Origin of the sequence: Flavicella marina, from assembly GCF_009193215.1 — a bacterium.
GTDB lineage: Bacteria > Bacteroidota > Bacteroidia > Flavobacteriales > Flavobacteriaceae > Flavicella > Flavicella marina.
Map to the genome: position 1 here is coordinate 173,014 of NZ_VYVA01000006.1, position 53,126 is coordinate 226,139.

The 53,126-nt window shown below is 33.8% G+C and carries 41 protein-coding genes and 1 other RNA gene (1 of these 42 running past the window's edge); 25 read left to right on the forward strand and 17 right to left on the reverse strand.

Annotated elements, in window-relative coordinates; translation table 11 throughout:
- Nucleotides 1-500 carry the 3' portion of a CCA tRNA nucleotidyltransferase gene (locus F6P99_RS12510; protein WP_152287832.1) on the forward strand. 931 nt of this gene lie to the left of the window's left edge, so only the last 500 of its 1,431 coding nucleotides appear in the window; its start codon lies off the left edge, out of view; the stop codon is at nt 498-500.
- A gap of 5 nt (nt 501-505) precedes the next feature.
- On the opposite strand, the gene F6P99_RS12515 is transcribed toward F6P99_RS12510, so the two are convergent.
- From F6P99_RS12515 to F6P99_RS12530, 4 genes are all read right to left on the reverse strand, one after another.
- Entirely contained in the window at nt 506-1,213 is a 708-nt protein-coding gene (locus tag F6P99_RS12515) for a glycosyltransferase (protein WP_152287833.1), read from the reverse strand.
- A gap of 78 nt (nt 1,214-1,291) precedes the next feature.
- A complete protein-coding gene (locus F6P99_RS12520) occupies nt 1,292-3,007 on the reverse strand; it encodes a phospho-sugar mutase (protein ID WP_152287834.1) in 1,716 nt (571 codons plus the stop codon).
- 87 nt (nt 3,008-3,094) lie between these two features.
- Complete coding sequence (locus F6P99_RS12525) at nt 3,095-4,048, reverse strand: glycosyltransferase family 2 protein (RefSeq protein WP_152287835.1); 954 nt, start codon at nt 4,046-4,048, stop codon at nt 3,095-3,097.
- A 6-nt stretch (nt 4,049-4,054) separates the two neighbouring features.
- Nucleotides 4,055-4,573, reverse strand: a complete 519-nt coding sequence (locus tag F6P99_RS12530; protein ID WP_152287836.1) for a DUF4199 domain-containing protein — start codon at nt 4,571-4,573, stop codon at nt 4,055-4,057.
- Nucleotides 4,574-4,734: 161 nt separating this feature from the next.
- Here F6P99_RS12530 and gldC point away from each other — a divergent pair, with 161 nt between their 5' ends.
- The gene (gldC, locus tag F6P99_RS12535; protein ID WP_152287837.1) at nt 4,735-5,073 is read left to right on the forward strand and encodes a gliding motility protein GldC; all 339 of its coding nucleotides are present in this window, start codon (nt 4,735-4,737) and stop codon (nt 5,071-5,073) included.
- A 67-nt stretch (nt 5,074-5,140) separates the two neighbouring features.
- Here gldC and F6P99_RS12540 read toward each other — a convergent pair whose 3' ends face one another.
- Nucleotides 5,141-9,226, reverse strand: coding sequence for an OmpA family protein (locus F6P99_RS12540; protein ID WP_152287838.1), 4,086 nt, complete (start codon nt 9,224-9,226; stop codon nt 5,141-5,143).
- A 113-nt stretch (nt 9,227-9,339) separates the two neighbouring features.
- Nucleotides 9,340-9,873 carry a 2-amino-4-hydroxy-6-hydroxymethyldihydropteridine diphosphokinase gene (folK, locus tag F6P99_RS12545; RefSeq protein ID WP_152287839.1) on the reverse strand — a complete coding sequence of 178 codons (534 nt, stop codon included), beginning with the start codon at nt 9,871-9,873 and terminating at the stop codon, nt 9,340-9,342.
- A gap of 111 nt (nt 9,874-9,984) precedes the next feature.
- Here folK and sppA point away from each other — a divergent pair, with 111 nt between their 5' ends.
- From sppA to F6P99_RS12565, 4 genes are read left to right on the forward strand one after another with little or no spacing between them, the layout of a single operon-like run.
- Entirely contained in the window at nt 9,985-11,736 is a 1,752-nt protein-coding gene (gene sppA / locus F6P99_RS12550; protein WP_152287840.1) for a signal peptide peptidase SppA, read from the forward strand.
- A 3-nt stretch (nt 11,737-11,739) separates the two neighbouring features.
- Nucleotides 11,740-12,498 carry a 5-oxoprolinase subunit PxpA gene (locus tag F6P99_RS12555; RefSeq protein WP_152287841.1) on the forward strand — a complete coding sequence of 253 codons (759 nt, stop codon included), beginning with the start codon at nt 11,740-11,742 and terminating at the stop codon, nt 12,496-12,498.
- On the forward strand, nt 12,495-13,172 hold the full coding sequence (gene pxpB / locus F6P99_RS12560; protein WP_226913077.1) for a 5-oxoprolinase subunit PxpB: 678 nt from the start codon (nt 12,495-12,497) through the stop codon (nt 13,170-13,172). Before F6P99_RS12555 ends, pxpB begins: the two co-directional genes overlap by 4 nt.
- Nucleotides 13,169-14,122 (forward strand): 5-oxoprolinase subunit C family protein, encoded by a 954-nt coding sequence (locus F6P99_RS12565; RefSeq protein ID WP_152287842.1) that lies wholly within the window; start codon nt 13,169-13,171, stop codon nt 14,120-14,122. The genes pxpB and F6P99_RS12565 overlap by 4 nt, the downstream gene beginning before the upstream one ends.
- A gap of 31 nt (nt 14,123-14,153) precedes the next feature.
- Here F6P99_RS12565 and mdh read toward each other — a convergent pair whose 3' ends face one another.
- Nucleotides 14,154-15,080, reverse strand: a complete 927-nt coding sequence (gene mdh, locus F6P99_RS12570) for a malate dehydrogenase (protein ID WP_152287843.1) — start codon at nt 15,078-15,080, stop codon at nt 14,154-14,156.
- Nucleotides 15,081-15,377: 297 nt separating this feature from the next.
- The gene (gene gyrB, locus F6P99_RS12575; RefSeq protein ID WP_152287844.1) at nt 15,378-17,315 is read right to left on the reverse strand and encodes a DNA topoisomerase (ATP-hydrolyzing) subunit B; all 1,938 of its coding nucleotides are present in this window, start codon (nt 17,313-17,315) and stop codon (nt 15,378-15,380) included.
- 378 nt (nt 17,316-17,693) lie between these two features.
- On the opposite strand from gyrB, the gene F6P99_RS12580 reads away from it, so the two are divergent.
- The 14 genes from F6P99_RS12580 (at nt 17,694) to F6P99_RS12645 (ending at nt 37,945) form a co-directional block, all read left to right on the forward strand.
- Nucleotides 17,694-18,959, forward strand: a complete 1,266-nt coding sequence (locus F6P99_RS12580) for a porin (protein ID WP_152287845.1) — start codon at nt 17,694-17,696, stop codon at nt 18,957-18,959.
- A gap of 584 nt (nt 18,960-19,543) precedes the next feature.
- The gene (locus tag F6P99_RS12585) at nt 19,544-19,813 is read left to right on the forward strand and encodes an Asp-tRNA(Asn)/Glu-tRNA(Gln) amidotransferase subunit GatC (RefSeq protein WP_193316079.1); all 270 of its coding nucleotides are present in this window, start codon (nt 19,544-19,546) and stop codon (nt 19,811-19,813) included.
- A 1-nt stretch (nt 19,814) separates the two neighbouring features.
- Nucleotides 19,815-21,215 (forward strand): amidase family protein, encoded by a 1,401-nt coding sequence (locus F6P99_RS12590; protein WP_152287846.1) that lies wholly within the window; start codon nt 19,815-19,817, stop codon nt 21,213-21,215.
- Nucleotides 21,215-24,550, forward strand: coding sequence for a bifunctional amidotransferase subunit GatB/aspartate--tRNA ligase AspS (gatB/aspS, locus tag F6P99_RS12595; RefSeq protein WP_152287847.1), 3,336 nt, complete (start codon nt 21,215-21,217; stop codon nt 24,548-24,550). Before F6P99_RS12590 ends, gatB/aspS begins: the two co-directional genes overlap by 1 nt.
- 337 nt (nt 24,551-24,887) lie before the next feature.
- Entirely contained in the window at nt 24,888-26,282 is a 1,395-nt protein-coding gene (locus F6P99_RS12600) for an anthranilate synthase component I family protein (RefSeq protein ID WP_152287848.1), read from the forward strand.
- A 55-nt stretch (nt 26,283-26,337) separates the two neighbouring features.
- Complete coding sequence (locus tag F6P99_RS12605) at nt 26,338-26,913, forward strand: anthranilate synthase component II (RefSeq protein WP_152287849.1); 576 nt, start codon at nt 26,338-26,340, stop codon at nt 26,911-26,913.
- A gap of 7 nt (nt 26,914-26,920) precedes the next feature.
- On the forward strand, nt 26,921-27,907 hold the full coding sequence (gene trpD, locus F6P99_RS12610; protein ID WP_152287850.1) for an anthranilate phosphoribosyltransferase: 987 nt from the start codon (nt 26,921-26,923) through the stop codon (nt 27,905-27,907).
- A gap of 15 nt (nt 27,908-27,922) precedes the next feature.
- Nucleotides 27,923-28,714: an indole-3-glycerol phosphate synthase TrpC gene (gene trpC / locus F6P99_RS12615; protein WP_152287851.1), complete on the forward strand. Its 792-nt coding sequence runs from the start codon at nt 27,923-27,925 to the stop codon at nt 28,712-28,714.
- Between the two features lie 107 nt (nt 28,715-28,821).
- Nucleotides 28,822-29,454, forward strand: a complete 633-nt coding sequence (locus F6P99_RS12620) for a phosphoribosylanthranilate isomerase (protein ID WP_226913078.1) — start codon at nt 28,822-28,824, stop codon at nt 29,452-29,454.
- Nucleotides 29,455-29,461: 7 nt separating this feature from the next.
- The gene (trpB, locus tag F6P99_RS12625) at nt 29,462-30,652 is read left to right on the forward strand and encodes a tryptophan synthase subunit beta (RefSeq protein WP_152287852.1); all 1,191 of its coding nucleotides are present in this window, start codon (nt 29,462-29,464) and stop codon (nt 30,650-30,652) included.
- A gap of 3 nt (nt 30,653-30,655) precedes the next feature.
- On the forward strand, nt 30,656-31,423 hold the full coding sequence (trpA, locus tag F6P99_RS12630; protein WP_152287853.1) for a tryptophan synthase subunit alpha: 768 nt from the start codon (nt 30,656-30,658) through the stop codon (nt 31,421-31,423).
- Nucleotides 31,424-31,579: 156 nt separating this feature from the next.
- Nucleotides 31,580-35,059, forward strand: coding sequence for a hypothetical protein (locus F6P99_RS12635; protein ID WP_152287854.1), 3,480 nt, complete (start codon nt 31,580-31,582; stop codon nt 35,057-35,059).
- A 125-nt stretch (nt 35,060-35,184) separates the two neighbouring features.
- The gene (locus F6P99_RS12640) at nt 35,185-37,428 is read left to right on the forward strand and encodes an FUSC family protein (RefSeq protein ID WP_152287855.1); all 2,244 of its coding nucleotides are present in this window, start codon (nt 35,185-35,187) and stop codon (nt 37,426-37,428) included.
- 7 nt (nt 37,429-37,435) lie between these two features.
- The gene (locus F6P99_RS12645; protein WP_152287856.1) at nt 37,436-37,945 is read left to right on the forward strand and encodes a hypothetical protein; all 510 of its coding nucleotides are present in this window, start codon (nt 37,436-37,438) and stop codon (nt 37,943-37,945) included.
- Here F6P99_RS12645 and F6P99_RS12650 read toward each other — a convergent pair.
- Nucleotides 37,942-39,642, reverse strand: a complete 1,701-nt coding sequence (locus tag F6P99_RS12650) for a TonB-dependent receptor (protein ID WP_152287857.1) — start codon at nt 39,640-39,642, stop codon at nt 37,942-37,944. The genes F6P99_RS12645 and F6P99_RS12650 overlap by 4 nt on opposite strands.
- Before the next feature lie 37 nt (nt 39,643-39,679).
- A complete protein-coding gene (locus tag F6P99_RS12655; RefSeq protein WP_152287858.1) occupies nt 39,680-42,733 on the reverse strand; it encodes a tetratricopeptide repeat protein in 3,054 nt (1,017 codons plus the stop codon).
- Between the two features lie 157 nt (nt 42,734-42,890).
- Here F6P99_RS12655 and F6P99_RS12660 point away from each other — a divergent pair, with 157 nt between their 5' ends.
- Nucleotides 42,891-43,574: a cell division ATP-binding protein FtsE gene (locus F6P99_RS12660; RefSeq protein WP_152287859.1), complete on the forward strand. Its 684-nt coding sequence runs from the start codon at nt 42,891-42,893 to the stop codon at nt 43,572-43,574.
- Here F6P99_RS12660 and F6P99_RS12665 read toward each other — a convergent pair.
- Genes F6P99_RS12665 through F6P99_RS12680 form a run of 4 tightly spaced genes read right to left on the reverse strand, consistent with a single transcriptional unit; the run spans nt 43,571 to nt 48,262 of the window.
- Complete coding sequence (locus tag F6P99_RS12665) at nt 43,571-44,884, reverse strand: polysaccharide deacetylase family protein (protein ID WP_152287860.1); 1,314 nt, start codon at nt 44,882-44,884, stop codon at nt 43,571-43,573. The genes F6P99_RS12660 and F6P99_RS12665 overlap by 4 nt on opposite strands.
- A gap of 59 nt (nt 44,885-44,943) precedes the next feature.
- Nucleotides 44,944-46,245 (reverse strand): cryptochrome/photolyase family protein, encoded by a 1,302-nt coding sequence (locus F6P99_RS12670; RefSeq protein WP_152287861.1) that lies wholly within the window; start codon nt 46,243-46,245, stop codon nt 44,944-44,946.
- Between the two features lie 10 nt (nt 46,246-46,255).
- On the reverse strand, nt 46,256-47,158 hold the full coding sequence (locus F6P99_RS12675) for a glycosyltransferase family 2 protein (protein ID WP_152287862.1): 903 nt from the start codon (nt 47,156-47,158) through the stop codon (nt 46,256-46,258).
- Nucleotides 47,159-47,161: 3 nt separating this feature from the next.
- Nucleotides 47,162-48,262 carry a glycosyltransferase gene (locus F6P99_RS12680; protein ID WP_152287863.1) on the reverse strand — a complete coding sequence of 367 codons (1,101 nt, stop codon included), beginning with the start codon at nt 48,260-48,262 and terminating at the stop codon, nt 47,162-47,164.
- Nucleotides 48,263-48,423: 161 nt separating this feature from the next.
- On the opposite strand from F6P99_RS12680, the gene F6P99_RS12685 reads away from it, so the two are divergent.
- The 3 genes from F6P99_RS12685 to F6P99_RS12695 all read left to right on the forward strand — a co-directional run bounded on the left by F6P99_RS12685 (nt 48,424) and on the right by F6P99_RS12695 (nt 50,165).
- Complete coding sequence (locus F6P99_RS12685) at nt 48,424-48,756, forward strand: hypothetical protein (RefSeq protein WP_152287864.1); 333 nt, start codon at nt 48,424-48,426, stop codon at nt 48,754-48,756.
- Between the two features lie 10 nt (nt 48,757-48,766).
- The gene (locus F6P99_RS12690) at nt 48,767-49,351 is read left to right on the forward strand and encodes a hypothetical protein (RefSeq protein ID WP_152287865.1); all 585 of its coding nucleotides are present in this window, start codon (nt 48,767-48,769) and stop codon (nt 49,349-49,351) included.
- A 364-nt stretch (nt 49,352-49,715) separates the two neighbouring features.
- A complete protein-coding gene (locus F6P99_RS12695; protein WP_152287866.1) occupies nt 49,716-50,165 on the forward strand; it encodes a hypothetical protein in 450 nt (149 codons plus the stop codon).
- Nucleotides 50,166-50,333: 168 nt separating this feature from the next.
- On the opposite strand, the gene ssrA is transcribed toward F6P99_RS12695, so the two are convergent.
- Nucleotides 50,334-50,729, reverse strand: a transfer-messenger RNA (tmRNA) gene (ssrA, locus tag F6P99_RS12700).
- A gap of 123 nt (nt 50,730-50,852) precedes the next feature.
- Here ssrA and F6P99_RS12705 point away from each other — a divergent pair.
- On the forward strand, nt 50,853-51,080 hold the full coding sequence (locus F6P99_RS12705) for a DUF3820 family protein (protein WP_152287867.1): 228 nt from the start codon (nt 50,853-50,855) through the stop codon (nt 51,078-51,080).
- A 1-nt stretch (nt 51,081) separates the two neighbouring features.
- On the opposite strand, the gene F6P99_RS12710 is transcribed toward F6P99_RS12705, so the two are convergent.
- Both F6P99_RS12710 and kdsA read right to left on the reverse strand, forming a co-directional pair.
- On the reverse strand, nt 51,082-52,002 hold the full coding sequence (locus tag F6P99_RS12710; protein WP_193316080.1) for a transglutaminase domain-containing protein: 921 nt from the start codon (nt 52,000-52,002) through the stop codon (nt 51,082-51,084).
- An 80-nt stretch (nt 52,003-52,082) separates the two neighbouring features.
- Nucleotides 52,083-52,904 (reverse strand): 3-deoxy-8-phosphooctulonate synthase, encoded by an 822-nt coding sequence (gene kdsA / locus F6P99_RS12715; RefSeq protein WP_152287869.1) that lies wholly within the window; start codon nt 52,902-52,904, stop codon nt 52,083-52,085.
- Nucleotides 52,905-53,126 lie beyond the last annotated feature (222 nt).

Below are 53,126 nucleotides of genomic sequence, written 5' to 3' on the forward strand. Positions count from 1 at the left end.
TCGTGGGTTCTAAAATGGTCTTCAAATTATTCAAGCGTTTGAAGATGCCTTTGAATAATAAAATGAAATTTGTGCAGAAAATGGTGTTATTGAGCTCAAGACCTATCGTTTTAGCAACTGATGTTACCGATTCTGCAGTACGAAGATTGATTTTTGATACCGGCGAAGATTTAGATAGTTTGATGACGCTTTGTGAGGCTGATATTACTACGAAAAACCCGGCGAAGTTTAAGAAATACCATAATAACTTCAAAGTGGTTCGAGAAAAAGTAAAAGAAGTTGAAGAGCGTGATCGAGTTCGTGATTTTCAACCTCCAATCTCAGGAGAACTTATCATGGAAACTTTTGATTTAAAGCCGTGTAGAGAAATTGGTCAAATAAAAGAAGCTATCAAAGAAGCCATTCTAGATGGTAAAATTCCGAACGAATACGAGCCTTGTTTTCAGTTTATGGTTGAGAAAGGACAAAAATTAGGACTTACTTTTAACAAGCTTAATTAGGTAATTTATTTTAAGTGTTGAAACCAGGTGCTTTGTTGGTTTGATGTACTTATGTAGTATTGATTTTCTTCAGAGAGGTTGTTATCGTCAATATACCAAGGTAAGTGTTTTACTTGAAAAGGGGCAGCAGCTCTATATATTTTAGAATGCTCAGAGCGTATATGCTTAAAAGAATAAGGTCTGTACAATGCTAATGTGGTATCAATAGGAGCTTTGTAATATTTTTTGTCTAGCGACGGTTTTGAGTAGAATTTTTTTTCCCAAGCTATTACTGTTTGTTTCTGATTGTAATGATCAGGTAAATCATCGATTTTTAATGAAAAACCAACCTTGCTACACATCTTGTCATTTGTCAATTTGTTCCTAAATATTTCAAGAAAATTTTCAGGGCAATCGTCAATGATTTCTAGATCAGAGTCCGTATAAACAAAATAATTTCCTGTAAATTTTTTATACAATTTAGATTTCCAAAGTGCTCTGAATCCATAATTTTTTTCAAGAAAAATAACATGATGTTTTGTCGCTTTATAAAAATCTAAAAGAGGAGGATAAGTTGACTGATTGTCCAATATGTAGATGTTCGTATAATTTCTCTTTTCTAAGCCATCAAGTAATATTTTTAAATATTCAAGCCTGTTGAAATTGTTAATTATTATAGGAATTTCGTGATAAGGAATGTTCGCAGGAGGAGAAATAAATTCCCTTAGATACATAATGAGAGAAATAATAAAGTGTTTTATTTTTTCGATAATCATAAAAATATCTAAGAGAGTTATGGTATAGTCAAAGAATTATAAATTTAATTCTTTAATAATTCTTTGGATTTTAGCATCCAATTCCTTTTCTGTTTGTTCTGCCGTTTCTACAGAATCACATTTGTTATTTACACTAAAATAAAACTTAATTTTGGGCTCAGTTCCACTTGGTCTTGCAGCAATTCTAGTTCCATTTTCCGTATAAAAAATCAATACATTAGATTTTGGCATGTCAATAGTTGTTTCTTCGCCAGATATGATGTTTTTACAAATAGAAGAATCATAATCGTATGCAAATAATACTTTTTCGCCATCGATTTCTTTAGGAGCATTTGCACGCAAATCAACCATCATTTGTTGGATCTGTGCAGCACCATCCATTCCTTTTTTGGTAATAGAGATCAAATGTTCTTTGAAGAAGTTGTGTTTTGTATATAATTGTAACAATTCATTGTAAAAAGAACTTCCTTGTCCTTTTGCGTAAGTTGCAATTTCACAGGCCAATAGGGCAGAAGTAATAGCATCTTTATCACGGACAAAATCACCAACCATATAACCGAAACTTTCTTCACCACCACCGATAAATTCTAATTCAGGAAAGTCAACAATCATTTTGGCAATCCATTTGAAACCGGTCAAGCAAATTTTTGTTTCAACACCATACGATTTTGCAACTTCTTCAACCATGTCTGTTGACACAATGGTGGTTCCTACAAATTGTTTTCCATTCAGTTTCCCTTCTTTTTGCCATTTTTTCATCAAGAAATCAGTCATTACTACCATCGTCTGATTTCCGTTTAGTAATTTTAAATTACCTTCTAAATCTCTTACAGCAATTCCTACTCTGTCACTGTCTGGGTCTGTTCCAATAACAATATCAGCATTTTCTTTTTCTGCCAACTCCAATGCCATTTTTAATGCAGCAGGTTCTTCTGGGTTGGGAGACGCAACCGTTGGGAAATTCCCATCAGGTTTGCTTTGTTCTTCAACGATATAAACATTTTTATATCCTGCTTTTTCCAGCGTTTGTGGCATTGCAGTAATTGAAGTTCCATGTAAAGAAGTAAAAACGATTTTTAAGTCATCTCTATTCGTTAATTCTAAGCTTCCATTCGCAACTGAAGCGTCTGTGAAAGCATTGTCAACTTCTTCACCAATATATTCTAATAAATTTTCGTTTGCGTCAAATTTTATTTCTGAAAAATCTAATTTGTTTACCTCATTGATAATTGCAGAATCGTTTGGTGGCACAATTTGCCCTCCATCTTTCCAATATACTTTATATCCATTGTACTCTGGCGGGTTATGAGAAGCTGTCAAAACAATACCAGCATCACAGTTTAAGTAATTCACTGCAAATGATAGTTCTGGAGTTGTTCGTAAGGCTTCAAATAAAAACACTTTGATTCCGTTCGCAGTTAAAACATCAGCTACAGTTTTAGCTAAAGTATCACTGTTATGTCGACAATCATAGGCGATAACAACACTAGAATTTCCTTCGTTATTTATTTGTAAAATATAATTAGCAAGACCTTGAGTGGCTTTACCTAAAGTATATTTATTGATACGATTTGTACCAACACCCATCAAACCTCTCATACCTCCGGTACCAAATTCTAAATCTTTGTAAAAGCTATCGGCCAATACATCAGAATTAGCATCAAGTAGTGCTTGAACTTTTTTTTGTGTGTTTGCGTCAAAAGTTTGAGATAACCATTTTTTGGCTGCTGTCTGGATTTCTTGCGTATTCATATTTTACTGTCTAAAATTTTTTACAAAAATATAGTTTTTGAAACGGTTTATTCTTTTTGCTCAATAAAAAATTACTAAAACGGTTTCTTAAATTTCTTTCGTTATTTGATAGTTCGGAATGTTCTTTTTAGTTCTTAAAATTAACTCGCCAATAAACCCTGCTAAGAATAATTGAGTTCCCAAAATCATTGTAGTTAGCGATATATAAAAAAATGGTGTATCAGTTATCAAAGGAGAAGGTTTCTCAAAGTAAAATACATTCAATAATTTAATTGCTCCTATGGTAAATGCGGCAAAAAAACCGATTACAAACATTAATGTGCCTAGCAAACCAAATAAATGCATAGGTCTTTTGCCAAATTTGCTTACAAACCAAATAGTTAATAAATCTAAAAAACCATTGATAAAACGTTCCATGCCAAATTTAGTATGACCATATTTTCTGGCTTGATGTTTTACCACTTGTTCACCAATATTTGAGAACCCTGCATTTTTTGCTAAGACAGGTATATATCGATGCATTTCACCATGTACATCAATTGTTTTCACAACATTGCTTTTGTAAGCTTTTAACCCACAATTAAAATCATTCAATTGAATACCTGAAGTTTTTCTAGCTGCCCAGTTAAATAGTTTTGAAGGAATGTTTTTTCTGATTTTTGAATCGTATCTTTTTTTCTTCCATCCACTTACTAAGTCGTAACCTTCTTCTGTTATTTTTTTGTAGAGAGAAGGAATTTCATCCGGAGCATCCTGTAAATCTGCATCCATGGTGATGACAACCTCACCTTTTGTTTTTTTAAATCCCGCGTTTAAGGCTTGAGATTTTCCATAGTTTTTAGAAAAACGTAGTCCTAAAACATGTTGATTTTTAGCTTGTAGTTCTTCAATAATTTCCCATGATTTATCTGTGCTTCCATCATCGATAAACAATACCTCATAACTCAATGCATGCTCCGTCATTACTTTTACAATCCAATCATGAAGTTCTCTTAATGACTCTTCTTCATTTAATAATGGGATAACCAAAGAAATTTGCATAGCAGACTAGTTTTTGTTTTCATTTATTTTGATAAAAATAACCGTGGTAATTGCCGAAAAAACAAATCCGAGAAAAGCGGTGAAAACAATTCCTATAGCAGGTGTGATAAACGAGTTCGCACCTTCTTTTAACTTTTCTATTCGTTTGTCTATTTGTTCAGTGGTTAATTCTCCTGAGGATTCCATCGCTTTACGCTGGACCTCACCGAGTTGATTTACAAAGTCAGGCTCGATATAACTAGTAAAAATATAGTTGTACACAGTAATTACAATGGCTCCAACTACAGCAATACCAATACCAATCTTTAATCCTTCGCCAAAAGTTAATTTCCCAAATTTCGAAAATGTTTTTATTCCTAAAATGATGGCAGCAAGAATAAATAAGATACTGATAATTCCTACGGCTTGATTTTGTTCTAAGTGTTTGTCTAATGCGTACAATATAACACTCATAAGAACCGAAATGGCACCTAAAAGCAAACCATATTTTAAGATAATGCTTTTGCTGATTTCTTTTGGACTCATATTTTATTTTTTTGTTGCACAAATATACTTATTTAGCTCAAAGAATATTTCGTTTCTATAAAATGTTTTAATAGAATTTCTTGTCACAATCAGTGAGTTTTGACTTTGAACATTGATTTAGTTTGCTGTATCTTTGCACGATATATAAAAATGAAAATATTATGGCAATAGCACATACATCTAAAATAGAATTTGAAATAGGATTAGACGAGAACAAAGTTCCCGAAAAAATTAAGTGGAATGCTGAAGATGGAGGAGTGGCAAGTGAAGAAACAAAATCCATTATGCTATCTGTTTGGGATCCGAAAAAAAAGGATACTTTAAGAATTGATTTATGGACAAAAGACATGCCGGTAGATGAGATGAAGCAATTTTTTCATCAAACTTTAGTGTCAATGAGTCATACTTTCGAAAGAGCAACCAATGATGATAAAATGGCTGCAACCATGCGAGATTTTTGTGACTATTTCGAAGAAAAATTGGAATTGAAGAAAAAATAAAATTTTTCATAAACAAAAAATCCCCTAAGCTTTGCTTAGGGGATTTTTTGTTTTCAATATCTTCTTGTTAATTATCTCTAAAATTAAACTCAATTCTATTGTTTAATTCACTGGTCGCTAAATCTCCAGTATTAGAGTATTTAGGTTGTGTATCTCCATATCCTTCAGAAGTAAGTCTATCTTCATTGATCCCACCATCTACTAAATATTTTAGGATAGCATTCGCTCTTCGTTTCGATAGAAACAAACTATATTTCTCGTTGTGTTTGTTGTCTGTATGCGAAGCAATTTCAAACTTTGTAGCTGGATACTCTTCCATGATTTTTAAAATATCATCCAAAATTTCCATAGTGCTATTTGTTAAAGTGTTTTTCGTTCTTTCGAATTTGATTTTTTGTGCTAAACCTTCAATTCTTAAATAAACACTTTTGTCGAAATTTTTGTCTGGGCACCCTTTGTTTGCTTCTGTTCCAGGTACATCAGGACATAAATCATCTGCATCCGCAACACCATCTCCATCTAAATCTTCGTCTTTCGGACATCCTTCATTTTCAGTTAGACCTTTGATTTTCGGACATCTGTCTTTGTAATCTGGTACTCCATCTTTATCTGAATCTAACGAAACTCCGTTTGAATAAACCTTAACACCATAAGGTGTATCTGGTTCTTTGTCATATAAATCAATTACACCGTCTTTGTCAGAATCTTTTGTGTTGGCTTCAACAGCTCCTTCAATTTCAGGACACCCTTTGTTTTCTTTTGTACCTGCTTTGAAAGGACAATCGTCGATGTGATCTGGTACATCGTCATAGTCTGAATCAACAGCCACTCCATTTCCATAAACTCTTGCATTGGCAGGAGTGTTTGGCTCTTTATCAAATTCATTTACAACACCATCATTGTCATCGTCATTCCAATCAAATTCTTTTTCGGATTTAGGACAACCTTCATTTTCAACAGGACCCGCTTTCAAAGGACATTTATCTTTGTAGTCAGGCAATCCATCTCTATCACTATCGATAGGAATTCCGTTTCCGTATACCAATGCACCTGCTGGTGTATTTGGATCTTTGTCAAATTGATCTATTACGCCATCGTTATCTGTGTCAATCAACTCTAATTGCTGTACTTCTTTTTGAGCAACCTCCTCTTTGCAACCATCTAATTTTTTAGAACCAGCAACCAATGGGCATTTGTCAGAATGGTCTGGAATACCATCATTGTCTGTGTCCATTGATACTCCATTTCCGTAAACTTTTGCTCCTTTAGGAGTGTTTTTTTCTTGATCAAATTGATCCATAACACCATCACCATCAGAATCATTCATTTCAACGGTTGAAGAATTTGTCGTTCCGTTTACTGCGATACCTGCTCCTACATTGATGTCTGTTTGTTTTTGTTTCGGTGCACATCCTTCTAAATCTTCAGTACCTGAAATGTTTGGACATTTGTCTGAGTGGTCTGGAATTCCATCATTGTCAGAATCTACAGATACACCATTACCATATACTTTTGCGCCTGCAGGAGTGTTTGGTTCTACATCAAATTGATCCATAACTCCATCTTTGTCTGTATCTGTCAATTGAACTGTAGCACCTGATGATTCTTCAGTAATTTCAGGACAGCCTCCTTTTGAACTTGGTCCTGGTTGCAATGGACAAGCATCTCTATGGTCTGGTGTGCCATCGCTATCTAAATCCATCGCTACTCCATTACCATACACTTTAACACCAAATGGAGTGTTAGGCTCTTTGTCGTATTCATTTGGTACTCCATCACCATCGCTGTCTGGAGAAAGTGGACACCCATCGTTTTCGATAGTACCATATTCTAAAGGACATCCATCTTTGTAGTCAGGAATGCTATCTCCATCTGTATCAACAGCAACTCCGTTCCCGTAAACTCTAGCATCTAAAGGAGTGTTAGGTTCTTTGTCAAGAGAGTCAATTACACCATCACCATCGGCATCATTGATGCTTATTTTACCACCACTTGAAGCAATGTCAATATTCTCTGGACAACCTTCGTTTTCTAAAGTACCTTGTTTTAATGGGCAGTTATCATGTAGATCAATAACCCCGTCGTTGTCTGTGTCAATAGCTACACCGTTACCATAAACTTTGGCACCAAGTGGTGTTTCATTGTCTTTGTCTAAGGCATCCATAACACCATCACCATCCATATCGTTGATACTAATTGGTTGAGTGTTGTTTGCTTCAGAGGCAACATAGTTTTCTGGGCAGCCTTCGTTTTCTGAAGTTCCAGGTAGTAATGGACATTTGTCATACAAGTCAATTACACCATCTTTATCTGTATCAATCGCAACTCCATCCCCATAAACTTTAGCTCCTTCAGGAGTGTTAGGTTCTCTGTCTAACGCATCAACAACTCCATCTTTGTCACTATCATTGATTGTGATAGATTCTCCGTTTTCGTTCGTAACAGAAATAGTTTCTGGACAACCTTTGTTTTCTGTAGTACCATAGTCAAAAGGACATTCGTCTGCATAGTCTGGAATTCCATCTTTGTCTGTGTCAATCGCAACACCATTACCATAAACTAAGGCACCTTTAGGCGTGTTTGGTTCTTGGTCTAAAATATCGGCAACACCATCACCATCAGAGTCACTAAAGTCACCAGCGATATTAGGTTGAACTACTTCCATTGATTCGGTTGGATTGATGCCTTCTTCATAAACCTCTTTTCCTCTGTCAGAGTCTGGTTGGATGTAGTTAATTTCTACACGACGGTTTCTTTTTCTTCCTTCAGCAGTTTTGTTACTGTGTGTAGGTTGTTCAATACCATATCCGAAGGCAAATAAACGTTCTTCGTTTACACCTTTCTCAGCCAAATAATTCAATACGCTAGAGGCTCTTTTTTCAGATAAATACAGGTTGTAATCTGGTGTACCTGTGTTATCTGAATGCCCATCAATCGTAAATTTAGTGTTTGGATATTGCAACATAATATTAGCAATCTCATTTAAGATGGTATATGAATCTCCTAAGATTTGATCACTGTTTGTTTTGAAATAAATGCTTTTCGCTAAAAGGAAAATTCTATTTGAAATATCGTCGGCAGCATTTTCTCTCGGACAACCTAAATTCTCTGCAACTCCTTTTACATCAGGACAAACATCATCGTAATCGTAAACGCCATCGCCGTCTCGGTCTTCTGGACACCCTTCATTTGCTTCAATACCTTTTAAGAATGGACATTTATCTATGTGGTCAGGAATACCGTCCATATCACTATCGATAGCTATACCGCTTCCGTAAACCATAGCTTCAGTAGGCGTGTCTGGTTCTTTGTCTACTTCATCAATTACACCGTCTTCATCTGTATCAACAACTTGAAATCTTTCGTCTCCAATGTCTTCATTGTTGGCCCAAGCAGCATGTCTTTTTTCTTTACCAAATTTATATACAATACCTAAATGTGTTGCTAAATAGGTTTCATAGTTGTGTTTTGAAGAGACCGCAGCGTCTATGTTATCTTGATGATTTAGATACAAAGAAGGACGCAGTTGAACATCAAATCTATTATTTATCCTATATTTTAAATCCAATCCTACGTTTACAAAACCAGATTTCGCACGGTTATTGTTTCCTATATTGTAAATTTCAGTATCTGCCTCATCATATAAAGTAGCTTGGTACGAATTGAATCCGAAACCAGCAAGAAATGCCCAATTCCACTGAGTGCTGTTCAACTTCCACAGATTACTCAAATTAAGGATTCCACTAAATTCGATGCCATATTTATTTCCATCCATGCTTAAGATTTGTGACCCATATAATGTTTCATCAATTCCTCGAATAGCATTGTACCCCGTAAAACCTTGCCCTGAAGCTCCCAGGTTGGTGTAGTCAAATTTCATTTCCATTCCTAAAATAGGATTGAACATTTTACTTCCATAGATGTAAAAACCTAAGTTGGTGTGGTTTTTTATATCTCCATTCAATCTTGAAGACAGATCTCCAAACGAATTTTGGTTGATGAGTCCTAACCCTAAAGACCAAGTGTTATAAGAATCCTTAACTTCTTTAGCGGGTTCTTTTTCAGAGGAGTCTTTTTGAGCTTTTTGAGAAAAAGCGGCATTGGCAATGCATAGGAAAACCAAAAAGTGAAAGGTTTTGTTTTTTAAAGACATGCGTAATTTTTATTAGGTTTTATTGTTTTAGGTAATTGCTGCAAAAATAATTATATTATTTTTATTTAAACTGTAAATCTGTCAATTAAAAAAACGACAAATTGTTCGTTTTATTATGTTTGATAGCCTTTTTGAGGAGTTTCTAATACTTGCGATGAGACCTTTTCAATAGGACTTTTGTCAATACAATGATCAATTAATTTGTCAATATTTTTTCTGTTGATTGATGCGTTTTCTAAAGAAAGTATTTCTCTAAGTGGATATAAAACAAATTTTCGATCAACAGCCTTCGGATGTGGCAGTGCTATAAAGTCAGTGTTTATCTCTATGTTTTCATACAAAACCATATCAATATCTATCAATCTGTCTTGGTATCCTTCAGTTAGACCTCTTTTGCGTCCTAACAATGTTTCTATCTCAAGCAGTTTTTTCAGTAGGGGTGATGCTGGTACATTGCTTTGTAATTCTATACAGATGTTGTAGAAATCTTCACCCTCAAAACCCCAAGAAGGAGTCTTGTATATAGACGAAATATTTGTGATTTCACCTGTAGTAAGGTGAATTTCATCTATGGCGGCTTGTAAGTTTGCTTTTTTGTCTAGCAAGTTGCTCCCAATTGATAAGTAGACTCTCTTGTAATCTGTCATGCGTTTCTATTTTTTCGAAGAAAAAACATCTTTGGGGGTAGCGACTAATAATTTAAAACAAAGAAACAAAAGAAAAATTGAATAGTTATATTTGTTCATTAAAAAAAAGACATGAATTTTCTGAAAAATATTATTTCATCAGCCATTGGTTTCTTTATGGCTTTTGGTTTACTGCTAATTGGGTTGGTAATTATTGGAGTTTCTTTAGGTGGAGAGTCTGAGGTGAAGCTTCAAAACAACAGCATTTTACGAATTAAATTAGAAACACCAATTAAAGATTATGTGGCAAATGAAATTGATCCTTTTTCTGAGTTGTTAGGGTTGCCTGCTGAATACATTGGAATGAATTCAATTACAAAGGCTATTCGACGCGCGAAGAATGACCCTAAAATTAAAGGAATTAGTATCGAGCCAACGATGATGACAGTTGGTATGAGTCAGTTGAACGAAATCAGAAAAGAGCTTATTGATTTTAAACAATCTGGTAAGTTGGTTTATGCATATGCTGATTTTTATGGTCAAAAAGAATATTTTTTGAGTACCGTTGCCGATTCGATTTTTGTGAACCCGGTGGGGCAAGTTGAGTTGAAAGGCTTGTCTTCAGAAGTTTTGTTTTTTAAAGATTTTCAAGATAAGTACGGAGTGAAAATGGAAGTCGTACGTCACGGAAAATACAAAAGTGCTGTTGAACCGTTTTTAGAAAATGAAATGAGTGAGTCGAATCGAGCTCAGATAAAAGCCTTGTTAGAATCTTTGTGGGGTGATATTGCTTATATGACTGCTACTTCAAGAAAAATTTCTGAAGAAGATGTGAATAGAATAGCAGATGAATTAGGTGGTCGTAACGCGGACTTGGCTCTAGAAAATAATTTGGTTGATGCTGCAATATATTATGATGCGTATAAAGAAAAGATCCAAGAAAGTTTGTCTTTAGATAACTTTCATACCATAAGTCTCCAGGATTATACCAAAACAGAATTGAATTTTGAGTTAGAAACAAATCCAGACCAAAATAAAATTGCTGTGATTTATGCACAAGGAGAAATAATTTACGGTGATGGTGATGAAAATGTAATCGGTCAAAGAATGATGGTCAAAGCAATCGATAAAGCAGCAAGTAATGAAGCTGTGAAGGCTATTGTTTTTAGAGTAAACTCACCTGGAGGGAGTGCCTTGTCATCAGATATAATTTGGAGAGCATTGGAGAATGCCAAAAGTAAAAAACCATTGGTAGTCTCTATGGGAAATTATGCAGCGTCGGGTGGTTATTACATTGCTTGTAATGCAGATAGGATTTATGCTGAATCAACTACGATTACAGGTTCAATTGGAGTTTTCGGAATTTTGCCTAACGTTAATAAATTCTCTAAGAATATCGGAATCAATTCAGAAAGAGTGAGTACTAATAAAAACCCTCATTACAGTGCTTTTTCAAAATTAGATCCCAAATTTTACGAAGTTACCAAGCAAGGTGTAGATTTTATTTATAAAACTTTCGTTTCTAAAGTTGCTGAAGGAAGAGGTATGACCTATGACCAAGTACACGAATTAGCTCAAGGTAGAGTGTGGTCAGGTAAAGAGGCAAAAGAAAATGGTTTGGTAGATGAAATAGGAGGTTTGTCACAAGCTATTTTATCAGCGGCTTCTTTAGCAGAGGTTGATGATTATAAGATTCAGAATTTTCCGAATTACGAAAAAGAATTGAAAGACTCTTTCAAAAGTATGCCATTTATGAAATCGGAAGAAACAATTGTAAAAGAATTGTTAGGTGATTCAAATTTTGTGTTGTTTCAAAAATTAAACGCATTGAAGCACAAAAAGGGTATTCAAATGGCAATGCCATACGTGTTAGAAATTGAATAAAACATGAAGTTTTCTGTTGATATTAATTGTGATGTTGGTGAAAGTTATTTCGATCGAAAGATTGGCAATGATGCAGCTTTGATTCCTCTCATAAGTTCTTGCAATATTGCATGTGGATTGCATGGGGGAGACCCATTAACAATTCAAAATGCAATTGATTTGGCAATTGAACACAATGTATCTATTGGAGCGCATCCTTCGTTTCCTGATTTAGAAAACTTCGGAAGAAAGTTTATGACTTTACCAGAGAAAGAATTAAAAGCATGTATTAGATTTCAGATATCAAGTTTGTATCATTTTACTTCTTTAAGAGGAGGTGTGCTGCGTCATGTAAAACCCCACGGGGCTTTATACAATGCTGCTGCTGCAGATTCAAAGCTTTCTAGAGCTATTTTAGAAATTATGCAGGAGATTGATCCTAAATTAGCGTTGTTAGGGTTGGCGAACTCAAAAATGGAAGAAGCTGCAATGGAAATGGGAACTGAGTTTATTTCAGAGGTTTTTGCCGATAGAAGCTATACAATAGAGGGGAATCTTGTTTCTAGAGAAGAACCCAATGCGGTGATAGACGATGCGGTTTTAGTGAAAGAAAGATGTTTGCAGATGGTGCGAGATCAACAAGTGTTGACTGAAGAAAACACCTATGTGAAGTTAAACGCACAAAGTATTTGTGTTCATGGAGATAACAATGCTGCTTTAGCGTTGGTCAAGTCGCTGAGAGCTGCATTTATAGAAAATGAGATAAAAATTCAGTCATTTTGAAGCCCTTGAAAATTGAGCCTTTTGGAGATGCTGCACTTTTGGTTACCTTAGGAGAGGTAATTTCGTTAGAGGTGCATCAAAAAGTTGTTTCATTTGTTAGAGCAATAGAAAGCTCTTCTATAGTTGGTGTTGGTGAGTTAATTTCGAGTTATAACACCGTCACCGTTTATTATGATTTTCTGCAAATTCCATATAGCGAACTAAAGTCTCAACTAGAAGAACTTGATATTGAGAAAATTTCAATTCCCGAAAAGAATATAGTGCAAATACCTGTGTGTTATGATGAGGAATTTGCTTTAGATATGAAAGAAGTAATTTCGAAAACGAATTTATCAAAAGAGGAAATTGTAAAGCTGCATACGTCAAAAGAATATCTTGTATACATGTTGGGTTTTATGCCGGGTTTTTTTTACTTAGGTGGTATGGATACTCGATTGCGCTGTGAAAGAAAAGAAAAACCAAGGTTAAAAGTCGCCTCTGGGTCAGTTGGAATTGCAGGAGGGCAAACAGGAGTTTATCCATTAGATAGTCCTGGAGGTTGGCAGATTATTGGTAAATCTCCAGTAAAGTTTTTTGATAAATCGAATTCATCAAATTATTTCAAGATACAACAAGGTGATGGGATTCGATTTTATGAGATTTCAAAAGATGAATTTATCAACACATTCCAATGATTGAAGTTGTAAAGTCAGGTTTGTATACTACGATACAAGATGTAGGTAGATTTGGATTTCAAAAATATGGAATGCCTGTTTCTGGTGTATTAGATAAAGATGCTTTTAGGTTGGCGAATTGGTTGGTGGGTAACGCAATAAATGAAGCGGTATTAGAAATTACCTTAACTGGACCTGTTTTGCGTTTTCATAAAGAAGTTGTAATAGGTATTACTGGAGCCGATATGCAACCCAAGATTGACGGAAAATTGGTAGAAATGAATTCCGCAATTAAAGTATCCAAAAACAGTATGCTTAGTTTTGGAAAGCTTAAAAATGGTTGTAGAACTTATTTATCGGTTTCAGGTGGATTTGATGTTGTTCACGAAATGAATAGCAAAGCTACGTATGATTATGCCAAATTAGGAGGACTTAACGGGCAGGCATTGGCCGCAGGAGATTCTTTATTGTTGGGAAATGTAGATGCAAGTTTTGAAGAGAAAAAAGTTCCAGTTCATTTAGTACAAAATTCATACAGCACTATGCCTGTTCGGGTGATAGAAGGACCGGAGTTTCATCTTTTATCGAAAGCAGGAAAAGAGGTTTTGTTTACTTGCGGATTTACAGTTGGTTCAGCTAGTAATAGAATGGGAGTGCGTTTAAATGAAGTTGTGGAGCTTGATTTAGGTTCTGAAATGATTTCATCAGGGATTGTACAGGGTACTGTACAACTTCCATCAAGTGGTATGCCGATTGTATTGCTAGCCGATGCACAAACCACAGGAGGGTATCCTAGGGTATTAAATGTGATTAAGGCCGATCTATCTATTTTGGCACAACAGAAACCAGGTGATAAAATTAGGTTCAGGAAAATTTCTTTAGAGAAGGCTCAGGCAGTTTATTACAATAAAGAAACAGAGTTTACAAAACTTGCTTTACATATTGAGCATAAAAAAAGAGACCTATACTAGGTCTCTTTTTTATTTGATCCGGGAAAAGATGTTAGATTTCTAATAAAGAATTCGTTTTCTTTACAGCGGCAGCACTATTCGCTAATTTGTCTTTTTCTGCATCGCTTAATGCAATCTCAACGATTTTTTCAATTCCGTTTTTACCTAATACAACTGGTACTCCAATACAAAGATCGTTTAATCCGTATTCGCCATCTAACAAAGTTGAACATGGGAAAATTTTCTTTGTATCACAAGCAATTGCTTGAACCATTGCAGAAACTGCAGCGCCAGGTGCATACCAAGCAGAAGTACCTAGCATACCAGTTAATGTAGCTCCACCAACCATCGTTGCTTTAGCAACTTCTTCTAGTTTTTCATTTGATAAAAATTCACTTACGGGTACAGAGTTTCTTGTTGCCAAACGAGTTAAAGGAATCATTCCAGTGTCACTGTGACCACCAATAACCATTCCGTCAACATCAGAAGCTGGAGCTTCCAAAGCTTCGCTTAATCTGTATTTGAAACGTGCACTATCTAAAGCTCCTCCCATACCTATGATTTGGTTTTTAGGCAAGCCTGTAGCTTTGTGAGCTAAATACGTCATAGTATCCATTGGATTACTAACAACAATTATAATTGCATTCGGAGAGTGTTTGATGATGTTTTCAGATACCGTTTTTACAATTCCAGCATTGATACCAATTAATTCTTCGCGAGTCATTCCTGGTTTACGAGGAATACCACTTGTAATAACCGCTATTGAGCTATTGGCAGTTTTTTCGTAGTCATTCGTACTACCTGTAATTTTTGTGTCAAAGCCATTCAAAGAAGCTGTTTGCATAAGGTCCATTGCTTTTCCTTCTGCGTAATTTTCTTTAATATCTACTATAACAACTTCACTTGCAAAATTTTTAATTGCAATGTACTCAGCACAACTTGCACCGACAGCACCTGCTCCGACAACGGTAACTTTCATCTTTTATGAATTTTAATTATTTATATCCTTTTTTTACTTGTCGTAAATTTAGTGATTAATGATTAAAAAGAGTAGTTTTTATGAATAGAATTTCGATTTTTTTTCGAAATCGAAATAGTGGTTAAGTCCTTGTTTTTGTTGTGTTTGTGGTTGGGTTTTGACAATGATTTTTATCAGTTTTAGAATTTAATTTTTGTGTTATTTTTGAAAGTTGAGTGCAGTATAAAACTGGTATAAAACAAAACACAGTCTAAAAATTAAATTAGACTGTGTTTATAAATTATAATAAAAGTTCAATTACGCATCAATATTCGCGTATTTTGAATTTCTTTCAATAAAATCTCTACGAGGTGGTACTTCGTCACCCATCAACATAGAGAACACTCGATCAGCTTCAACATCGTTGTCGATCACAACTTGTCTCAATGTTCTAAACTCTGGGTTCATCGTCGTGTCCCAAAGTTGTTCAGCATTCATCTCTCCCAAACCTTTATATCTTTGAATAGAAGCACTACCACCCATTTTTTGAACAATTAAATCTCGTTGGTCATCATCCCAAGCATATTCTCTTTTTTGTCCTTTTTTAACTAAGTACAATGGAGGTGTTGCAATGTATACATAACCTTGCTCCACCATTTCTCTCATAAATCTAAAGAAGAAGGTTAAGATAAGTGTGGCAATATGACTACCATCTACATCGGCATCACACATGATTACTACTTTGTGATATCTCAGTTTTGATAAATTCAAAGCCTTGCTATCTTCTTCGGTACCAATGGTAACACCCAAAGCGGTAAACATGTTTTTGATTTCTTCGTTTTCAAAAACTTTATGAACCATAGCTTTTTCAACATTTAGAATTTTTCCACGCAATGGCAAAATTGCTTGAAAATTTCTATCACGCCCTTGTTTTGCAGTTCCACCGGCAGAATCTCCCTCAACTAAGAAAATTTCACATTGTTCTGGATCAGTTTCTGAACAGTCAGATAATTTACCAGGCAAACCACCAATAGACATTACTGTCTTACGTTGTACCATTTCTCTGGCTTTACGAGCAGCATGTCTTGCTTGTGCAGCCAAGATTACTTTCTGAACGATAGATTTAGCATCATTTGGATTTTCTTCCAAATAATCAGTTAACATTTCAGAAACGGCTTGTGAAACGGCAGCAGAAACTTCACGGTTACCTAATTTAGTTTTTGTTTGTCCTTCGAATTGAGGTTCTTGAACTTTTACAGAGACAATAGCTGTAAGTCCTTCACGGAAATCATCTCCGGCAATATCAAATTTCAAGTTTTTTAACAAGCCTGAATTATCAGCGTACTTTTTTAACGTACCTGTCAATCCTCTTCGGAAACCAGATAAATGAGTACCCCCTTCATGTGTGTTGATATTATTTACATAGGAGTGAAGGTTTTCAGCATATGATGTGTTGTATACCATCGCAACTTCTACAGGAATTCCGTTTTTTTCTCCTTCCATTGCGATAACTCCAGCAGTCAATTGTTCACGAGTACTGTCGAGGTATTTTACAAATTCACTTAAACCTTCTGTACTGTGGAATGTTTCTGTTACATCGTTTCCTTCGTCATCTTGCTCTCTTTTGTCAACTAAGATGATGGTGATTCCTTTGTTTAGGTATGCCAACTCTCTTAAACGAGCTGCTAAGGTTTCGTAATTGTAAACTGTAGTTTGCTGAAAAATAGTTTTGTCAGGAGTAAAGGTTACTTCCGTTCCTCTTTTTTCAGTGTCTCCTATTTGTTTTACAGGGTAAAGAGCTTTACCTCTTTCGTATTCTTGTTCCCAAATTTTTCCTTCTCTAAAAACGGTGGCTTTAAGATGGTCAGATAAGGCATTCACACAAGAAACACCAACACCGTGTAATCCTCCAGAAACTTTATAAGAGTCTTTGTCGAATTTTCCACCGGCACCAATTTTTGTCATTACAACTTCAAGCGCTGAAACACCTTCTTTTTTATGAATTCCAACCGGAATACCACGACCGTCATCTTTTACGGTAATAGAATTGTCTTCATTAATGAATACTGTAATATTGTTACAGTGACCCGCTAAAGCTTCATCGATAGAGTTGTCAATAACTTCGTATACTAAATGGTGTAAACCTCTTACACCTACATCTCCAATATACATCGAAGGACGCATTCTAACATGTTCCATTCCCTCAAGGGCCTGGATACTATCTGCAGAATACTGATTTGAATTTACATCGCTCATATAATTATGTATAAATTTTATTATTTTTTTTCGAACCAAACAAATATAACGAATTGGCGGACTTATTACAGAAGATTGTTTAAAAAATGAAAAAATGTTGATAACTCTAAAAACGTCTTAAACGCTCTAAAAACAATCTTAAATCTTAAATTAATGTTTTTGTTGAGGTTTTTTGAGTTTGATTTGTGGAAAATCTCTTAAAACGCATATTTTTATGGTGATTTTGTTGAGGAAAAAGAATAATCGATAATTTTGTAGCGCGAAATCGATTGAAAACTATACCTGCAAATTAGTGTTATTACAAACTGATGTAAGTCATGTTTTGATGGTTGTGAAGCGGTTAATTTTGACGAAGAATAATGCTAAATCTACAGCAAAATGAAAAATATAATAAAAGGTCTTTCTAAGTGGTTATTGTTTGTAATATTATTTAGTCCTATTTTGGGTGCTGCTCAAGAAAAAGAGGTTTTTAAGCCTGTAATTAAATGGAATTTATCTGGACAGATATGGTTGCGGTATTCTGATTTGAATGAAGGGTCTGAAATAAACGGTGAACCAACAGCGAGTTATACAGATATATCAATAAGAAGGCTACGTATACCAATTTCTTCACAAGTAACGCCAAAAGTGTTTTTGTATTCTATTATTGGGGGAAATAACTATAATATGAAGAATACCGAAATGAAAATAGGAATCTTAGATTTGTATGCAGAGTATTCATTTGCGAAGTATTTGGAAGTGGGATTGGGGAAATCCGGATGGCAAGGTTTGAATCGATGGAATATTAGATCGAGCAGTAGTTTGATGGGGTTGGATTCTCCTTTGTTTAGTTTGAATACGGTTGAGAAAAATGATGATCTAGGACGTCAATATGGTGTTTGGTTTAAAGGACAAGTAGGTAAATTCGACTATCGATTGACCTTTAATAAACCAGATATCGTTACCACAGCTCCAAATGGTGCTATTGATTTTGCAAACAATAGACCTCGCATAAAAACATCTTCTTATGTTAAGTATCAGTTTTTTGAACATGAGTCTAATAAATCGGCATATCAAGTAGGTACTTATATGCAGAATAAAAAAGTATTCAACATTGGGGCTGGTTTTCAATATCAAGAAGATGCTATGAGTAATGGTGATGCAGCAGATGAGAATACAGAGTTTTATGATATGAATCACTGGGCTGTAGATTCTTTTTTGAATTTGCCTTTGGCGAATGATGACGCAATTACTGCTTATTTAGGATATTATTACTATGGTTTCGGTCAGGGTTATTTGCGTAATGTAGGAGCCAATAATATTACAAGTGGAGGAGGAGATTTCAATGGAGCCGGAGTTGCTTTTCCGATGATCGGAACAGGAGGTTCTATTTATATGCAATTTGGATATGCGTTTGAGAAAACAAAAGTTCTAGGTGAAGATATGATTATTCAGCCAAATATTTCGATACAGCACTCTAATTGGGATTCTCTAGAGGATAATATGACAGTGTATGATTTTAATGTGAATTTTATGATAAATGGCAAGCATTCTAATAAAATTAGTTTAGGTTACCAATACCGTCCATTATTTGATGAGAATACATTGAAACAGAAAGATGCTAAAGGTATGGCGGTGCTTCAATATCAATTAGCCTTGAAATAGAATTATAGTTTTTTATTGGTCAAACGTTTTTTAATGGCTGCTAAAGTTGTTAGAAAACGTTTTTGGTTTTTTCAGATTTGATAAGTGTTTCCAGTCTTGTTTTTTCTTCGACTAGTTTTTTTAATTTTCTTTTGTGTTGTGTGCGCAAACCTAGAATAACGAAAGCAACAATAAATAGTCCTATTAAAAAGCAGATTATTGAACCTTCAATATAGTTTATTTTGAGCGTTTCTATCAAAGATTTTGAGTTGCCATTTTTTCTCATATTGGGTCCTTTTAGACCTATGAAAATTACTGCTGCAGCCAGAGCTAATTTGTCTTTTATTGTGTATTTATAGTCTTTTTTTGATTTGTTGATTTTTAATTCAACAACATAAAGACGTTTTTCGAGGCTTGTTCTGTACACGGTCTTTTAGTTCTCTTAGTAAATATGCCAAATTTAATAAAATTCAAACGTTCTTTTGATTATAAATCGAAGGCTATATTATTGAATGTAATTTTCGTAAAGATAACCTTCGAACTCCGCTAAAACTTTCGTAATTTTGCCAGCTTAAAAGTTTGATTTATAAACTAAATATTAAGACATGAGTAAAATAATGACAGTCGACATCTTGTCGAGTATTAAAGGGGCCAAGCCGTCAGAATCGGTGAATCAATTGTTTGATGTAATTCGAAATGCACATCCTACAAATAATAACTCTTTAAATAATGTCAATATAAATGCAGTGTCTGTTGATGATTTACGTGAAGATGAGGTCGTAAAAAGCAGTGATTTGGAAAGACAAATCATCAAAGAAAATTTTCCGAATGAAAAGAATGGTTATTTAGTTGTTTCAAAAGTTATTGAAGATTAAGATGGAGTCTCAGATAAAAGCAATACACCAACAATTGGTGTCTAAACAAATAACTTGTACAGCGCTCGTGCAAGAAAAATTGGACTTGTTAAAACAAAATACGCACAATACCGTAAATTCTCTTCTAGAAGAATCTGCATTGGCTGCTGCTGCAAAGGTAGATGCTAAAATAGCAAAAGGAGAAGAAATAGGTTTGTTAGAAGGAATTCCGTTTGGAATTAAAGATGTATACATGGTTCAAGGAACGTATACAACAGCAAGTTCTGATTTGTTGAAAAATTATAAATCGGCTTATACTGCAACCGCTATTCAAAAATTGTTAGATGCAGGTGCAATTCCTTTGGTAAAAGAAAATTGCGATAGTTTTGGTCATGGTTCTTCTTCTGAAAACACGATTTTCGGAGCTGTAAAAAATGCAGTAGATGCAAATTTAGTTGGTGGAGGATCAAGTGGTGGTTCTGCTGTAAATGTAGCAAAAGATTATACCGTTTTTTCAATTGGTGGAGATACTGGAGGTTCGATTCGTCAGCCAGCCGGCTATAACAATATTTACGGATTGAAACCTACCTATGGTAGAATTTCACGATATGGAATTATGGCATATGCTTCGTCAACAGATTGCGTTGGGCCTTTGGCAAAATCGATTGAAGATATTAGAATAGTGCTAAATGTGATGAGTGGTAAAGATGGTAAAGATCAAACTACTTATGCTTCAGAGGCAATCGGAGAAGAAAGTATAGCTACAATTGACGGTGTAAAAACAGTAGGTTATTTCAAAAACTTTATTGAAAGTGATGCTATTGATACGACAGTTAAAGCAGATTTTTTAGCTGCAGTTGAAAAAATAAAAGAAAAAGGAATCGAAGTAAAAGAATTAGATTTCTTTAAATCAGATACGTTGGTTTCAACCTATTATACTTTGGCTATGGCCGAGACTGCTTCAAACCTTTCTAGGTTAGATGGTACCAATTATGGAAACAGAATTGAAGATAAAAACTTGAAAGAAACTTATGCAGTAACGCGTTCAGAGAATTTTTCTGAAGAAACTAAACGTAGAGTTGTAGGAGGAAATCAAGTGTTGTCTCAAGGGTTTTCTGATGCTATTTATCTGAAGGGATTGGCTTTAAGAGATCAGATTGCAGAAAATTTCGAAAAAGATTTTCAAGAGGTAGATATTATTTTATCACCTGTTACACCGGCTGCTCCACCAGTAATTGGAGATAGTTTGAAAGATCCTTTGGCCATGTATTTGTCTGATGAATATACTGTTGGATTTAGTTTGGGACAGTTGCCAACATTGACAGTACCTCAAGGAACTGTTACCGGCTTGCAAATAACAGCAGCAAAAAGAAATGAAGAACAAGTATTGAAGTTTGCTAACTTCTTAAAAGATACATTATAATGGAATTAGAGCAATTAAACTCGGCTTTACAAGCCCACGATTTAGAATTGGTAATCGGATTAGAAACACATGTCCGATTGAATACCAAAACCAAGTTGTTTTGTTCTTGTCCAAATCAAGAAATAGAAACACCTAACGAAAATATTTGCTCTGTATGTACAGGTCAAATGGGAGTTTTACCAGCAGTTAATAAAGAAGCGGTTTCAAAAGCTGTTTATTTTGGTAAAGCGGTAAACTCTTCTTTTTCTAATGAGGTGATTTCTTGGGATCGTAAACATTACGAATATCCAGACAACCCAAAGAATATTCAAATTACTCAATTTCACAATCCAGTAATTCCTGACGGACAAGTTTCTTGTTATAGAAACGATGGGTCACAGTTTACGGTAGAATTGACGCAAGTACATATCGAAGAAGATGCTGCAAAATTGATGCACGAAAAGAAAATTTCGTTAGTTGATTTTAATAAGGCTGGAGTTCCGTTGATAGAAATTGTTACTGAACCTTGTATTCGAAATATTGAAGATGCTTCAACATGTGCGCAGTATATTCAACGAATTGTACAAAACTTAAAAATATCAGAAGCGAACCTTGAGAAAGGAGAATTCAAGTCTGATGTGTCAGTGTCTCTTAGAAAAAAGGGAACAGATGATTTGAATCCTAGAACCGAAATCAAAAACTTAAATTCGTTTAAGTTTATGGTGGATTCTTTGAAAGAAGAAGTTGAAAAGCAATTAAACTACTATACAGAACACAAAGAATTTCGTCCAGAGCAGACAACAGTGTTGTGGGATGCTGAATTAAAGCAGACCAAAACAATGCGTAAAAAAGAGTTTGAAGCAGATTATCGTTTTATCTCTGAACCAGATTTACCTTTTGTGTCTATTAAAAAATTGGTAGATGGTATTTCTGTAGACGCGAGTGTTTTGCCATATGCAGTTGAGTCTATTTTGATTGAGGGAGGTGTGCTACCACAAGATGCTAAATTTTTTACAGCAGATTCATTACGTTCAGATGTGTTTGTAGCAATTAATAATGTTTTGAATGATCCGTCATTTGTAGCAAAAACATTATCAAATAACATCAAACCAGAAGAGTATGCTAATATTGCAAACGTGCAAGATTTAGTTACAATCTTTAGTTTGTTTAAAGAAGATAAAGTTACAGTTGTATTGGTTCAAAACGCAATCAAATCATTGTTAGCAGACAGTACTTTTGATTATAAGAAATATTTCGCGGACAATACGATTTCTGAAGAGCAAATTAAGGATGCGATCGCAAAAGTTATTTCAGAAAATGAAGCTGTTGCAAATGATATCAAAGCGGGTAATCAAGGTAAGGCTGGTATTCTTGTAGGTAAAGTAATTGCGATTATTGGGAAAGGAGCTTCAGGAAAGGTTATTCGTCAAGGCATATTAGATGCTTTAAGTGGACAAGAAGCTACCACTGTACAAACTCAGGGTACTGAAGATTCAAATCCAACTTCTAACAACCAGAGTGCAACAACTAAAGAACAAGAAGTGTTGCCTGAAATTCCTTTGGTAATTAAAGAGGAATACAGAACACATAAAATTTCGGAATTATCTGAAAATAATATAAATGAAATAGTAACATTGGCCGGATGGGTTTCGAGTGTTCGTGATCATGGTGAGTTGATGTTTATTGATTTACGTGATTCAAGTAACGAAATCATGCAGGTACGCTTGAGTAGAGAAACTTTTGCAAATCTTGATGAGTTGGTGAAGTTAAAACCAGAATCTGTAATTACAGTAACTGGTAGTGTCGTGTTGAGAAAGGAAGAAGATTTTAATGCTGGTTTGCGTTCAGGTAAAATTGAACTAGAAACAACGGCCTTAGAAATATTAAACCTTTCTAGAACATTGCCTTTTGAAATAAAAAGAGCGATACGTTCTAATGAAGCGGTACGTTTTGAATACAAATTCTTAGATCACAGAAATGATGACGTAAGAAGAGCCGTAGTGAACAGGCATAGAGTAATTAAATTGATGCGTGATATTTTGGATGAACAGGAGTTCTTAGAAATAGAAACGCCTATTTTAACAGCTGGTACGGATGAAGGAGCAAGAGAGTTTATTGTTCCAACGAGAAAACAAGCGGGGTCGTTTTATACGTTGCCACAAGCACCACAGCAGTTTAAACAAATGTTGATGGTAGGTGGTTTTGAAAAGTATTTTCAAATAGCGCGTTGTTTCCGTGATGAAGATTCTCGTGGAGATCGTCAGCCAGAATTTACGCAATTGGATATTGAAATGGCATATGCAAGTATGCAGCAGATAATTGATTTGAATACACATATGTTCAATGATATTGTTAAGAAGATCTATGGGAAAAAATGGATTTTAAAGCCATTTGAAGTGTTGACATATAAAGATGCTATGGATAAATATGGTTGTGATCGACCAGATTTACGTTTCGGATTGCAAATGCAAGATATAACTGAAATTGTAAAAGATACAACATTCCAAGTGTTTAGTAAGCCTATTGAAGAAGGTGGAATTGTAAAATGTATCAAAGTTTCTGCTGAAGAGCAAGGAAGCAAACGAATGTCTAAAGGTCAGATCGAAAAATTAACTGCCATTGCTCAAGACCATGGATTAGGTGGTTTGGCGTATATTATTGTAAATGAAAATGATTTGCAATCGCCAATTATAAAATTCTTGGGTGAGGAAATTGCATCAGGAATTATTGCAGCTACTGGAGCTCAAGTGGGAGATATTGTTTTCTTCTCTGCTGCCGATTACGAAACGGCAAATAAAGCATTAGATGCTGTTCGTCAAGAATTAGGAGCTATGTTACGTTTGATCAATCCAAAAGAATTGCGACCTGCTTGGGTAGTAGATTTCCCGATGTTTGAAAAAACAGACGAAGGTAGGTGGACATTTACTCATAACCCTTTCTCTATGCCTGCGATGTACGATTTAGACAAGCATATGAATGGTAATGAAAACGAGATCGGAAGTATCATTGCACAACAATACGATTTGATTCTAAATGGATATGAAATTGGTGGAGGTTCTGTACGTGCACACAAACCTGAGATCTTAGAAGCTACCTATAAAAACATGGGGTACAACAAAGAAGAAATGCTGAAGAGTGTAGGTACGATGTATGAAGCATTCCATTATGGAGCACCACCACACGGAGGTATTGCATGGGGAGTAGATCGTTTGATGATGATTTTAGAGAAAAAAGCTTCAATACGTGAAGTAATGGCTTTCCCAAAAACAGGTTCAAGTGAAGATTTATTATTTGGAAGTCCATCTCCGTTATCTGATAAAAAGGTAGAAGAGATGAATGTGAAAATAATGAGATAGTAATGAGAAAATAATTTTTAAAACTATAAAAGTCGGTGAATTAGCCGACTTTTATATTCAATTATATTTTTGATTCTGAGGTATAATAATTTAAAAAAAAATATTACATTTGTCATTCAATATTACGAAATGAAAAATAGTACAAACAATACATGGTGGTGGAACTCTCTTAATTCATAAGTGAGAAAAAACCTGTGTTTGTATTTGTTACAATAAATTATAAAGGCTTATCTCACGATAAGTTTTTTTTTGTTTTAGAAACTTCTAATAACAAAAATATAAGAAGTTTAAAATAGAATAATTCGATCGCAATTTTTGCAATTAATGAATCGCAACAATGAAAAAAATAAAATTTAAATCAATAACGAAAAACTTAATCGCTGATACGGTAACTCCTGTTGGTTTGTATTTGAAATTTAGAGATAAATTTGCAAATACTTTGCTCTTAGAGAGTTCTGATTATCATAGTAAAGAAGAAAGCTTTTCTTTTTTGTGTGTAGATCCTGTGGTTACAATAAAAGCCGAGAATCATCATCTGTCATTATCACACAGAGATGAAGAATTGGAAAATCAAAAATTAGAAAACACCAATTTTTATGATGTTTTTCAAAGTTATACAGATCGTATTGAGTTAGACTGCGATGCTTCGATTAAAGGGTTTAATGGATTGTATGGATATACAACTTACGATGGTGTTCAGTATTTCGAAAATATCGAACTAAAATCGAAAGAAGCTCCTTCTGCAATTCCATTGATGCAATACAGCTTTTTTAGATTTGTAATTGCCATCAATCATTTTAACGATGAAATGCTTTTAATTGAAAACTTAGAAGAAAACGAAACTTCTAAATTGGATGAAATTGAAACTATTTTACGTTCGAAAGCCTACAATACTCAAAATTTCTCTTTTGAAGGTGACGAGTCTTCAAACTGTACAGATGAAGAATTTAAAGAGTATGTTAGAAAAGGAAAAGCGCATTGCAAACGAGGCGATGTTTTTCAAATTGTATTGTCTCGTCAGTTCCAACAATCTTTTAAAGGAGACGAATTTAATGTGTACAGAGCTTTAAGATCTATCAATCCTTCTCCCTATTTATTCTATTTCGATTATGGAAGTTTTAAATTGATGGGTTCATCGCCAGAAGCACAAATTAAAGTTGGGAAGGGTAAAGCAATTATCAATCCGATCGCTGGAACTTTTAGAAGAACTGGTGATATGACTGAAGATATCAAATTAGGGAAAAAATTATCTGAAGATAAAAAAGAAAACGCTGAGCACGTGATGTTGGTTGATTTGGCTCGAAATGATTTGAGTAAGCATGCAGACCATGTAACCGTTGAGGTGTTTAAAGAGGTACAGTATTTTAGTCATGTAATTCATTTGGTGTCTACTGTTCAAGGTGATATCAAAGGAAATCCTATTGAAATTGTTGGAGATACATTTCCGGCTGGTACTTTAAGTGGTGCGCCTAAATACAAAGCTATGGAGTTGATTGATACTTACGAGAATCAAACTCGTGGTTTTTACGGTGGTGCTGTAGGTGTTATCGGGTTTGATGGTTCGGTAAACTTGGCAATTGCAATCCGTTCTTTTGTAAGTAAAAATAATGTGTTGTATTCTCAAGCTGGAGCCGGAATTGTAATTGATTCTAGTGAAGAAAGTGAGTTGCAAGAAGTAAATAATAAATTGGCAGCATTAAAGAAAGCTTTGGTGTTGGCAGAGAAAATATAAATTAGCTTTTAGCTGTTAGAGAAATGCTAATAGCAAAGAGCCAAAAGCTAAAAAGATGAACATATTAATATTAGACAATTACGATTCTTTTACCTACAATTTAGTACATATGGTAGAAGAAATAACTGGAGTCTTTCCGGATGTATACAGAAATGATAAAATTTCTATCGAAGATGTAGGCAATTACGATGTGATCATGTTATCTCCTGGTCCTGGTATTCCTGATGAAGCAGGTATTCTTAAAGAAGTAATTCGTACCTATGCAGCGACAAAACCTATTTTTGCGGTTTGTTTAGGGTTGCAAGCAATTACCGAAGTGTTTGGTGGAACAATCATCAATATGGATAAAGTGTATCATGGAGTTGCTACTGAAATGACAGTTACAGACAAGGATGCATTGATCTTTCAAGGTTTGCCAGAAAAATTTGAAGCCGCTCGATACCATTCTTGGATTGCAGCAAAAGAAGATTTTCCATCTGATCTGAAAATTACGGCTGTAGATGACGAAGGAGGTATTATGGCATTGGCACACAAAGAATATAATATCAGCGCTGTACAATTTCATCCAGAGTCAATTCTGACACCACTAGGAGAAAAAATGGTGCGTAATTTTATTGATAACTTGAAATAAGAATAGCATGAAAAATATATTGAATAGGTTATTTCAACATCAAACACTTTCTAAAGAAGAAGCCAAACAAATATTAATTGATATTGCTGCTGAGAAATATAATGACGCACATTTAGCATCTTTTATGACAGTTTTTATGATGCGTTCAATCACGGTTGATGAATTGGCAGGTTTTAGAGCTGCATTGTTAGAGTTGGCTATCAAACCCGATTTGTCTGAATTTGAAACGATAGATATTGTTGGAACAGGAGGTGATGGTAAAAATACTTTTAATATCTCAACATTGACTTCGTTTGTAGTAGCTGGAACTGGACAAATGGTAACCAAACATGGTAATTATAGTGTTTCTTCTCAATCTGGTTCTTCAGATATGTTGGAAAGTTTTGGTTATACGTTTACAAATGATGAAGCAGTTTTAAAAGGGCATTTAGAAAAAGCAAATATCTGTTTTTTACATGCACCTAAATTTCACCCTGCGATGAAGGCTGTAGGACCTACACGTAAGGCTTTGGCGTTGAAAACATTTTTTAATATGTTAGGACCTATTGTAAATCCATGCAGTCCTAAAAATCAATTGTTAGGTACATTCAACCTTGAAGTGGCTAGGTTGTATAATTATATTTTACAAGATGAAGATACCAATTATGGTATTGTGCATGCTTTAGATGGTTACGATGAGGTTTCCTTGACTGGGCCTTTTAAGTTCTTTACGAAGAATGGGGAGCAACAAATAGCACCCAAAGATATTCATCAGAAAAAATTACAACAATCTGATATTTATGGAGGGAACTCTGTAGAAGATGCGGCAAAAATATTTAAAGCAATACTATCTGGAAATGGTACAGAAGCTCAGAATAATGTTGTTTTGACAAATGCGGCCTTGGCTTTGAAAATTGTTGATGAAACAAAATCTTTTGAAGCTGCTTTTGAAGAAGCTAAAAGTTCTTTATTTGGTTTGAAAGCTCAAAAATGTTTAGAATTAATTGTAGAATAGAAAGGAAAGATGGAAATGAATAATATACTACAACAAATTGTAGATTTTAAGAAACAGGAAGTTGCAAAAATTAGGCAAGAGGTTACTTTAGAGCAGTTGGTCAAAAGCCCTGTTTTTAAAAGAACTCCTTTGTCTTTGGCTACATCGCTAACCGAAAATGGTTCTACAGGAATTATTGCTGAATTTAAAAGGCAATCACCTTCCAAAGGAATTATCAATGATAAAGCAACTGTAGAAGAAGTAACGCAAGGTTATTTAGATGCCAATGTAGCAGCTCAATCTGTATTAACAGATACAAGGTATTTTGGAGGTACCATGGTAGATTTGATGAATGCTCGTAAAGCAAATACAGTTCGTCCAATTTTACGTAAAGATTTTGTTGTTGATGGTTTTCAAATTGTAGAATCTAAAGCCATTGGAGCAGATGCGATTTTGTTGATCGCTGCTTGCTTGACTGCTGAAGAAATAAAAAATTATGGGAATTTAGCGGAAGACTTAGGTTTGAGCGTTTTGTATGAAATTCACAGTAGAGAAGAATTAGACAAAATTTCTGATTTGGATGGGAAAATAATCGGAATTAATAATAGAAACCTGAAAACGTTCCAGGTCGATTTAGAACATTCAATTGCGCTAGCAGCGGAAATTCCTGATACATGTATCAAAGTTTCTGAAAGTGGAATTAGCGACCCTAGAATTATTACAGGGTTGAAAGAATATGGATTCGAAGGTTTTTTAATTGGAGAAAACTTTATGAAAACAGAAGATCCAGGAAAAGCCTGTAAAGAATTTATTGATCAGTTGAGATAATATTTTTAAACGAGATAGTTGTAGTCGGTAGATGACTGAGCTTGTCGAGGTGATAAGAATTGGAATAATAAAGTACCCAAAAGGATAGGGTAGTAAAATAAGGAAAAATGAAAATCAAAATTTGTGGTATGGGAAGTCCAGAAAATATTCTGGAAGTAGCTGCATTACATCCAGATTATTTGGGCTTCATTTTTTTTGAAAAATCTGCTCGAAATTTTACTGGAGAAATTCCAGAATTGCCTGCTGAAATTATAAAAACGGGTGTTTTTGTAAATGCGACCGTTGATTTTGTAAAGGAAAAAATTGCAAGATTTGGGTTCGGAGCGGTTCAATTGCATGGTAAAGAATCACCTGAGTTTTGCGATGAAATAAAAGCATTAGGTGTGAGCGTTTTTAAAGTGTTTTCTATCAAAGAAGATTTTGATTTTGACGTTTTAAAGCCGTTTGAAGGTAAGGTTGATTATTTTTTATTTGATACCAAAGGAGCACATCCAGGTGGCAATGGATATGTTTTTGATTGGGGTGTATTAAAAAAATATCCCTCTGCAACACCTTTCATTTTAAGTGGAGGTATCGGATTGGATCAAGTAGAGGCGGTAAAAGAAATCATAAAAAGTGATTTGCCAGTTTATGCTTTGGATTTGAATAGTAAGTTTGAAGTGAGTCCAGCTCAAAAAGACAAAGAGCTTTTAGAAAAATTTTTAAATAAAATAAGACCTTCTTTAGAAGGCGAAATATAAGATAGATATGGAACCAAAATTTCAACCTACAAAAGATGGGTATTACGGACAGTTTGGGGGGGCATTTATTCCTGAATTACTGTATCCGAATATCAAAGAATTAGAAGATAATTATTTAGAGATTATTTATTCTGATGCTTTTCAAAAAGAGTACAAATATTTGTTAGACCAATATGTAGGACGACCTACTCCTTTGTATTTGTCAAAAGGTTTGTCGAAAAAATTCAACGCCTCTGTCTATTTAAAGCGAGAAGATTTATGCCATACAGGTGCACACAAAGTAAACAATACCATCGGACAAATATTGTTAGCAAAGCATTTGGGTAAAAAGCGAATTATCGCAGAAACGGGTGCTGGACAACATGGAGTTGCTACGGCTACGGTTTGTGCTTTGATGGATTTAGAATGTATTGTTTTTATGGGAGAGGTTGACATAAAAAGACAAGCACCGAACGTAGCACGTATGGAAATGTTAGGAGCTACAGTGATGCCTGCTAAAAGTGGAAGTAAGACGCTAAAAGATGCTACAAACGAAGCCATTCGCGATTGGATTGGTAACCCTGAAGAAACGTATTATTTGATAGGTTCTGTGGTTGGGCCACATCCATATCCAGATATGGTTGCACGTTTACAAGCTGTCATTAGTGAAGAGATAAAAGCACAATTACTAGCGCAAACAGGTAAAGAAAATCCAGATGCAATTGTCGCTTGTATTGGTGGAGGTAGTAACGCTGCTGGTGCTTTTTATCATTATTTAGAAGAAGAATCTGTAGAGTTGGTTGCTGTTGAAGCTGCTGGTTTAGGAGTGAATAGTGGAGAGAGTGCTGCTACTTCTCAATTAGGTGAAGTTGGAGTAATTCACGGTAGTAAAACTATTTTGATGCAAGATGAATATGGGCAAATTATTGAGCCTTATTCGATATCAGCAGGTTTAGATTATCCTGGAGTTGGACCTTTACATGCATATTTGTTTGAATCGAAAAGAGCTACTTTTTTAAATGCCACAGATCAAGAGGCATTGGATGCTGCTTATGAATTGTCTAGAGTCGAGGGAATCATCCCAGCTTTAGAAACGGCACATGCTTTAGCTGCATTAGATAAAATGGATATCAAAGAAGGACAAGTGATTGTTGTAAATCTTTCAGGCAGAGGAGATAAAGATTTAGAAACTTATATTTCAAATTTAAAACAAGCTTAGAATATGGGACAATTGACTAATTTATTAGAGAACAAACAAAATAGATTGTGTTCTGTTTTTTTCTCAGCAGGCTTTCCTCAATTAAATGATACACAAAAAATCATTCAAGACTTGGATGCAAATGGAGTAGATTTTATTGAAGTAGGTTTGCCTTATTCTGATCCAATGGCCGATGGAGAAACGATTCAGTATAGTAGTGCTGTCGCTTTAAAAAACGGAATCAATTTAGATTTGATTTTTGAGCAATTAAAAAAAATAAAAGGCACTGTTAACACACCGTTAGTATTGATGGGGTATTTGAATCAGGTATTGAAATACGGTGAAGAAAAGTTTTGTGAGCTTTGTCAAGAATGTGGAATTGAAACAGTAATTCTACCGGATTTGCCGATGATTGAATACGAAAATCATTACAAAGCTTTGTTTGCTAAATATGGTATAAGCAATGTGTTTTTGATTACACCTCAAACTTCTGACGAGCGTATTCATAAAATTGATGAAATGACAGATGCATTTATTTATGTTGTGGCTTCTTCTTCAATAACAGGAGCGAAAGGAGAAATATCTCAAGGCCAAATAGATTATTTCAATCGCATCAAAGCAATGAATTTAAAAAGTAAGTTAATTGTTGGTTTCGGAATATCAAACCAATCAACTTTCGATACGGCTTGTGAATATATGAATGGAGCAATTATTGGTTCAGCATTTATCAATTTCTTAAGAGAAAAAGGTACGGCCTCAATCGATCAATTCGTGAAAGGAATTATTGGGTAATTCTCATAAAACGATACTATAAATGCTCTTAATTATGTTAAGAGCATTTTTTTTTGATTTTTTTTAAATAAATGATAAATAGCATGTTTTTAATTAGATAGGGGATATAAATTTGTAGGGTAAACAGATAATAATCGGAATAAATATACACTACAGATGGAAAAAAACAAGAAGATTAGTCAAGAGCAAGTAATCAGACATCGTAAAGATACGGTGCGTTACATCAATCTTCAACTAGCTACTTTAGGGCAGCCAATATTTGAAGATAAAGAAGAAAGTGAGTTTAAATATTGCAACCCAAATTTTCATTCGTTAACAAGTGGATTGGTAAAAAACTTAAAAGAATCTACCAGATTATTGTCGAAACATTTGACACCGATCGATCAAAGAATTCAAAATTTTATCGATGATTACTTGTCAGATATAGATGTTTCTCCAAAAGCAGTGTTGCCAAATAATACATTGGTGTTAACTCAAGCCGGACATGCAAGAGAAATTAGTTTACCACCAGATGGTGATGAATTCAAAAGTGAAAATATCACATCGAATAGAGTAAAGCAAGGAATATTGAATAATCCTATTCATGATAAGAGAACTACAAAAGGTACTTTTCATATTGTGGAAGGAGAATTACCTGTGCCACTAGATAAAAAGGAAGTACCAAAACAGGTGTTTGCTCATTTTTTAAATGCTGCATTTAGCCCGTCAGATGACTTAAAAACATTACCATTTACTTCTAGTCAAGAAAAACAAGCCAAAGTAATGGTGTCTTTATTGTTGCGTCCGATGGTGTGTCCAGAGGTAAAAGGAGTAATGCCTAAAAAAACGATGGAGGTACACTTTTTTGCTCCTGGAAGTTTGGTGACGAATTTAGATTTTGTTGAGTCAATCTTTGGAAATGCCGGTGATCCTAATTTAGCACAAAATGACGCCGCATTGAATCCAGAATCATGGACAGGGCATACAGGTTGTATTATTTTAGCTCCGCAGCTAAAGACTTTAAAGAAAAAAGACGTTGGATTACCTCATTACGATGATGCTACAGAGCGTCAGAGAATTGATGGGATGTGTTGGAAAGATGAAAATGAATTGTACAACGACGGTGGAGCCTTTAAAATTACTTGTAGAGATTCAAGAGGTGTGGTAGTTACCTTGATTGCCGATAATTATTTTGGTTACTCTAAAAAAGAAATCAAAACGCAAATTAGTTATTCAGCGAACTTATACGGATTGCTAGAAGAAGAACATTCAGGGGGTGCTATTGCATTTCCAAGAGCTGTAATGGGTGATATTGTAGATGGGAAATCATTTATGGGGAAAGATACTACTGGAAGAACTTTTACTGAAGTAAAAAAGTTTTTAGGAGATCGTATTGCTGTGCAGCCAGAAAATTATGGTATCGATAAAAAATATCCAAATATTATTTATGTGCCACAATCGGCTTATTTCGATACGAATACGAATAGTGTTTCTTGGAATTACGATGGTAAAAAACAAAAACTAGTATTATCTCCCGATAAGACCTATGTTCATCCAACAGGAAATAAGTTCAATTTGGTGAAACATCCGAGTATTTCTCTTTGGAGAATATTGATTACTGCTGCAGAAGGAGTGAATTGTCACAAACCTTGTACGGTGTCAGGAGGTGGGAAATCTGAGATTTCTAAGTCTATGCAAAATGCGATTACATATAAGTCGTTTAATTTACAAGACATAGAAAAAGATTTCAAGCTAGCCGATGAAATTATTGAATACGATTATTCGAAACGTTGGAAAAATTACGATTCAAGTTTGGCACCATCAAGATCATTTTTAAGTCCTGATAGGACATTAGGATCTGCTGTGAAATTATTGATTCCGAATGATAATAATTCAGATGAATTCAATGAGTTTTTAGCTAATATTCCAGTTCATATTCGATCATTGGTACTGTTTATAAAACGTTTGTACAGAAGTGATCATAGAAAATTAAATTGGAAAGATTGTATGTCTGTTGAAGTGATCAACGGCCAGAAAGGAAGCAATTTGAAATACAACGGTACTGAAGTAGTAGGAAGTTATGTAAGAATCGGATTCAATCAAAATGGAGATTGGATGTTGAATAAATTACGATCTGATTTTGCACCGAGTATTAAAATTCAAACAGAAGATGATATATCAGCTTCGATTACGCTTCCAAGCAATCAAATCAAAAATTTGAATCCAGAATACACAAATCAAAGTGTAAAAATTACAGCGAATTGTGAAGCACATTTATTCCAGCGTCCGGATGAAGCGGTGATCCGTGGTTATGATAAAGGAGCTGAAAAAGATTTGGTTTCAGACAATACATTCTTAACTAATTATGAGTTGATGCGTAAAAGTGATGCGATTGCTTTGTACGAAGACACTATTAATTTTGACAAGTATACACAGCCAGTAAAAGATTTGATTATAAGTGTGGTTGAGAGTGAAAAAGAAGAAGAGTATTTTGTTGTGCCATCGCACACGAGAATCGTTGCAGATGGGCCTACAAAGAATCCACGTTATCTTGAACCAAATGTTTTCGTTGAAGAAAATGAAACAAGCTATTTGGCTGAAATCGGAGTGAGATTATCACGTAAAATTGAATCAGAAGATGCGGTTGTAAATGTGGTGAATGCTGTATTGCCAGGAAGAAGAAATAACCCTGTAGATAAAAAAGCGGGAATTCGTCCACTTGCAGTATACAATCCTATCCATTATCAGGAAACACCGGAGTTGTTTATGGATTTTGTGTGTAGTTTGACAGGAAAATCACCATCGACGACAGGAGCAGGTTCCGAAGGAGCTTTAACCAAAGGTCCTTTCAATATGTTAACTCCAACTACGGATTTGAACAATGCACTGCTTTCACATGTGCTAACAGAATCTAATGCTTTTAGTACCGCAGCAGGTTATATTGGTGCCGAAAATAAGGTCGATCATGATGTCAGTTTGTTGATTCCTGAAATTTGGGCTCGTTTGATGCCAGAAGATAGAGATCCAGAAAAATTAATTGCAAATGGTTCTTTAGAAAAGATTGATGATTTTGAGTTTGAAGGAAAAAAAGTATTGGCAAGCCGCTTGGGGTATAGAATTACTGATATTTTCGCTTTGCGTTGTATGAATAGAATCTTCGATGAGCCGACTTCAGTTTTTGACGAGGGTATGTTGCAACCTGAATTGCAAGGAATGGAAGATTATGTAGATGGAATCAACAATATTGTAGAGGCACAACAAAAAGTTGCCCTGCGTTATTTTGAAGATGGAAGTGTAGATGCTGCCATTCCTCCTTTAAAAATATTATTGCATATCATGGCATATGGAACATATGAAGGTAAAGAAATCAGCGACCCTGAATTGAGAAAATATTTTGAGAGAGATGTTATTCTTGAAAGCGATTGGTATAAAGAGCGTTTGTTGCTAAAACAGCAAAAAGATATTGCTTTTTACGAGAAACAAATTGCATATTTAGAAGATTTTGTGAATAATCCTAACAATATAGGTATCGTTGCTGAGATGGATATTGAACAACGATTGGCAAAAGTAAAAGCGAAACATAAAATAGCAAGTGACGCTAGTTATGTAGAAAGTTTAATTGGGACCATAGGTGCAGACCCGCTCTATGTTCTATAATTATGAGTGTTTGTGTTTTAAAAAACTCCTTCTGAAAAGAAGGAGTTTTTTTGTGTCATTTTTTTGATGATTTAAAGAAAGAACCGAGAATACATTTATAAATTTGCCAAAGAATATTTTTTGACATGATTGATGCGATTCGCCGTTTTTTTATCAGTGCCGATTTTTATAAAAGCTTGATTTTTATAATCGCAGCCTTGGTGCCAATTTTAATCAGTTATTTTTATTTCAATCAACCTCAAATAGGTTTTGCCATTGCTTTGGGAGTATTTTACAATGCTCCATCAAATAGTCCAGGTAGTGTGAAGCATCGTACTCTTGGTATGTGTGCGTCAATTGTTTTAACCACATTGGTTACTTTGATTATCGGTTCTGCAGCTGTTCATATTTGGTTGGTTTTGCCCTTGTTGGGAGTATTGACTTTTTTTGTTTCGTATATAGCAGTGTATGGTTTTAGGGCTTCTTTGGTTTCTTTATCTGTTTTGATGGCAATTGTAGTTAGTTTTGCACATTCTTATATACATCTATCAGTAGTCGATTATGCTTTTTTTGTTTTTATTGGTGGTGTTTGGTACTTGTTGGTCGCTACGATTGCGAATTATTTCAATCCGAAAATGTATATAGAAGAATTGCTTTCTGATACCATGAAACTTACAGGAGAATATTTGCAAACAAGAGCTGAATTGTTACTTGAAAATAATAGCAGGCAAAAACTCAATACGCAATTGTTTACACTTCAAGCACAATTGACCCAGAAGCATGAAACACTCAGAGAAATATTATTAACCAATCGTCAGAAATCAGGATTTTCGAATCGAATACGAAGAAAATTTTTGTTGTTTATTGAGTTGGTGGATATGCTTGAACTCGCAGTTGCAAATCCTGTAAATTATGATCGAGTTGATGTTGTTTTCGAATTAAATAGAAACTATTTAAAGACAGTTGCTAGTTTGATTCATGAGATGTCGAATCATTTGGTTTATATATCCAAAGTTATTATTAGAGATGAAAAAGTAGTAGTCAATTCGGACTTAAAAAAAATGCTAGAAAAAATTAGAGTTACAATTGAGGATTACAAAAACGAAGAAACTTTTAACGAATCGAACGAGGGCTTTTTTATTCTTGTGAATATGTTTGAATATCAAACACAACAGGTAAAAAAGATTCGTGCTATTGAACGTGTCTTAAATGTTTTAACCTTGAATAATTCTATTCAAAACAAGGAAAAAACCGACAAACGATTTATCACTCCTCAAGATTATGGAGCCAATAAGTTATTGGTGAACTTTAGTTTGAAGTCTTCAATTTTTAGACATGCTTTGCGTTTATCAATAGCCATGGTCTTTGGTTATTTATTGGGCTATATTTTCGAAGTACAAAACTCTTATTGGATTCTTTTGACCCTTGTGGTAATAATGCGCCCTAGTTATGGATTGACGAAAGAAAGAATGAAACATAGAATTATAGGTACGATTATCGGTGCTGTAGTCGCTGTGATTCTAGTTTATTTAATTCAAGATACGTTTGTTTTCGGAATATTGGCTGTACTTAGTCTTGTGTTGGCTTTGGCATTGGTACAATTAAATTACAGAACTTTTGCCATGTTTATTACTTTGCACATCGTTTTTATGTATGCTTTATATAGTCCTGATATTTTGTTTGCAGTTAAATTTAGAGTGATTGATACGATGGTGGGAGGTAGTATCGCAATACTCGCGAATTTGTTTTTGTTTCCGTCATGGGAGTTTATGACTGTAACAGATTCGATTCTAGAAACGCTTTCTGCAAATAGTATATATTTAAAGAAAATAGAGGCTTCTTATGATGAGAAGCAGACTAAGTTGTCTGAATACAAGCTGTCTAGAAAAAGAGCGTTTTTAGCGATGGGTGAGTTAAATGCTGCTTTTCAAAGAATGACTCAAGAGCCAAAATCAAAACGAAAATATTTTTCTGAAATTTATGATGTTGTGGTAGTAGCGAATACATTTTTAGCAACATTGGCTTCGTTGGGAACCTTTGTGAGAACTCAAAAAAATATCGCAATTTCGGATAAAGTTGCCGTTTTTGTTGAAAACATAGTCGATAACCTAACCAACGGAAAACAAGTACTTTTAAATGAAGAAGTAACTGTTTTACATGAACAGCATGAAATAGAAGAAGCTAGAGTGTCGATTGAAAAACGTTATGATACCTTGGTCAAAAGATATGATAAGGTGCTACTGAAGTCAGAAAATACAGAGCAAGATTTAGGTTCAGTCTCTAAAGAAATAAGACAAACTCAGTTGATTTTAGATCAGTTGTCTTATTTGTATACGCTATCTGAAAGTTTGATCCAAAAAATAAAAATTTATAATAAAGTTTCAAAATAACAATACTATGTATCTAACAACGAACATGACAAAAAACAACGTGTATTCTATTTTGATAGAAGATTGGGATGAAGAAATCACAGGAGTGTTTGTCGCGGAAGGAAAGCTATGGATCTTATTGTTAGACAATCAAAATGATTTTGTTGTCGATGGATTACGTTTCATTCAAAAATCGAAAATTGATGAAGTTCTTCATGAAGAATCAGAAGCTTTTAAGGAAAAAATTTTTGCTTTAAAATACCCAAAGTTTACTTTTCAACTAAATTATGATTTAGATGACACTCAGAAATTACTAAGAAATATTGTAAGTACTCGGGTATTGATTCATTTTGATACAGATGATGAAGAAGAAATCATCGTAGGTAAAATTGAAAAGGTATTCGATGATAGTTTTCAAATTAAAACAATGAATTCAACAGGCGAGTGGGCAGAAAATTTTAATTGTGAATTTTCTGAAGTTACAAGCATTGCATTAGACAATGATTATTTAAAGTCCTTAACATTACTCTTAAATTAAAAGTCGAAACGGTACATAGCACCTGCCATTACCTGAAAACCTTGTACTTGAAAATTCGAGTAAACCTGGTAGTTTGTGTTTAACACGTTGTTCAATTCTAAGAAAGCACTCCATTTTCTGTTGAAAGTGTAATCTGCAGAAAGGTTTATGTCAACATAACCTTTGACTTCTACTAGTGTTTCAGATCCATCAGATGCGATTAAAAGATCTTTTCTTTTTCCTTTTGCATATATTTCTGCTTTTGTAGCCCATTTGCCAAAACTATAAGTTCCAAATAGGGTTCCAACAAAAGGAGGTAAATTCCATGCTTCAGCTTCCGTACTCATGTTATAATTAAAAATAGATAGAGAAGCTCCGGTTTGAATATTTTCAGTAAGCAAAGCATGTATTTGCCCGAATAGTTCAATGGTTGTGGCATTGTCGTACAAAGTGTAAAATGAGTTTCCAGCTTGGTACCCTTTTGCAACCTGAGTAAGACCATCTGTTAGGTTCTGATTAGAGCGGAACAGTAATTTGTCTTTTTCTCTTGAAAGACTTGCATTTACATCATAAAAAATTGAAGAAGTTATTTTTCCTTTCAACCCAGCTACAATTTTATAGCTATTACTTGTAGGTTTGATGTTTAAAGTAGGTGAGACATATGGATTGATGCTCGTGATACTCCTAAAAGAGTTTTGAACAATACCCCCTGTAAAACGACCATAAACGGTAAGAAGTTCGTTGATTAAATTATAGTCAACATGGATATCGGGATAAATAAAGAAACGATTTTTTTTGTTTTCAAGATCGCTGTTGTAGGTAAGAATTGCTCCCAATGAAAGAGATAAATCATCTTTGTTTATCAAGTATTTACCTTTTGCATTTAGGCTTAGGTATCCATAATTTATTTGTGCGGTATTGGTGTAATCATTTTCAAATTCACCGTGTAAGATATCTAGATCGAAACTGGTATAGATAAACTGATCTTCGACTGGGAAATCTACATTGGTGGCAAAATAAAAACGCGATTCATTACTACCGTGTTTGTCAGAAAATTTCTCCAAACTACCTTCAGATTTTTTGAACCACCCTTGTGTCAATTCAATGTTTCCAGTAAGTCTAAAATCGTTGTAAATTTGTTTTTCGTCAATATTATCTGAAACGCTATTATCATAGGTGAATGGAATTCCATACCAATTGTACAAATCTCTTTGATAATAAACATTTGCCTCCCATACTTGCTTTTTCTGAGTGTTTTTGTAGTTTAAGTCTAGAATAGTGTTTAGGTAATTGTTGTTTAAAACCACGTCTTTGATACCACCATTAGAAGATTTATTGTAGAGAAAAAATTTCCCTTCGTGTTCGTCTTTTTGTTTGTATAGAAAACCTTCAACCAATGGTGTACTGTAATTACCAAATCCAACTTTTACATAATCAGGATAACCAGGCTTTTTGTAATTGGTAAGCGCAGAAGTATATCCACCAGGATAAGGGCTAAAAACAGATTGAATCGGATTTGATTTTATTTTATAGGTAGTTTTACTTCTGTCGTTAGACTTTACATCAATAGTTGGGTTTTCAGAAGCTTTAAAGGCATCTGATATGGTAGGTTTGTATGATGTTACAACGTTGATTACTTCTGTGCTAACACTATCTTTTTCTTTCTGAGAAAAAACAGAGAGGCTAGTGAAAATTAGAAGAAGGCATATTTTTTTCATATATAAATGTCTTTGAAATAGTGCAAAATTTTAACGATTAAAATTCTGTTTGTACTTCAGTATCTTTTTTATCAGAAGTTTTCTTTTCTGAATTGTTCTTTAGTTTTTCTAGAGATTGAATTTGATCCAAAATTTCTTGTGCTTCGAGCATTAAATCTTCGTATTGGCCTGCATTTTTAATTACATTTTCTAAAATATAACTCGCTTGAAAAGTGTCTTTTAGACCGATGTTGTTTTCTGCCATTACAATCAAACCTTTGATTCCCCAGTATTTATGGTTGGCATATTTAGATGCTAATTCTTGAATGATTTCATTTGATGCATCATAGCTACCAGCTTTGTTTTTAAAATAAGCATCATAGTAGAGGGCCTCAGCTTTTAAAGCACCCTTGGCGTCTTTGGTAACTTCAGAATAAGCTTTTTCTGCTTTTGGTAAATCATTAAGTTTGATTGCAGATCTCGCTATAAAAATAGTAGCATCTGATTTGATTTGTACATCTGCTTTGTTGTTTTCCAACACTTTTTCTGCGTATGCAATAGTCTCAGTATATTTTTCTTGCGTAAACATTGCCTTCATCAAATTACTTTGTGCGAATAGAATGTTTTGCGGGAAATTTGCTTCGACCTCTAGGCGTTCTAAATAAGGTATTGCATCGGTCCAAGCTTCTTTATCTAAATAGATTTGTATCAGTCTTACCAAAGAAGGTTCAGTGTATTCACTCGAGTTTTGTGAAACAACATATAAGTATTTCGGAAGTGCTTTTTCAGTATTCTCAAGACTAAAATAAGCTTGTGCACTATAAAAATTTGCTTTTAAGGCGTGCAAACCTTCAGGGAAATTGATCAAGTATTTTTTGAAACTATGTGTAGAAGCTAGTAATTCGTTATTCACATATTTTTTCTCAGCAGCTTCAAACATGGCATTGTCTAGGTCAATATCAGAGAATTTAGTGTAATTAATTTTACGGATCCAATCTGCGTATTCATCTACTTTATCAATATCGACATATACTTGACGTGCATTTTGAACCGCCTCTTGTGCTTCTTTGGCATTCGGGTACTTGGCAACAACTGATTTGTATTTTTCGATTGATTTATCAGTGTTGTTTTGATTGAAATAAATCAAACCTTGTTTCAAAATAGCTTTTGGGATATACAGACTGTTTTTATAATTGTCTATCAATTTGTCAAAACTAGCAATCGCGGCATTGTTTTCTTTGGCTTTGATTTGCGCATTTCCTAATTCGTATAAGGCATCATCTTTATAGGTAGATTTTGGATATGTAACATCAAAATCTGCAAGGGTTTCAATTTTACGATCGTTCTTTCTTACAAAACCATAACTGAGTGCTTTTTGAAATTCAGCATAATCTGCATCGATGGTATTGTTTGCAATGACTTTATTATAGGCCTCGATTGCCTCCCAATAACTCTTAGATATAAAATTACAGTCACCCAATCTCACATAGCTATCATTCAATTTTACAGCATCTGATTGTTTGTTTTTTATGTACGAGGTGAAACTTTTTTTTGCGCGTTTGTAATCTTTTAATTTAAAATAAGTATAACCTAAAGCATAGTGAATACTATTGTATTCATCTGTTTTTTTTGCAGCTCGCAAACGTTGAAATCTTTGAAAATCGTTTAGAGCAGCTTTGTAATCATTTAATCTGTATGCTGTTTCTGCCCTCCAAAACATGGATTTCGCTTGAATATCACTTGCTATGACTTGGCTGCTTGCTCTCTTTAAGAAAAGTAATGCATCTTGATATTTAGAGTATTGAAATAATTGCATTCCACGATACATTGAAATTTCGTAATACAACTTGTCTTTTGTCAAATCTCTTTTTGTATAATACCCCAAGGCTCCTTCAAAATCTCTACTAGAAATATAAGTATCAATAATTAATTTATTGATTTCTCTAGAGTTCAAAGAGGTAGTGTAGTTTTCAACATATTCTTGAAGCACAACGGCACTGCTCTTGTACGGGTTTCCAATTTCGTAGCTAAGTTTTGCATAATTGTAGGCTGCATCTTCTTTGATTTCTTCATTAAAATTTAATTCAGAACTATTTTTAAATGCATTCAGTGCTTCTGGTTTTTTATTGAGTTCTAAATAACAAGCCCCTAAATGGTAGTAAGCATTTTGCGCTACTTCGTCTTTTCCTTTTGAGATTCTGTTGAAACGTAGGATTGCGTTTTCGTAATCTTTGATTTTGTAATAAGAATAGCCCAAAAAGTAATGATCTTCGTGTGATAAACGGTTTTTTCTCCCCTTGTAATTATTAAGATGCACAATTGCTTGATCGTATTGCTCTAAATAAAAATAACTTTCACCGACAATTTTTGAAATTTCTGAGACTTCTTTCTTCGTGGATACTTTCAATAATTCCTCTCCAATAATAACTACTTTTTCAAAGTTTTTATTTTGGAATTCGATATTCATTCGATAGTACAGAATATCTTTTTCGTAACGTTTGTTTCCTTCTAACTTGTCGAAGTATTGAATGGCAGTTGAATAATCACCTTGTAGGTATGAAATATATCCGTAATAATAGTTTGCTTCAGGCGTATAATATTTTGAGCGTGTTAATGGTAGAAAATACTGTTTGGCTTCGGTATATTTTTTATTTGAAAAATACGCATACCCCATTTTAAAATTATAAGTATCTTCTTCTTTCGTGTTTAAATGCTCGGGAGATACCTTTTGAAACCATTTTAAAGATTTTGCAGGTTTTCTATGATTGTAATAATAATTTCCAGCTTCAAGGTAAGCGTTATTCGTGTAGTTACTCGAAGGGTAGTTTTCTGCAAATTCAAATAACAAGGCTTCTCCATTATTTTTCTCAGATTTTATGGCGGTAAGCGCTAAGTAATAATCACAGCTTTCAGCTAGGTTTTTGTCAGATGTAACTTCTTTTGAAACACGAGAAAATGCGTCAAAAGCTGCTTCATATATTTCTTTGTTGTATAAATCTAATCCTCTTTGAAATTCGAAATTGGGTTGGCTGAACTTATCTGATTTTTGACTATTTGCCAACACGCAAAAAAAGAGTGTTAGCAGCGAAGTAAAAATTTTTGTAAACTGCATTTAGGTTTCGTTTTATTGTTCAAAAATAAATAATATTCCTTTATAACAACGTAGAGTTGGTAGTTTTTATTGGCTTGTTATTTAAAGAGATAGGTAGCGTTATTTTAATTGCAAATTCTTATTGAATTCGATAAGTTTGTAAAACTAAAAATCTTACATGAAAACACCGATACTAAAGTTAGAGAATGCTACAATTTATCAAGACAAAAACCTTGTGTTGTCTGATGTAAATTTGACTATAGAAAAAGGTGAGTTTTTGTATTTGATCGGTAAAACGGGTTCTGGGAAAAGTAGTCTGATGAAAACTTTATATGGTGATTTAGATTTAAAACAAGGATCTGGTGAAATTGTTGGTTTTGATTTAGCGACCTTAAAGTCAAAAGAAATTCCTTTTTTAAGAAGGAAAATTGGGATTGTTTTTCAAGATTTTAAATTATTAAACGACAGAACAGTTTTTGAAAACCTTCGTTTTGTTTTAAAAGCAACAGGTTGGAAAGATGCTAAAAAAATTGCAGATAAAATTGCTGAAGTTTTGGATAAGGTAGGGATGAAAACCAAAGATTATAAAATGCCATTTCAGTTATCTGGGGGGGAGCAACAAAGAATTGCCATTGCCCGTGCGCTTTTAAATGACCCTGATTTGATCTTGGCTGATGAACCAACAGGAAATTTAGATCCGAAGACTTCTATAGAAGTTATGGATTTGATGAGTGAAATTCACAAAAGTGGTAAATCTATATTAATGGCCACACATGATTATGCTCTGATTCTTAAATTCAAACAAAGAACAATCAAATGTGAAGGAGGGGAGTTGTTTGAAGTTGTGCATCAAGGAGCTTAATTTTCTTGTGCATATTGTACTAACGCTGTATACACAGATTTCCAATTTTTCCATTCATTTTGCTCTGTCAAAGAAGAGTTGTGCCACAAGGATATAAAAGTACCCTCGACAGCTTTTGTTTTTTTGATAATTTCTTTGCTTTTTGCGATGGCTTGCTCTGGAGTTAGGTTCATATAGCTGTTCAAAGTACCATCCATGATCTGAAAAGGATGCAATATTAAACTTGTTTGTTCATTTGTTTTTAGATTAAAAAAAGGATAGGGGTTACAAATACCAGCTCTAAACCCTAATCTGGAAGCAAATCCCAATGTATAATCATCCTTAATTCCTTGTGCAATTAAATTTTCATAAGTTTTTGGAAAGCTAAGTTTTAAAAAATGTTGCCTGCTTTTAGTAATATTTTCATTCAATATGCCTTCCAATCTTTCTTTTTCCACACCCAAAGATTCTTGGTTGTAATTAGAATGGTAGGAAGGGTGTAAGCCTATGGTATTTTTTTGTTGCAGTCTTTTTATTAATTTATTGAATTCAGAAGATTTGTAATGGAGATTTTTGTCATGTGTTCCGTAATTTCCTATTTGAATAAAGAATAAATTGGGCTTTTTATATTTTTCAGATAGGTCTCTGAAAATCTCATAGGTATCAAATGGATCTTTAGAGCTTTTAACAAAATAAGAGAACTTATTCTTAATTTCTTGTGTGTTTATTTGCAGAATGTTTTTGAAAAAACTGATAAATAGTAAAGCTTTGGATTTTCCTTTGTAGGAATAGGCAACATCAATATCAATACTGTTAATGTATTTATATTTTTTCGTTGGAAATTGATAATTTGGATGATTCGTTTCAATTGAGTTTTGTAATTTCTTTACCCAGTAATGAACTACAGGATGTTCAAGAAAATCATGTTTAAAGGCCAAACTATTTTCTGCTTTGAACCTTCCATGAATGTCAAGGTCAGAATTCAGGTATTCTTCATACCGACTTACCATAAAAAATACACAAGCAAATAAATCGTATTGAAATTCGTTTACTGATGATGTTTTGAAAAAATAAGGAACATCATCCTGGTAAACTACTTTCGGAGCATATTTTTCTATCGAGGTTTCAGAAATTATTTGATGCGGTATGATTTGAATGGTGCTCTCAATTTTTTCGGAACTATAATTGATTTTTACAGCATCCTTTATTTGAGTGAACTCTTTTTTATTTAAAATCGAATACTCCACCATAAGCACATGTTTGAAAATCACATCGAGTACATATGTCAAACGATTGTTTACGATATCACTGAAAATAATAATTCGTTTCAAATTAATTCGTTTATAGGAAATAGGATCTTTTTTCTTTAATTATGTTGTAAAAATATAGATTATTCTGCTTTCTCTAACCCAATTTTGTAGGTTGACAAAGCACGTTCTCTCGCAAATTTATGTTCTACCATAGGCAAAGGGTATTCAAGAGAGTCAAATTCAGGAATCCACTTTCGGATATATTTTAATTCTGGATCGAATTTTTTGACTTGCTCTGTAGGATTGAAAACCCTAAAATAAGGAGCAGCATCACAACCAGTCCCTGCCGACCATTGCCAGTTTCCGTTATTCGAAGCCAATTCGTAATCTAATAGTTTTTCAGCAAAGTAAGCTTCTCCCCATTTCCAATCAATCAACAAATGTTTGGTTAAAAAACCGGCCACAATCATACGTACACGATTGTGCATATAGCCCGTTTGGTTCAATTGTCGCATACCAGCATCAACAAAAGGATAACCAGTACTACCTGTTTTCCATTTTTCAAAATCTTCTCTATTGTTTCTCCAAGCAATAAAATCGTATTTTTCTTTAAAATTACGAGCTACTACTTTGGGGAAATGATACAAAATTTGCATAAAAAACTCTCTCCAAATCAGTTCGTTTAAAAACACTTCATTGTGTTTTATTTTTGAAATTATTTTACGAATACTTACCGTTCCAAAGCGTAAATGCGGGCTTAAATAACTTGTCTTGTCTATGGAAGGAATGTTTCTTTCTTGTTCATAGTTGTCTAAAGCATCAATGGTGAAATCGACTACTTTTGTTTTCAAAGTTGAAAACCCGATGGATTCGATTGTTGGAAAATCGAACGTTTCTTTCAGAAAAGATCCCGTATTTTCAGTAGAATATTCATTCAATAAAGCCTCATGAAACTGACTTCTCCATTTGTTTTTATATGGGGTATAAACCGTGTACGGTTTTCCGTCGTTCTTTAAGATGTCATTTTTTTCGAAAATCACTTGGTCTTTAAAGGAATGGAAGGAGATGTTCTTTTTTTGCAATAAACTAGCAACTTGCAGGTCTCTTTTTATTGCATATGGTTCGTAATCTTCATTTGTAAATACTGCATTGATGTCAAAAGTTTCAATCAACTCTTCCCAAATGTCTTCTGGTTTTCCTTTTTTTATTAAAAGACTAGATGATTTTTTATGAAGTGATTTGTTTATGTTTTTTAAGTTTTGGTAAATAAAACTTACTCTTGCATCATCTTTTGGTAATTCAGAAAGAATTTTTTCATCAAAAATAAAAATAGATAACACTGGCAATCCGCTACTCAGAGCATTTGAAAGAGCACAATTGTCTTGTAAACGCAAATCTCTTCGAAACCAAAAGATATTTAATTTTTGTTTTTTTGTATACATCTAATTAGGACTATTTTTTAGATAATTTTTCACAAATTAAACCTAGTTTGTAATAGTTGAAAAGCGCTAAGCTCCCGTAAAAACCTGATTTTAAGAGTACTAAAATAACTGGTTTTTTTAGCTTGAAAAGTAAGTTGTACGCCTTGAGTATTTTTTTCTGTTCAATTTTTTTATAAGCTTTTAATAATTTTATATGCTCGAACAAACCTTCGTCATAGTTATGTTTTTGTATAATGATGTACAGGTTGTCTATGCTTTCACGAACCTTATTTAAATATTCAATATTCGTATCAAATTCGTTGTTGAGAACAGGGTTGTCTATTTGTGAAATTCGATAGCCATTTAAGGTTAGGTTGTATCCAAAAAGGGTGTCTTCGTATCCGTATTTTGTTAAACTTTCGTCGAATTTGTTTTTTTCAAAAACAGTTCTTTCAATCAAAAAATTATTGGTCAAAAAAGCTTTGTTTTTTAATTTTTTTCTGACTTGTATAGGTTTGTTTTCTTTTTTTGTCCCATACTCCCAACGCAACAAATGTTCTCTGTTTGGTTTTTTTGCATGGTAATAACTTCCTCCAAAAACAACTTGAATAGCCTTTTTATTCAAAAGTTTTATGTAATTCTCGAGGTAGTTTATATCCGTGATTTTTGAGTCACAATCCAAAAAAAGTAAGTTGTCGTATTTGGTATGTTTTAGAAATAAATTTCGAATTTTTGCTCTTCCAACATTTTCTGGAAGTTCAATATAAGTGCTTTCAGCACAAGTTTTTCTGTTTGCAATTTTAAATGCTTCCTTTGAGTCATCATCGATAACCACAATTTCAATCTCTTTTTTCGAAGAATCTATTTGAGCCTGTAAGGCGCAATAAAGTTCTGCTATTTCTAAGTTAAAAACAGGGATGCAAATAGAAAGCATTGGCTAAATTATATTTTTATAAAGATAAATTAATTTTTCACTCTCCATTTCCCAATTAAAATCTTGTTTTGCTAACTGCAAATGTTTTTTGAACGAATTGTATTTAGATTTGTTTTTACAAATATCCTCTATTTGATTTGCTAAATCAAGAGGAGTTCTCTTTTTTAGAACTTCTCCGATTTTATTATCGAGTACGATTTTTTTCATTTCTGGTAAATCCGAGACCAAACAAGGAACTTCTGCTTGGATATAATCAAATAATTTATTGGGTAAAGCGTATCGATAATTTAGACCTAAATCTTCTTCTAGACTTAGTCCGATAGTAGCCAACGGAGTGAGTGTCTTTAATTCCTCAGGAACAATACTTCCAAGAAAATGAACCTTTTCTTTAAGAGCTTCATTTTTTGCAAGGAACTTTAATTCGTCGAATAAATCTCCATTTCCAATTATCACCAGAATATGCTCTTTTAGAAGTTTCATGCTTTCTAACATGAGTTCAATTCCACGTCCTTTATTAACTGCTCCTTGATATAACAATAGATATTTGTTTTCTGTATCAATGATGAATTCTCTGGTTACAATTTCTGTTGTTTTTGGGACGTTTTTTACCACTTGAAATGGAACATTGTATTTTTTTTCATAAAATGAAGCGATACTATCGCACACGGTAATGCAATTTTTTAGCCGTGGAACTATTTTTTTTTCGATTTCCGACCAAATTTGTTGAACTTTGGGTCTGTCAACTAATTCTGGTACTTCAGTAAATAATTCATGACTATCATAGACCAACGGTTTTTTTAGCAATTTAGCTATCAAATAATTTGGTAACAAGGTATCTAAATCATTCGAATGCAATATGTCTTTTTTTAAAAATAGTAGTTTAAAAAAAAGACGAAGATTGTATTCAGCATAAAATAAAAATCCATTATTATAGAATAGTTGCATTCTAATGGTCTTGTATTCTCTGTTTAGGTCGAGACTATGTTTTAATTTTCTACCAATTAGTGTAACCTCAAAACCATTTTCAATCAAGGTTGTACATACTTTATGTACACGTTGATCGGTGGTTAAATCATTGGTTACAGAAACAAGAATTTTTTTCAAAGGTTGAGAAAAGTTGGTTCTAAATAGACTACCAAAATACTCATTTTTATTGTATCGAAGTCGAAAAAATAAAACTCTCTGTAAACAATAAGTTTATAGAGAGTTTTTTGTGGAGATGCTGGGAATGCTCTAGTGTAGTAAAGTGGATTGATACAGGCCTAATGGTCACAGAGCATGAAATATGGTCTGCAATTGCAAGTAGTGATATTTCATTAGTTGAGCATAGCGAACGTAATGATTTTATTACGCCAAAATGTGATATTTTTGTTTGGAGGAGACCATCTGATGGACATACTGATATTGTAACAGGTGTATCTGCCGACAAAAAAACAATATATGTACTTGAATCTATAGGTTCATCTGGTGGTAGAGAAGAAGACACCTTCAATAAACAACAAGGAGTAGATAAAGTAAGAAACTGCCAATACAAGGTAGGTAGTAAAGCACTTTCTAGACATAAAGATTTTAAAGGTTACCATAGATTGAAATTATAAATCAAGAAATATGAAAAATATATTAGTAGCATTGTTGTTGACATACAGTTTTTGTTTAAAAGCACAAACACCATTGGAAAATTTTTTAAACAATTTATCAGAATTACCAAAACATTCAGAATATACAAATTTTGACAGAGAACTTTATGAGAATTTTACAGGATTTAGTGTTAAGCCGTACTCATCTGAGTTGTCCAGTGGAAATTATTTTTATATTGGCTATATGGGAAAAGAAAGAAGTATGGATATTGGAGCAATAAATGACATATATCTAGGAAAGTACAGCTTAACACCTTCGATATTTACAATTTTGATTAAATATGTACCAGAAGGTTTTGTGGGAACTACTTTTACATTATTAAATATCAAAAAAGAAAAAAACACCTTTATTCAAGTTTCAGAATTAGAGGTTGCATATACTGGTACGAATGAATTTGTTGATTTTTATTTTTTAAATAATAAAATAAAAGTTTTATACGCTACGGAATCTTTAGGAAAGGGAATTACTTATATCATAAATGATAATGGAGAATTTATTATTGAATCCTCACAAGAATTTGATGAAGCTAATTATCAAGGAATATTTAGTTACTAAAGAAATATCGTTTTTTACTTTTTATTGATGACACTGCTGGCACATTATTAAAAGATGGAGAGATACATCTTATCTTATGCAGAAACAAGTATAAGGATACTTATACAATTTACAGAGTAGGAAACACAACTTCTTCTAATATTAAATAAAGGAGAAAATAATATTTATAAGTGGGAAGACCTTACTGAGTTGAAATTAAAATATATTGAGTCATTAAAAACTAAATAAAATTATGAGACTAAAAATTATTATTGCATTTGTTTTATTTGGTTTTACAACAAACGCCCAGTCAGCTCTTGAGTATATAAATAGTCTACCCGAATTTAATTTACCAGATAAGTTTGGTACATCAAATTTACTTATAATGAGCCTTCGCTCTCAACATTATCCTGAAATACCTGATGATTTATTGAATTTATGGGAAGGTGCTAATGTAGTGATAGTAGATGAGACGGGGAAGGAATTTGATTCGACAGCTTGGTATTTTAATGATGTAACTAAACCTGTGGGAAAAATATCTATGAGGAATGATTTTATAGTTGTGTTCTTTTGTAACTTTGAAGATAATGGATCCCAAACATCTGGCTTTATAGCAAGTTTTGATACTTTAGGAAACTTAGTGTCTACAAATAGTTGTTACAACGAAGATATTGAAGGAACAGGTTTTTTTAGAAGTTCCATCCAAAACAAACTCATCATACTTACTTCTACAGAAGAAGATGGAGTGACTGAAGATATCATTAAAGTAAATGATAATGGTTATTTTGAGACGATTAGTTTTATTAAAGAAATTCAAGGTTATCAGTTTGATTAAAACTCATCATGGATTTTGAATTTCAAAAATAGATTCTTTATCATATTCTATTATATTCGAAGATAGAAACTATCAAATATTGAACCAAATAATCAAGAAAAAAAATTGTCAACTAGATTGTCAACCAGAAAAACAAACCCTTACAAACACTAGGTTTATAAGGGTTTAAAGTGGAGACGCCGGGAATCGAACCCGGGTCCAAACAAGCAATCGCGTAGCTTTCTACATGCATAGTTTTTATCAAATTTTCGACAAAAAGCTAGTCAAAAACAACTTACTTTAAGCTTAACTTATTAGAGTTTCAGAAAAGCAGCTAAGTAATACTTTTCCTATCTAGACTTTTACGACACCTCTAAATTGTACGCGGTCTATCAGCGCTTACATGAGATGCATAGCTTGCTCACCTTGTGAGCCGAGGCCAATCTTACTGTAATTCAGATTAGGCAGCCATGGCGAAAGATTCTTCACCGTTTATTGTTTTGGAACCTCGATTTACGAGAATGAGCTCCATCTCTCGACATGCTTACTAGTTAATTGATCTCGCTGTCAAAACCAGTCGTCCCCTTTTTTATGAATACACATAAAATCAATGGTCAGCAAAATTAATTAAAATAAAAAGATATTAAGCCTTCATTGTAAGAGAAATTTCAAAAGAAATAATATTTTTGAACTACTTAAAATTGTAGGATGCAAGACCAGCAAGAATATTTAAAAAAATTAGCACATACTAGAATGCCTTTTGGAAAATTCAAAGGAACTTATTTGATTGATTTACCCGAACATTACATTGTTTGGTACAATGCAAAAGGGTTTCCAAAAGGACAAATTGGAGACATGCTCCGGTTAGTTTATGAATTAAAACTAAATGGTTTGGAATATTTGATACATAAAATTCGGAAAGATTCTAATCAATAATCTAATCGACATAAAATTTAACAATCATATCTGTATCAATCAGTATCTTTAGTGCTATCTTTTTTTTGTTTTTTCTAGGAATGTTTAGTGTTGTAATTCCTCCATTTATTTCAGGAATAATTGTCGTTAAATAATAATCATTATCAAAAGCATAGCCGAATTCAGTATCATTTGAAGCTCCTATTAATTTTATACTGATGAATTCATCATTTCCAGAAATAATTCCCGTTGTTGGAGCTATCAATTGCAATTCTTCTTTGAAAAATAAGGAAGCATAATTGGGTTGATTCGTGAATTCTTTTTCATTCAAAGGAGATGAAAGTAGTTGCCAATTTTTATCTTCTGGGTAATGTGATGTAATGAGTTCTTCAGGAGCTACTAAAAAATAATAGTCATCAAAATCACGAACCCAATGGTTTGCATCTCTGGAATGACCCGCACCCCATGTATTATCGACTAGTTTCCATTCATTTTTGATTTTCATGGCATTCCAAGCATGGTTTCCTTCTAAGGGTAATTTTCCAATTTCCCAACTAGAACCACGAGTGTATCCACTAATTACAACACAATCTATGTTTAATAAATCACAAGCTTGTTTGAATGTTTCAGCATATCCTTCACAAACAGCTCGCTTGTAATTCATGGTGAAAGTTACAATGTCTTGTTTGCGAGTATTGATTTTAGTTTCAAGTTCCTCTGGAGAAGCATAATTGAATTTGTAATTTTTAGGGCCGTAATTGTAATCGTTTAAATCATATGAGATGTTTGCTGTGAGCCAAACAAATAAGGCTCTTGCTCGTTTTATGTCAGAGTCAAAATCTCTTTCAATATATGCAGTTAATAATTGCAATGAATTGATGTTAGAATCATATGTTTTTGCAATACTGTCTACGTTGTGAAATTCCTGCGCAGTAGTGTTCACCACAAGGAGTAAACTAAAAAAAAGAAAAGACCGTTTCACATTTCTGAAAAACAGTCTTTGTATATTTTGTAATAAGAACATTAACTAAGGGTGTTGATCGTTTTTCTGATAGCAACTAAATTACTAAGTAATCCTTCTAAGTGCTGTAAATCTAACATGTTTGCTCCGTCAGATTTAGCATTTGCGGGATCGAAATGCGTTTCAATAAATAATCCATCCACTCCTGTTGCAATCCCCGCGCGAGCAATCGTTTCAATCATATCTGGTCTTCCTCCAGTTACGCCACTGGTTTGATTTGGTTGTTGTAGAGAATGAGTTACATCTAAAACAGTAGGGGCAAAGACTTTCATTTCTGGAATTCCTCTAAAATCTACAATCATATCTTGATAACCAAACATCGTTCCTCTATCGGTAATCCAAGCTTTTTCATTTCCACTATCTATTACTTTTTGCACAGCATGTTTCATAGCTCCAGGACTCATAAATTGCCCTTTCTTTAGATTTACTACCTTACCTGTTTTAGCTGCTGCTGCAACTAAATCGGTCTGTCTAACTAAAAATGCTGGAATTTGCAATACATCTACGTATTCTGCTGCAATTGCGGCATCTTCGTTTGTATGGATATCTGTGACTGTTGGAACATCAAAAGTTTCTGAAACTTTGCGCAATATCTTTAAGGCTTTTTCATCTCCAATTCCTGTAAAACTATCAATTCTAGAACGGTTGGCTTTTTTAAAACTTCCTTTAAATACATAAGGAATTTCTAATTTATTCGTGATTGAAACTACTTTTTCAGCAATTCTTAAGGCCATGTCTTCTCCTTCAATGGCACAAGGACCTGCTAAAAGAAAAAAGTTACCACTGTTTGTGTGTTTTATTTTAGGAATAAGATTTAAATCCATTTGTTTTGTTTTTTTGACAAAGATAGGTTTTCAATTAGCAACTCGCAATTAACAAAATGTAATAGAAAACATTTTCAATCATATGAATTCTCTATGGTGTTTCGTTTTTTTCTAAAGACAAAATATTATTTTTTAATTTACCTGCTACCTGCTACCTGCTACCTGCTACCTGCTACCTGCTACCTGCTACCTGCTACCTGCTACCTGCTACCTGCTACCTGC

Excerpts from the sequence above, each read along its gene's own strand:
- F6P99_RS12580 (WP_152287845.1), top strand. The coding sequence starts at position 17,694 with ATGAAAAATATAATAAAAGGTCTTTCTAAGTGGTTATTGTTTGTAATA.
- F6P99_RS12590 (WP_152287846.1), top strand. The coding sequence starts at position 19,815 with ATGGAGTCTCAGATAAAAGCAATACACCAACAATTGGTGTCTAAACAA.
- gldC (WP_152287837.1), top strand. The coding sequence starts at position 4,735 with ATGGCAATAGCACATACATCTAAAATAGAATTTGAAATAGGATTAGAC.
- F6P99_RS12585 (WP_193316079.1), top strand. The coding sequence starts at position 19,544 with ATGAGTAAAATAATGACAGTCGACATCTTGTCGAGTATTAAAGGGGCC.
- F6P99_RS12645 (WP_152287856.1), top strand. The coding sequence starts at position 37,436 with ATGTATCTAACAACGAACATGACAAAAAACAACGTGTATTCTATTTTG.
- trpC (WP_152287851.1), top strand. The coding sequence starts at position 27,923 with ATGAATAATATACTACAACAAATTGTAGATTTTAAGAAACAGGAAGTT.
- F6P99_RS12635 (WP_152287854.1), top strand. The coding sequence starts at position 31,580 with ATGGAAAAAAACAAGAAGATTAGTCAAGAGCAAGTAATCAGACATCGT.
- F6P99_RS12660 (WP_152287859.1), top strand. The coding sequence starts at position 42,891 with ATGAAAACACCGATACTAAAGTTAGAGAATGCTACAATTTATCAAGAC.
- sppA (WP_152287840.1), top strand. The coding sequence starts at position 9,985 with ATGAATTTTCTGAAAAATATTATTTCATCAGCCATTGGTTTCTTTATG.
- F6P99_RS12600 (WP_152287848.1), top strand. The coding sequence starts at position 24,888 with ATGAAAAAAATAAAATTTAAATCAATAACGAAAAACTTAATCGCTGAT.
- trpB (WP_152287852.1), top strand. The coding sequence starts at position 29,462 with ATGGAACCAAAATTTCAACCTACAAAAGATGGGTATTACGGACAGTTT.
- F6P99_RS12565 (WP_152287842.1), top strand. The coding sequence starts at position 13,169 with ATGATTGAAGTTGTAAAGTCAGGTTTGTATACTACGATACAAGATGTA.
- F6P99_RS12515 (WP_152287833.1), bottom strand. The coding sequence starts at position 1,213 with ATGTATCTAAGGGAATTTATTTCTCCTCCTGCGAACATTCCTTATCAC.
- F6P99_RS12620 (WP_226913078.1), top strand. The coding sequence starts at position 28,822 with ATGAAAATCAAAATTTGTGGTATGGGAAGTCCAGAAAATATTCTGGAA.
- F6P99_RS12650 (WP_152287857.1), bottom strand. The coding sequence starts at position 39,642 with ATGAAAAAAATATGCCTTCTTCTAATTTTCACTAGCCTCTCTGTTTTT.
- F6P99_RS12685 (WP_152287864.1), top strand. The coding sequence starts at position 48,424 with ATGGTCACAGAGCATGAAATATGGTCTGCAATTGCAAGTAGTGATATT.
- trpD (WP_152287850.1), top strand. The coding sequence starts at position 26,921 with ATGAAAAATATATTGAATAGGTTATTTCAACATCAAACACTTTCTAAA.
- folK (WP_152287839.1), bottom strand. The coding sequence starts at position 9,873 with ATGACAGATTACAAGAGAGTCTACTTATCAATTGGGAGCAACTTGCTA.
- F6P99_RS12525 (WP_152287835.1), bottom strand. The coding sequence starts at position 4,048 with ATGCAAATTTCTTTGGTTATCCCATTATTAAATGAAGAAGAGTCATTA.
- F6P99_RS12705 (WP_152287867.1), top strand. The coding sequence starts at position 50,853 with ATGCAAGACCAGCAAGAATATTTAAAAAAATTAGCACATACTAGAATG.
- F6P99_RS12655 (WP_152287858.1), bottom strand. The coding sequence starts at position 42,733 with ATGCAGTTTACAAAAATTTTTACTTCGCTGCTAACACTCTTTTTTTGC.
- F6P99_RS12555 (WP_152287841.1), top strand. The coding sequence starts at position 11,740 with ATGAAGTTTTCTGTTGATATTAATTGTGATGTTGGTGAAAGTTATTTC.
- F6P99_RS12605 (WP_152287849.1), top strand. The coding sequence starts at position 26,338 with ATGAACATATTAATATTAGACAATTACGATTCTTTTACCTACAATTTA.
- F6P99_RS12690 (WP_152287865.1), top strand. The coding sequence starts at position 48,767 with ATGAAAAATATATTAGTAGCATTGTTGTTGACATACAGTTTTTGTTTA.
- F6P99_RS12530 (WP_152287836.1), bottom strand. The coding sequence starts at position 4,573 with ATGAGTCCAAAAGAAATCAGCAAAAGCATTATCTTAAAATATGGTTTG.
- F6P99_RS12675 (WP_152287862.1), bottom strand. The coding sequence starts at position 47,158 with ATGCTTTCTATTTGCATCCCTGTTTTTAACTTAGAAATAGCAGAACTT.
- gatB/aspS (WP_152287847.1), top strand. The coding sequence starts at position 21,215 with ATGGAATTAGAGCAATTAAACTCGGCTTTACAAGCCCACGATTTAGAA.
- F6P99_RS12695 (WP_152287866.1), top strand. The coding sequence starts at position 49,716 with ATGAGCCTTCGCTCTCAACATTATCCTGAAATACCTGATGATTTATTG.
- kdsA (WP_152287869.1), bottom strand. The coding sequence starts at position 52,904 with ATGGATTTAAATCTTATTCCTAAAATAAAACACACAAACAGTGGTAAC.
- mdh (WP_152287843.1), bottom strand. The coding sequence starts at position 15,080 with ATGAAAGTTACCGTTGTCGGAGCAGGTGCTGTCGGTGCAAGTTGTGCT.
- gyrB (WP_152287844.1), bottom strand. The coding sequence starts at position 17,315 with ATGAGCGATGTAAATTCAAATCAGTATTCTGCAGATAGTATCCAGGCC.
- trpA (WP_152287853.1), top strand. The coding sequence starts at position 30,656 with ATGGGACAATTGACTAATTTATTAGAGAACAAACAAAATAGATTGTGT.
- F6P99_RS12540 (WP_152287838.1), bottom strand. The coding sequence starts at position 9,226 with ATGTCTTTAAAAAACAAAACCTTTCACTTTTTGGTTTTCCTATGCATT.
- F6P99_RS12640 (WP_152287855.1), top strand. The coding sequence starts at position 35,185 with ATGATTGATGCGATTCGCCGTTTTTTTATCAGTGCCGATTTTTATAAA.
- F6P99_RS12670 (WP_152287861.1), bottom strand. The coding sequence starts at position 46,245 with ATGTATACAAAAAAACAAAAATTAAATATCTTTTGGTTTCGAAGAGAT.
- F6P99_RS12520 (WP_152287834.1), bottom strand. The coding sequence starts at position 3,007 with ATGAATACGCAAGAAATCCAGACAGCAGCCAAAAAATGGTTATCTCAA.